Consider the following 52,786-nt stretch of genomic DNA (forward strand, 5'->3'; position numbering starts at 1 on the left):
GGCCGGGGTGACGATGCCATTGGTGCCCAGGAAATAGGCCATGCGCTGCGCGGTGGTCATTCGCGGCTCGTTTTCGAATTTCACGATCGACAGCGCATAGGACTGATCGACCACGAAATAGGCCGCCAGTGCTCGCTGCCACATGGGCGCATCGCCAAGGTAGGGCGTCAGCGAGGCGGAATACATCGCCATCCGCAGGTTCACCGCCAGCGCCGATACCAGAACGATCAGCAGCGGCGCATTCTCCTGCATCAGCTGCAACGCGGTAAACTGGGCGGCGCCGGCAAAGACTGCCAGCGAAAATGCAAAGGCTTCCGGTACGATCAACCCGGCCTCGGCGGCGAGCACCCCGAACAGGAAACCGAAGGGCGAGGCCATGAAGAGAAACGGCGCGCTGTCGCGAAAGCCTTGCCAAAAGGCAGATTTGGTGGTGGAGCTTGCCATCTGTGCGTCCTAGATTGCCTGCATCCGGCCTACGCCGGACGCAGGAGGAATGCAATTGGTGAGCATGGATATCACGTCAGAATATCTGATCGCCCCCGGGGTCTCGAACCCCCGGCTGACCCGCGCTGTCACCGGCACCGATCAGAACGGCGAGGCCCTCGAGATCGCCGTGGTCGAGGAGCGCCCGCTGACCATCTTCCTGAACTCGCAGGAAATTGTCACCGCCATGACCATCGGCGACTATCCGGAATATCTGGCGCTGGGGTTTCTGCGCAATCAGCGGATGCTGCGCGACGGCGATGAGGTCACCCGCGTCGATTACGACGAGGATCTGGAAACCGTGGTGGTGCGCACCGCCGTTGAAACCAGCCACGAGGAGAAGCTGAAGAAGAAAACCCGCACCTCCGGCTGCGCGGTCGGCACCGTCTTCGGCGACATGATGGAGGGGCTGGAGGATGTGCGCCTGCCCGAAGCGGAGATCCGCACCTCTTGGCTGTATGCGCTGGCGCATAAGATCAACCGCACCCCCTCGCTGTATCTCGAGGCAGGGGCGATCCACGGCACCGTGCTGTGCCATCAGGACCGCCCGCTGGTCTATATGGAGGACGTCGGCCGCCACAATGCGGTGGACAAGATCGCCGGCTGGATGCTGTCCGAAGGCGCCGATCCCGCGGACAAGATCCTCTATACAACCGGCAGGCTGACGTCGGAGATGGTGATCAAGACCGCGATGATGGGCATCCCGGTGCTGGCCTCGCGCTCCGGCTTCACGGCCTGGGGCGTGGAAATCGCTCGCGAGGTCGGCCTCACCCTGATCGGCCGGATGCGAGGCCAGCGGTTCATCTGCCTCTCGGGCGAGGAGCGGCTGGTCCGCGACATGGACCCCAAGGACGCGCCGGTGGAGGAAAAGAAGCACCGTCGGAAGAGTGCGGAATGACTGTTCGGCGATATAGAGACAAGGGCAGCGCTCGGCCCGACGGGGAGGGCGAGAAGCGCCCGCGCCGTGGGGAGCGGGACGGGCGCTGCCCGGCCTACCGGTCGGGCGGCTTTTCAAAAGCTGGAGACCCCGAAAGATGACCCAACCCCTCGGCGTAATCCTCGCAGGCGGCCTCGCCACCCGAATGGGCGGCGGCGACAAGGGGCGGCTGCAGGTCGGTGGCCAAAGCCTGCTCTCCCGCGTCATCGACCGGCTCTCGCCGCAGGTCGCGGGCATGGCGCTCAACGCCAATGGCGACCCGGAACGTTTCGCCGACCTCCGCCTGCCGGTCATTGCCGACTCGATCGAGGGCTTCGCCGGTCCGCTGGCGGGCGTACTCGCAGGTCTCGACTGGGCCGCAGACCAGGGCGCGGAGACCATCGTCACCGCCGCCGCCGACACGCCGTTCTTCCCGCAGGATCTGGTCGCGCGGCTGACTGCAGCAGCCGACGGAATGGATCACCCGCTGGTAATGGCTGTGACCCCGCGTACTGGCGACGAGGCCTTGAAATCCGGCGGCGGCAAGCGTGTGAACCGCCACCCGGCCTTCGGCCTCTGGCCCGTTGCCCTGCGCGACGACCTGCGCGCGGCGCTGCAGGTCGGTCTGCGCAAGGTGGTGCTCTGGACCGACCGGCACCAGGGCCGCGAGGCATTGTTCGAGGCGGAGCCTTTCGACCCGTTCTTCAACATCAACACGCCCGAGGATCTGGCCCGGGCCGAGGCGCTGCTGGCATGAAGATCTACGGCGTCACTGGCTGGAAGAACAACGGCAAGACCGGTCTGATGGAGCGGCTGGTGGCCGAGATCACCGCCCGCGGGCTGAGGGTCTCTACCATCAAACACGCCCATCACGGTGCCGATGTGGACCGGCCCGGCACCGACAGCCATCGCCACCGCATGGCCGGCGCGGCAGAGGTGGTGCTGGCCAGCCCCGCCCGCATCGCCCTCATGCAGGAGCTGCGCGGCCAGCCGGAGCCGCCGCTGGCGGACTTGCTGGCACGGCTCTCTCCGGTCGATCTGGTGCTGGTCGAGGGCTACAAGCGCGAAGCCCACCCCAAGATCGAAGCCCACCGCCAGGCGGCCGGGACCGAACTGATCGCGCCGGGGGATGACAGTATTCGCGCGGTTGCCAGCGATGTGCCGCTAGACCTCGACCGGCCGGTGTTCGATCTGGATGATACCGTGGCCATTGCCGATTTCCTGCTGGCCGATATCGGCCTGTGAAACTGGCCTGTGCAACTGGCCTGTGACGTCCAGGCTGTGATGGCTCCAACCCTTTGAGGCTGCCCGAGATGACCCTGACCCCGCCCCCCCTCAGCAACGATTGTTTTGCCCTGCCCGCGGGGGTCGACTGGACGCCGGTGGATGACGCGCTGGAGCTGCTGCGCACGCGGCTGACGCCGGTCATGGGGGCTGAGACCGTGCCGCTGGAGGCAGCATTGGGCCGGGTGCTGGCGCAGGATGTGGCAGCCCGGCGCGCCAACCCGCCGCAGCCGAACACGGCGGTGGACGGCTACGGCTTTGCGGGCGGACGACCCGCGGGCGCGCATGTGCTGCCGCTGGTTGAGGGGCGGGCGGCAGCGGGCGTGCCCTTTGATGGCGCGGTGCCTGCAGGGCAGGCGATCCGGGTGCTGACCGGCGCGGCGCTGCCCGATGGGGTCGATACCGTGATCCTCGAGGAGGACGTGAACACGGATGGTCGCCAGATCGCCTTCAACGGGCCGCTGAAGCAAGGCGCCAACACCCGCCGCGCGGGCGAGGACGTGCAGGCAGGCGCGGTGATCCTGACCGCGGGCCGGGTGATCACCCCCGCCGATCTGGCACTGGCCGCCGCCACGGGGCTGGCAGAGCTGCCGGTGCGCCAGCCCTTGCGTGTCGGTGTGCTTTCCACCGGGGACGAGCTGGTCGAGGCGGGGATGCCCGCGGGGCCAGGCCAGATCTATGACGCCAACCGGCCGATGCTGCTGGCGCTGCTGCGGCAGATGGGATTTCAGGCACTGGATCTGGGGCGGGCGGCGGACGATCGCGGCGATTTGCGCGCCCGGCTGGACGATGCAGCGGCGCGCGCCGATGTGATCCTGACCTCCGGCGGTGCCTCAGCCGGGGACGAGGACCATGTCTCCGCGCTGCTGCGCGAGGCCGGTGCAATGCAGGAATGGCGTATCGCGCTGAAACCGGGCCGCCCGCTGGCGCTGGGGATGTGGCAGGGCACGCCGGTCTTCGGCCTGCCGGGTAACCCTGTGGCGGCGCTGGTCTGCACGCTGATCTTTGCGCGCCCGGCGATGGGGCTGATGGCGGGGGCAGGCTGGCAGCGCCCGCAGGGATTTGAGGTGCCGGCCGGGTTCGAAAAACGCAAGAAACCGGGCCGCCGCGAATACCTGCGTGCCCGGATGCGCGATGGCCGCGCGGAGGTCTTCGCCTCCGAAGGCTCCGGCCGCATCAGCGGGCTCAGCTGGGCCGAGGGGCTGGTCGAACTGCCGGACGGTGCCGTGCATGTGAAACCGGGCGATCCGGTGCGCTTCATCCCCTATGGCAGTTTCGCGATGTAACGGTCGGTCTCCCGCCCGCGGGCCGGCGCATCGCAGATGCTTGCCCGCCGTTGGGCCGGGCGCCGCGCTTGGGCGCGGCGGGCAGGTCTCATGGTTCTGAAGCCATACATTCGTCGTCGAAAGCCGCGCCCGTACGGGCAACAGGGGCGAACTGATTGTGTCCGGGTGTGGCTCAGTCGAAGGTGCCGGCCACCCGGCCCAACAGCATGAAGGCGCGCGCGGTGCGAGTATTGGCAAGGGCCGAGATATCGCTGTCGGTGGCCTCGGCCTCGAAGTCGGCAAACATCTGGTCGAACCGCCGCAGGAAGTGATGCGCGGCGTCGCGGAAAATCGGATCCTGCTTCATCCGCGCGGCCGTCAGCGCCAACGAGCTGCGATCGCGCACGCCGCCAAGCGCCGCCACCGCCCGGCCACGGGCACCCTGGGCGAACTGGCGCCAGACCTCGGGGCGCGCCATGTCGGGGCGCAGATCATCCATGTAGATGCCGTCCTGGCTCAGCAGGGTCAGAACATCCTGCGCCGCCTGGATCACCTGCGCCGTCTTGCGGTCCTTCAGTGCTGCGCGCAGGGCGGCAAAGCCTTCGGTGTCCTCGGCGGTTTCGGGAAAGTTCAGCGCGCGGATGAACTGGTCCGCCGCCAGCGGCGGCGCCGCTTCCTCGGCGGGGGTGTCCAGCGCCAGGGAGCCCTGCTCGGCGGCCGTCATTTCGGCAGCCGCGGCGGGAATCGCGGGCCGGGTCGGCTGGTTGCGGCGGCTGGTGTGGAACGTGGCGAGGGCGGTTTCGGTCTTGCGGGTCGCTTCGGCGATTTCTTCCAGCCGCTTGGCCACCGAGGGTTCGGCCACCGCGGCCTGCTGCTGCGCCTGGGTCAGATAGGTCTGGCGCAGCCCGTCAATGGCGGCTTGCAGCTGCTCGCATTCCTCGCGCACGACGCGGGCCGAGCGCGCGGCCGAGGCCGCCACCCACAGCATCGCGAGCGGCAGTACCAGGGCCAGGATGGCGACGATCCGGTCGCCCCATTCGGCCAGTCCGCTGTCCTGCGGCGCAAACAGGTACAGCCCCGCCGCCACCGCCAGCCACAAGGCCCCCAGCCCGATCGCGACCAGCTCGGCACCGCCCAGACCGTTGCCGGGAGGGCCGTCAAGCCGCGGCAGCGGGCGACCGCTGCTGAAGGCGCTGCCGCTGCCGGAACTGCTGTTGGGTCCTGTGCTGCTGGGGCCTGTCATCTGGGCTGCCGTTTTGCGGATCAGGAATAGACGATCTTGAGGATTTCATAGGACCGCTCGCCACCGGGCGTGCGCACCTCGACGCTGTCCCCCTCTTCCTTGCCGATCAGGGCGCGGGCGATGGGGGATTTGATGTTCAGCAGGCCCGCCTCGATGTTGGCTTCGTGCTCGCCGACGATCTGCCAGCACTTTTCCTCGTCAGTGTCCTCGTCGACCACGGTCACCTTGGCGCCGAACTTGACCGAGCCGGACAGCTTGGCCGGGTCGATCACGTCAGCCAGCGACAGCAGGCCTTCCAGCTCCTTGATGCGGCCTTCGATGAAGGACTGCTTTTCGCGGGCCGAGTGGTACTCGGCGTTTTCCGACAGGTCACCCAGCTCGCGTGCTTCGGCGATGGCCTGGATGATGGCCGGACGTTCGACCGACTTGAGAGTCTTCAGTTCGCTTTCCAGCGCGGCGTGACCCGTGGGGGTCATCGGGATCTTTTCCATGAGATTGGTCCAGGTCGCTTAGTGTTCTTGTCAGGTGGAAAACCGGAGCCCCGCAGCATAAGCCGCGGGGCGTCCGATCCGGTTGACAGATACCTGACCCAATCCCGCGCCCGATTTCAAGTGGGCGCGGGCCGCTTGCGGGCGCTTATTGCCGCAAACGGGGGATTTTACGCGGGTTTTCCACAGCTTTGCGCGGAATAATGCCGCCTGCGCCGCCGCCGCGCAGCGCCGCTTGCCACATCAGATCAATCATATTGCACCGCCTCGAATTCAATGCCGTTTTCATCGTGGAAATAGAACCGGCGCCCGGGTTCGTAGTCGCCGTGGTTGATCGGGGTGAAGCCCGCAGCCTTGACCGCGTCCTCGGTGGCGTCGAGGTCCGGCACGATCACTGCCAGATGGTTCAGCCCGCCGATGATGCCATAGCTTTCGGGCGCCTTGCTCGCGGCTGAGGGGGGCGCGTAGAGCGCCAGGTAGCTGTTGGACTCACCGACGTGCACGCTGTAGCCGCCGTTCTTGGCCGCGCCCTCCCAGCGAATGTGCCAGCCAAAGACTTTCTGCATCCAGGCGGCGGTGCCATGGGGGTCGGCGACGGTGACATTGGCGTGTTCCAGAACTGCGCTCATCAGAAATCTCCTGTGTTTGGATTTGAAAAACGGTTGATGCGAGTCACCGTAATTTCTAAACTTAACTTTAGCTCAAGCATTTTCTTCAGGAGGTCCGATGCCCCCGTCCGCAGGCATATCCATCGGTTACCTGGCCGAACGCACCGGCCTCGCCGTCTCGGCCATTCGCTATTACGAGGCGCAGGGGCTGGTGGAGCCCTGGCGCAACGCGGGCGGCCAGCGCCGCTTTCACCGCGCCGACATCCGGCGGCTCAGCTTCATCATGATCGCGCAGCAGTTCGGGTTTTCACTGCCGCAAATCCGCGGTTTCCTGCGCGGCCTGCCGAACGGGCGCACCCCGACCAAGCAGGACTGGGCCGAGATCTCGGAAAACTTCCGCGACCTGCTGGACCAGCGAATCGAAACTCTCGTGAAACTGCGCGACAATCTGGACGGCTGCATCGGCTGCGGTTGCCTGTCGCTGTCTTCCTGCAAGCTCTACAACCCTGACGACCGCGCCGCGGCAAAGGGCAAGGGGCCAAGATATCTGATGGGAGACAGCCCCGAGACGGAAAATGATCCTTGAATGGCGAATTTGGACGCACTTTTTGTCTCAGTTGCCTGTTTTACAACCCGTGACGCGGTGTTTGGATTGACCCGGCAGCCTGCCACCAGCTAAGCAACCGCGAAAGAAAATTGCGCCCACCTACCTCTCGTGGTGGAGCCGGTAGCGAAGACAAAGCCAAGGAGCGCCGCAAATGGCCGAGATTGAACGCGAAGCGATGGAATACGACGTGGTGATCGTCGGGGCCGGTCCCGCCGGCTTGTCTGCTGCCATCCGCTTGAAACAGCTGGATTCCGACCTCGAAGTGGTGGTGCTGGAAAAAGGGTCCGAAGTGGGCGCGCATATCCTGTCGGGCGCGGTTCTGGACCCCTGCGGCCTGGATGCGCTGATCCCCGACTGGAAGGAAAAAGGCGCGCCGCTGAACGTGCCGGTTAAGGAAGACAACTTCCTGATGCTGGGCGAGGCAGGGCAGGTCCGCATCCCCAACTTCCCGATGCCGCCGCTGATGAACAACCACGGCAACTACATCGTGTCGATGGGCAACGTCTGCCGCTGGATGGCCGAACAGGCCGAGGCGCTTGGGGTCGAGATCTTCCCCGGCATGGCCTGCTCCGAACTGGTCTATGGCGATAACGGTGAGGTAAAGGGCGTGATCGCGGGCGAGTTCGGCAAGAACCCCGACGGCACCCCCGGTCCGGCCTATGAACCCGGCATGGAGCTGCACGGCAAATACGTCTTCCTCGGCGAGGGCGTGCGCGGTTCGCTGTCCAAGGAAGTGATCGCCAAATATGGCCTGTCGGACGGCAAGGAGCCGCAGAAATACGGCATCGGCATGAAGGAGATCTGGGAGATCGACCCGGCCAAGCACAAGGAAGGCACCGTGACCCACACCATGGGCTGGCCGCTTGGCAAGAACGCGGGCGGCGGCTCGTTCATCTACCACCTGGACAACAACCAGGTCTATGTCGGCTTCGTGGTGCACCTGAACTACAAGAACCCGCACCTGTTCCCCTACATGGAATTCCAGCGCTTCAAGCACCACCCGGTGGTGGCCGACCTGCTGAAGGGCGGCAAGCGGGTGGCCTACGGTGCCCGGGCGATCACCGAGGGTGGCTGGCAGTCGATGCCGAAACTGGTCGCGCCGGGCGTGGCGCTTCTGGGCTGTGCCGCGGGCATGGTCAACGTGCCGCGCATCAAGGGCAACCACAACGCGATGCTGTCGGGCAAGGCCGCGGCGGAAGCCGCTTATGAGGCGATCAAGGCCGAGCGCTCGGGCGACGAACTGGCCGCCTACGAGGCCGAGGTCCGCAACGGCGCCATCGGCGAAGACCTGAAGAAGGTCCGCAACGTGAAGCCGATGTGGTCCAAGTGGGGGCTCACAGCGTCCTTGATGCTGGGCGGTCTGGACATGTGGACCAACACCTTCGGCTTTTCCTTCTTTGGCACGCTGGGCCACGGCAAGAACGATGCCGAAGCGACCGAGGAAGCCTCCAAGCACCAGCCGATCGACTATCCCAAGCCCGATGGCGTGCTGTCCTTCGACCGCTTGACCAACGTCAGCTTCTCGATGACCAATCACGAGGAAAGCCAGCCCTGCCACCTGCGTCTCGGCAACCAGGACACCCCGATCAAGGTGAACCTGCCGAAATTCGCGGAGCCGGCGCAGCGCTACTGCCCGGCCGGTGTCTACGAAGTGGTCGAAAAGGACGGCCAGCCGGAGTTCGTCATCAACTTCCAGAACTGTGTCCACTGCAAGACCTGCGACATCAAGGATCCCAGCCAGAACATCACCTGGACCACGCCGCAGGGCGGGGACGGGCCGAATTACCCCAACATGTAACGCGTATTTTACGCATTCGGCGTGGTTTTGCCGGAAATTCGGGGCGGCCTTCGGGCCGCCCCATTGCGTGTTTGTGGGCAGCGGACTACGCTTTCGGGGTAACGCCAGAGTAGTAAATCTCAAAGGGGGTCCCGCGTGCCCGTATCCATCTACCGCAGCCTGACCGGGGCGGCTCTTCTCGCCGTCTGCGCCGTCTTTCCGCCTGCCGTGCAGGCCAGCGGGCTGGCCGGTTCCTACCTGGCCGGTCGCGCCGCCAAATACGAAAATGATTTTGCCGCGGCTGCGCTCTATTACACGCAGGCGCTGGCACGCGATCCCCAGAACCCGCTGTTGATGGAAAACGTGGTCTTTGCCCAGCTCGCCATGGGCCGGATTGACGCCGCGGTGCCGGTGGCCAAGCGGTTGCTGCAGGCCGGTGCGCGCAGCCAGGTCGGCAATGTGGTGATCGCTGGCAGCCATGCCCTCAACGAAAATTTCGAGGCCATCCTGGCCCGCGACCCTGAGTTGGAGGCGATCCACCCGCTGGTCGATGGCTTGCTCGAAGCCTGGGCGCATGTCGGCGTGGGGTCGGTATCCAACGCGTTGAAGACGTTCGATGAGCTGGCCGAGGACGACAGCCTCAGGCCCTTCGTGCTCTATCACCGGGCGCTGGCGCTGGCCTCTGCGGGTGACTACGGCGGCGCCAATGCGCTGTTTGCCGCGGACGAGGGACGCCTGAGTGGCCTCAGCCGCCGGGCGGCAATTGCGCGGGTGCAGATCCTGTCGCAGCTGGGCCGCAATGACGAGGCCCGCGAGGCCCTGCACGCGGCCTTCTCCGATCGGCTCGACCCGGGGCTGGCGGCGCTGGAGGCGCAGTTGCAGGCCGGTGAAACCTTGGCCTTCACCATTGCTCCGACGCCGCGCGATGGCATTGCCGAGGTGTTCTTTACGCTGGGGGCAGCGTTGAATGGCGATACCGCCAACGACTACGTGCTGATGTACGCCCGCATCGCGGCTGCGATGCGACCCGACCACGTGGACGCGCTTCTGCTCAGCGCCAGCTTGCTGGACCAGATGGGGCGCTATGAACTGTCCGTCGCCACGTACCGGCAGGTGCCCAGTGGCCACCCGGACTACCACGCGGCCGAAATGGGGCGCGCCGAGGCGCTGCGCCGCGCGGCGAAACCCGAAGCCGCCGCCGAGGTGCTGGCCCAGCTGAGCCGCGCCTTCCCCGACCAGGCCAGCGTCTACATCAGCCTTGGCGACCTGTTGCGTCAGCAGGAAGACTACGCGGGGGCCATCGACGCCTATGACACCGCGCTTGAACATCTCCCCGAAGAGTCCGACAGCCGCTGGTTCCTGCTCTATGCCCGTGGCATCTGCCATGAACGGCTGGATCAGTGGGAGCAGGCCGAGGCCGACTTCCGCGCCTCGCTCGAGCTGGAGCCGGACCGGCCACAGGTGCTGAACTATCTCGGCTATTCGCTGGTGGAAAAGCAGATCAAGCTGGACGAGGCGCTGGACATGATCGAACGCGCCGTCGCCGCGCGGCCGGACAGTGGCTACATCGTCGACTCGCTGGGCTGGGTGCTGTTCCGCCTCGGCCGCTTCGAAGAGGCGGTCGCGCACATGGAGCGCGCGGTCGAGCTGATGCCGGTGGACCCCGTGGTCAATGACCATCTGGGGGACGTTTACTGGGCGGTGGGTCGCGCCCGCGAGGCGGAGTTCCAGTGGAAGCGGGCGCTGTCCTTCATCGACCCCGCCGACACGGATGGCGAAGCCGATCCGGACCGCATCCGTCGCAAGCTGCAAATCGGTCTCGACGCGCTGCTGGCCGAGGAGGGCGCTCAACCCCTGAAGGTCGCCAATGGTGGTTGAGGTCTTTGCCCCGGCCAAGATCAACCTGACCCTGCATGTGACCGGCCGCCGCGATGACGGCTATCACCTGCTGGATTCGCTGGTGGTCTTTGCCGATGTCGGCGACCGGCTGCGGCTGGAGCCGGGACCGGAGCTGGCGCTGGAGGTCTCCGGTCTGTTTGCCAGGGGCGTGCCGACGGATGCGCGCAACCTCGTGTGGCGCGCGGCCGAGGGCGCGGGCTGGCGCGGACGCATTCACCTCGACAAGCACCTGCCGCATGGGGCGGGCATCGGCGGTGGGTCGTCTGATGCCGCGGCGCTGCTGAAGGCCGTAGCCGGGCAGGGCGCAGAGATCCCCGCAGAGCTGCCGCTGTCGCTCGGCGCCGATGTGCCGGTCTGCATGGCCGCCCGCGCTGCCCGCATGCAGGGCATCGGCGAAGGCGTCACCCCGACCGACCTGCCGCCGCTCCATGCGCTGCTGGTCAATCCGGGCGAGCATGTGCCCACCGGTGCCGTCTTCAACGGGCTGGAGACGCGGGAAAACCCGCCGATGCCCGAGGCGCTCCCCGCCTTCACCGGTACCGAGGATTGCGCAGCCTGGCTGCAGGAACAGCGCAATGACCTGGAGGCCCCGGCGCGCCGACTGGCGCCAGAGATCGACCGCACCCTCTCCGACCTGCGCGACTCCCGGCAGGCACTGCTCGCGCGCATGTCCGGCTCCGGCGCCACCTGCTTTGCACTGTATCCGACAAAAAAGGCCGCCCATATGGCGGCCTATGAGATCGGCGCGGAGCATCCCGATTGGTGGTGCAGCGTGGTCACCCTGACCTGACCGGCCCCTCCACGGACCGAAGGCTCCCGCCCGCGGCGCGGCGCATCACGGATGCTTGTCCGCCGTTGGGACGCGCGCCGCGCTGACGCACGGCGCGTCATCGTCCGTCCATTCACCTTTGCAAAAATACTCCGGGGTGAGCGCCAGCGGCGCGAGGGGCAGCGCCCCTCCAGACCCCGTCAGTGCAGCCGTGCCACCACGTAGTCGGCCAGATCGCTCAGCATGCCGCGGATCGCGTGATCGGGCAGTGTCTGCAGCGCCGCGCGCGCCTTGGCGGCCCAGGCCAGCGCATCCTGCCGCGTCGCCTCCAGCGTGCCGTATTTCGCCATCAGCGCCAGCGCCTGCTCCAGGTCGCCGTCCTGCTGCTTGCCCTTCTCGATGGTGCGCGTCCAGAAGGCTCGTTCCTCTTCGGTCGCCTGCGCCACCGCCTTGATCACCGGCAGCGTCAGCTTGCGCTCGCGGAAATCATCGCCGACGTTCTTGCCGGTCGCCTTGGTGTCGCCTTGGTAATCCAGCAGATCATCGGCGATCTGGAAGGCAATCCCGAGCGCGTCGCCATAATCAAACAGCGCCTGCACCTGATCCTCCGGCGCACCGGCAATGACGCCGCCCACCTCGGTCGCGGCCGAGAACAGCGCCGCGGTCTTGCCGCGCACCACCTGCAGATAGACATCTTCGTCCGTCTTCAGGTTCGAGGCGGCGGTCATCTGCAGCACCTCTCCCTCGGCTATGGTGGCCGAGGCATTGGCAAGGATGTCCAGCACCCGCAGGTTCTCGGTCTCGACCATCAGCTGGAAGCTTCGGGCAAACAGGTAGTCGCCGACCAGCACGGAGCTTTTGTTGTCCCACAGCAGGTTCGCGGTGGGCCGCCCGCGGCGCTGGCCGCTCTCGTCCACCACGTCGTCATGCAGCAGCGTGGCGGTGTGGATGAACTCCACCGTCGCCGCCAGCTTCAGGTGATGCTCGCCCTCGTAGCCGCACAGACGCGCCGCCGCCAGCGTCAGCATTGGCCGCAGCCGCTTGCCGCCGGCCTCGACCAGATGCGCGGTGACCTCGGGGATGCGCGGGGCATGACGTGAAGCCATCCGGTCGCGGATCAGCGCGTTCACCGCCTCCAGTTCCTGGCTCAGCGTGGCGGCCAGCATCTCATGCGGCTTCTTGGTCATCACTTGGTCAATCACATTCCCGCCTGCGAGGCTCGACAAGGCAGGCGCCTTGCCCTTAGATCCTGTTCCATGAAAGAGCTTTTGCGCAGCACCGATCCGACGATCATGGCCTTTGCCTCCGCCCTTCTTGAGGGTGAGGATATAGACTGCTTTCAAATGGACGTAAATATGAGCATCCTGGAAGGTGGCATCGGCATTTTCCCCCGCCGCCTGATGGTGCGTGCGGATGATTACGACGCGGCGCTGGTGGTGATGCGCGACAACGACATTCCCCTGGGCAGATGACGGGTTTTGCCGACAACGAGCTGAGCCGCAACGGGTTTCTGGGCGGCCGGGTGCAACTGTGGCAGCCCCTGGCGGGTTACCGCGCCGGGGTGGACCCGGTGCTGCTGGCGGCCAGCGTTCCGGCGCGGCCCAAGGACGCGGTGCTGGAGCTGGGCTGTGGCGCGGGCCAGGCCCTGCTGTGTCTGGGCGCACGGGTGCCGCAGCTGTCGCTGACCGGCGTGGAACTGCAACCGTCCTATGCCGATCTCGCCCGGCGCAACGCCGCCGCCAACGCCCAGCCGATGGAAGTCTTCGAGGCGGATCTTTCGGCGCTGCCCGAGGCGCTGAAGCAGCGTCAGTTCACCCATGTCATCGCCAACCCGCCCTATTACAAGCCGGGCGCCCACAGCCCGGCCCGCGATGCCGGGCGGCAGGTGGCGCTGGGCGAGCGCACCCCGTTGGCCGCGTGGATCCGCACCGCCGCCCGGCGGCTGGCGCACCGGGGCTACCTGCACATGATCCAGCGGGCCGATCGGCTGCCGGACATGCTCACGGCCTGCGCAGACTGTCTGGGCTCGGTCGAGGTGCTGCCGCTGGCGCCGCGGCAAAACCGCGCGGCGGAGCTGGTGATCCTGCGGGCCCGCAAGGGCGGGCGCGCAGATTTCCGTCTGCATGCGCCGCTGATTCTGCACGAAGGCGCGCGACATGAGCGCGACGGAGACAGCTACAGCCCCCAAATTCGCGCGGTGCTGCGGGACGGGGCGGCCTTGCCCTGGCCCTGAACCGGGGGCTGCCTCGCCTTTTGGCAGCCGTGCCCAGATAGGGATCCGGCGATGCGATTTCAACCTCTGCGGTGGGGGTGAATGCGGTGTGCAGCCGGAATTTGCGGGCAATTGGCGCCGGATGGGCGGCACTCGGCCGATATGAATATTTCATGACAAAAATGCTGCGGCTGCGGCGTGACAGACGCGCAAACTTGTGTTCCACTCTTCTTGTCCGAACACATCTAGCTCAACGAAGGAGGAGTGCCATGAGCCTCAGCTCGCACCTGACCGAACTTAAGAAGAAGCACGAGCATCTGAGCATGGAAGTGGAACAGGCCCAACGATCGCCGAGTACCGACGGTCTGCAAATCGCGACAATGAAGAAACAAAAGCTCAAGCTGAAGGAAGAGATTGAGCGCCTGACGGCAGAGGCCGTCTGAGGTTCCGGCCGGGCCTCGCGCCCGGCATGTAGACGAGAAGGGTCGCCCGGATACGGCGACCCTTCCTTGTTTTCCGGCCTTGCTCTGGGGCTGGAGGTTTTGCAGCTGGCGTTGCCGGGAAGCGTTAGCGCGCGGCGCTGGCACGGGCGGCAATCAGCGCCCCCGCGGTGATCAGCGCCGCGGCGACCGCCAGGCCCCAGCTCGCGGTGGCGACGCCTGCCAGCACCAGCACCAGCGTCGACAACAGCGGCGCGGCGTAGGAACTGGTGCCCAGCATCTGGATGTCCCCCTGTTTCACGCCGATGTCCCAGACATAGAAGGCCAGCCCCACCGGTCCCAGTCCCAGCAGCAGGGTCGAGACCCAGCCGAGCGTGCCCGCAGGCCAGACCGTCTCTTCCAGTGCGAAATGCAGCCCCCACGACGCCACGGCGGTCGCGAGGCAGAACACCGCCACCGAACTGGTCGGCGCGCCGCCCAGACGCCGCGACAGCACCGAGTAGCCCGACCAGGTCAGCGCGCACAACAGCGCCAGCCCGTAACCCGGCAGATACTGCGCCTGAAACCCGGCCCCGCCGCCCGAGATGATCGTTGCCGCACCGGCAAAGCCGAGCACCGCACCGATGAGATGCCCGGCCTTCAGGCGCTCCCCCGGCAGCAGGCCGGAAAGCAGCACGATCAGCAGCGGCCAGAGATAGGCAATCAGCCCGGCCTCGGCCGCGGGAGCCAGCCGCAGAGCGGAGAAATACAGGGCGTGATAGCCGAACAACCCCAACGTTCCAAAGACATAGACCCGCACCGGCACATGCCGCAGCTGGCCCAGCTTGCCGCTGGCAGCGGTCCAGACCAGCCCAAGGGTGCCCCCGATGGTAAAGCACAGCGCGTTCAGCAGCAGCGGCGGGGTCGGGGCCGAGCCCACGGTCAGCAACGCCAGCAGCGACCACAGGAGAACAGCGATGAAGCCAATGGCGGTCGCGCGGGTACGGGTCATGGTGGGGGCAGGTCCTTTGCGGGGATGATCTCGAAAGCGTCTGATATGTAAGAGGTTTTTTCGATCTCCGCAACGAACCAGTCGCGAAAGGCAGCGATCTGCGGCCGGTTCTCCGTGCCGCTGGCGCAGAGGAAGCGGAAATGCGCGTCGGTCTCGATCGCGGTCTTGAAGGGCGCCACCAGTCGGCCTGCGTGCAGGTCGGTCACGATGATCGGCCGCCGCCCCAGCGCCACGCCGACCCCGGCAAGGGCAGCGTCGATGGCATGGTCGGCCTGGGAAAACCAGGCGCCGTGGGTGGGGGTGAAATCGATCCCCTGCGAGCGGAACCACACCGGCCAGTCGCAGGGCGGATCAAGGAAGTTCAGCGACTCGTCAAACAGCAGCGGTGCTTTTGTCAGGCTTTCGGGGGTGGGGTATCGCTCGGCCATTTCCGGCGTCATCACCGGCGTCAGCCAATCCTTGCGCAGCGGCATCGCCCAGACGCCCTCGTCCGGGCCGTAGCCAAAGCGGATCGCCACATCGACCTCGTCGCGGGCAAAATCCATTTGCCGCAGCGTGGCCGAGAACCGAAGGTCGATTTCCGGGTGGCTTCGGGCGAACTCGTAGAGGCGCGGCGCCAGCCATTTCGAGGTGAGCGCAGGCCCGGCTGTCACCGTCAGCGTGGTGTTGTCCTGCAGCCTGCGGGTGGCGCGCCAGGCGGCACTCAGCCGTTCGAAGCCGTCGCGGGTGCCGGGGGCCAGCGTCTTGCCCGCTTCGGTCAGCTCCACGGCGCGGTTCAGTCGGTGAAACAACGGCTCCCCCAGGTGTTCTTCGAGCGATTTCACCTGGAAGGACAACGCCGCAGGGGTGACGTGCAGCTCCTCTGCCGCCTTGGCAAAGGACATGTGGCGGGCGGCGGCCTCAAAGGCGCGCAGGGCGGTCAGCGGGGGCAGGCGATCAGACATGTTCACATAAGTAATACTTAACCGAAGCGCGGAGAAGTCTCGTTTGTCAGTTTCTCTCGGCGCGCGCATATTCAACACATCCAAGGATACTGATCCGAACCAAGGAGGCCCGAGATGCTTGAATACTCCGCCAATGCCGCCGTCAAAACCGCCATGACCCGTGCCCATGCGGCCCGCGGAGCGGTGCTGAAACAGGCTCTGCGCTGGCTGGTGTCGAAATGCACCCAGCCGGGTCTTCGCCCCAGAGTTTCGCGCTGGGCCTGAGCGCCCGCCGCAACAGGATTTCCCGCTGAGCCTGAGCGCGCAGGGTTCTTACGGGATAGGAAAAGGGCCGGTCCTTCGGGACCGGCCCTTGCCGTTTCGAGCCTTGGCGCGGTTCAGACGAAGAACTGGGCGCCGTTGGCGGAGATCGTCGAGCCGTTGATAAAGCCCGAGTCGTCGGAGGCCAGGAAGGCCACGCAGCGGGCGATCTCTTCCGGTTCGCCCAGGCGACCGGCCGGGATCTGGCTGATGATCGATTCGCGCACCTTCTCGGGTACGGCCATGACCATCTCGGTCGCGATGTAGCCGGGGCAGACCGCGTTGGCGGTGATGCCCGCGCGGGCGCCTTCCTGCGCCAGCGATTTGACGATGCCGAGGTCACCGGCCTTGGTCGCGGCATAGTTCACCTGGGCAAACTGTCCCTTCTGACCGTTGATCGAGGAGATCACGATGACGCGACCGAACTTGCGTTCGCGCATGCCGGGCCAGACCGGGTGCACGGTGTTGAACACGCCGGTCAGGTTGGTGTCGATCACCTCCTGCCACTGCTGCGGGGTCATCTTGTGGAATGGCGCGTCGCGGGTGATGCCGGCATTGGCCACCACGATGTCGATCGGGCCAAGCTCTTCCTCGACCTTGGCGATGCCTGCCGCGCTTTCCTCGTAGCTGCCGACATTCCACTTGTAGGTCTTGATGCCGGTTTCCTCGGTGAATTTCGCCGCGGCTTCGTCATTGCCGGCATAGGTGGCTGCAACGGTGCAGCCTTGCGCCTTCAGCGCCTCGGAAATAGCTGCGCCGATGCCGCGGGAGCCGCCGGTGACGAGTGCAGTTCGTGCCATTCAAAAGTCCTCCAGTTAGTCTTCGAGTGGTAATCTTATTGTAAACTCAGGTCCAATCTAGCAACAATATTTCGCGGAGAAAATTCTGCACTGCCGCATAAAATTGTCGCACCCTCGGGCCTTCCGACTCAGATAACGTGCGAATGTAAAAGAAAAAGGGCGCCCCAAAGGGGCGCCCCGCGTATCAGCAAAAACGCGCCACTTACGGGCGCTCCACGCACATGGCGACGCCCATGCCGCCGCCGATGCACAGGGTGGCCAGACCCTTCTTGGCGCCGCGGCGCTTCATCTCGAACAAGAGCGTGTTCAGCACGCGGCAGCCGGACGCGCCGATCGGGTGGCCGATGGCGATGGCGCCGCCGTTCACGTTCACGATCGCCGGATCCCAGCCCATGTCCTTGTTCACCGCGCAGGCCTGGGCGGCAAAGGCTTCGTTGGCTTCGACCAGGTCGAGGTCGTCCACCGACCAGCCTGCCTTCTCCAGCGCCTTGCGCGAGGCAAAGACCGGACCGACACCCATGATCGACGGGTCGAGACCCGCGGTGGCGTAGGAGGCGATGCGGGCCAGCGGCTCGATGCCGCGGCGTTCGGCTTCGTCGGCGCTCATCAGCAGGGTGGCAGCGGCGCCGTCGTTCAGGCCCGAGGCATTGGCCGCGGTGACGCTGCCGTCCTTGGTGAAGGCGGGGCGCAGCTTCTGCATCGCTTCGAGGGTGGCGCCGTGACGGATGTATTCGTCCTGGTCGACCACGATGTCGCCCTTGCGGTGCTTCACGGTGAAGGGGGTGATCTCATCGGCGAACTTGCCGGCCTTCTGCGCCGCTTCCGCCTTGTTCTGCGAGGCCACGGCGAATTCATCCTGCATGTCGCGGGAGATCTGCCACTGCTCGGCCACGTTTTCGGCGGTCTGGCCCATGTGATAGCCGTTAAAGGCGTCCCACAGACCATCGCGGATCATCGTGTCGATGTATTTCATATCGCCCATCTTGTGACCGGCACGCAGATGCGCGGCATGGGGCGACAGGGTCATGTTTTCCTGGCCGCCGGCGGCGACGATGGAGGCATCACCCAGTTGGATGTGCTGGGCCCCCAGCGCCACGGCACGCAGGCCCGAGCCGCAGACCTGGTTGATGCCCCAGGCGGCACTTTCCTTGGGGAGACCGGCGTTGATATGCGCCTGGCGCGCCGGGTTCTGGCCCTGTGCGGCGGTCAGCACCTGGCCCAGGATGGTTTCCGACACCTCGGATTTGTCGACGCCGGCGCGCTCTACCACGGCTTCCAGTACCGCGGCCCCCAGGTCGTGGGCGGGGGTGTTGGCGAATGCGCCGCCGAAGGAGCCGACAGCGGTGCGCGCGGCAGATGCGATTACAACATTGGTCATTGGTTTTGATCCTCAGCCATCAATTCAGGTCTCAGGGAGGGGGGAGCTGCGCCGGGCGTTCACGGTCATGTGCGCAACAGTCTTTTCGTCTCCTCCAGGAACCGGCTTAATCTATTGCTGCACGTGCAGCAATTGACAGGGTGTCCCAGGGGCAGGCGCCGAGTCAACCGTCAGCGCAGGTCGATGCAGCAGGATTCTGCGGAGTTTTCGAAAAAGCCTGTCTTGACGCTGCGGTGCAGCAAGCGCCGCCGCGCGGGCTGTCGGGACCGGGATCGCCCCGGCCGACGTCGCGCGCGGCGGGCGCGAAGAAATCAGCCGACCTGTTGGCGGTGCTTCATGTCGTCGATCCAGGAGGGCGACACGGAGGGGGCGCCGAACAGGTAGCCTTGCAGGCAGTCGACGCCGTTGGAGACCAGGAACTCCGCATCGGCCTGGGTCTCCACCGATTCCGCGACGCAGAACATGTCGAACTGCTTGGCGATGCCGACCAGCGCGCGGACCACGGCCTGATTGTCGTGATTGGCGTGCACGCCGCGCACGAACTGGCCGTCGATCTTGACCGCGTCAAAGAAGAACTGGCGGAAATGGCCGATGGCGGTGGTGCTGGCGCCAAAATTATCCAGGGCGAAGGCAATGCCATGCGGCTGCATCCGGCCCATGAAATCGGTGACCAGTTCCGGCGCGGCCATGGCCGAGGCCTCGCTGATTTCCAGCAGCAGCCGTTCACCGAGGGTCTCGTCGCGTTTCAGGAAACGTTCCAGTACCCGCGTCCAGCGCTGGTAGCCGATGGAGCGCGCCGACATGTTGACCGACAGACGGATCTGGGGAAATTGTTCCAGCGCGCGCAGGCCGTGTTGCAGCGCAAGGCAATCCAGCTCGCGGCCCAGTTCCTTGTCCTCGACCACATGCATGAATTCGCGGGCCGGGATGACCCGGCCGGTGGCGTCCAGCACCCGGATGTAGCCCTCGTAGAAGGCCACCCCATGCGGCTCCAGCGCCTGCATGATCGGCTGATAGGCCAGCACCGTCTGGTCGTGCTTGATCGCCTCGGCCACCATGTCGAGCGTGGACTGATCGCGCCCCGCGACAGCGGCGCTGAGCGGGTTTTCCGCCCCTTCGGGCAATACGGCCTTGCCGTGTTTCTTTCTCATTCTGCTGCGGCCCCATTCCGGCAAAGGTGTAACACAGTATGATGCTTGCCGCAGCATCGGGCAAAAGGGTTGATGCGGGATTAAAGATCGCATTTGAATGAACCGGATGCCGCGCCCCCCCCAGGACCCGTTTCGGGCCGCTGCGGGGGCCGAGGCGACGTCCGGTTCGGGCGCTGGCTCAGACCGCCACTGCCATGTGCTGCGGTGGCGACAGCAGCTGCATCCGCACCACCCGTTCGACAAAGGGTACCAACCCTTCCGAGCCCGAGGCGCGGTCCTTGAGGTGTATGCAGACATCGGGCCGGAGCGCGGCGATGATGCCAATCAGGTCGCCGCGGATGCGGTCATCCAGCCCCGCGCCCATGATGACGCAGGCGATGCGCGGCTCGCTCTCGAGCTGGCGCACCACCTCGGGCTGGTCATGCGCGCCCAGCCAGTGAATCGGCAGATGGTCCAGCTGCCTGGCCACATCGCCGATCACATGTGGCAACTTGCCGATCAGTAACACGACAGGTTTCATATCTCGTTCTCCCATTCGCGCCGCACAGCGGCGGCCTCCATGGAATAGAGATAGTGCAGTTGCCCGCCGGGTCAGGGCACAGCCCGGCTATCGTCCATCAGGCAGGGAAGGCGGGCCAGGGAGAGAACCCTAGCTGTCGATCATCGCCCGAATGATCGCCTTGGCGCTCTCCGAGTTCCACTCGGCATCGCCCAGCAGCCGGGCAACCTCCTGCCCGTCACGGTCCAGCAGCACGGTGATCGGCAGGCCGATCACCGCCATCTCGCGGGCCAGCGCCTGTTTCGGATCCTGATGGCGGGGCAGGTTGTCGATGCCGGTTTCATCAAAGAATTTCTGGATTCCCACCGGCGAGTTGCGGCCCGTGGCGATGGTCAGAACCTCGAAATCCTCGCCGCCGAACTCCGCCTGCAGTTCCGCCAGCTGCGGCATTTCCTTGCGGCAGGGCGCGCACCATGTGGCCCAGAAGTTCACCAGCACCACCTTGCCGCGGTAGTCCTCGAGGCTGGTCATCCCGGCCTCATCTGCGAGGTGGAAGGCGGTGGCCGAGACCGGCTTTGGCTCGGCATGCACCACAAGTTTCTTCATGGAACCGTCGCGCAGCGCCTCCAGCTGCGCCGGCTCGGCGGCAAAGGCCGCATTTGCACCCAAGGCAAGGGCCATATAAAGGGAAAGCTGACGAAACAGACGCATATTATCTCCGGGGTTCCACACCATGACAGATCAATCCTCGAACCAGATGTGGGGCGGCCGCTTTGCCGCTGGCCCGGACGCGATCATGGAGGCGATCAACGCCTCGATCGGGTTCGACAAGCGGATGGCGGCGCAGGACATTGCCGGCTCCAGGGCCCATGCGGCGATGCTCGCCGCCACAGGTGTCATTACGGATAATGATGCCGAGGCCATTCGGGAAGGGCTGCTCACCGTTTTGTCAGAGATCGAGGGCGGAACTTTCCAGTTTTCCACCGCGCTGGAAGACATCCACATGAACGTGGAGGCCCGCCTGAAAGAGATCATCGGCGAGCCTGCGGGCCGTCTGCACACTGGCCGCAGCCGCAATGACCAGGTGGCGACCGATTTCAAACTCTGGGTGCGTGACCAGCTGGACGCGGCGGAATCGGGCCTGCTGGCGCTGATCCGCGCGCTTCTGTCGCAGGCCGAGGCGGGGGCCGATTGGGTGATGCCGGGCTTTACCCACCTGCAGACCGCGCAGCCGGTGACCTGGGGCCACCACATGATGGCCTATGTCGAGATGTTCGGCCGCGATCTGTCCCGGGTGCGCGATGCCCGCGTCCGGATGAACGAATCACCCCTGGGCTCGGCGGCATTGGCAGGCACCTCCTTCCCGATCGACCGGGAGATGACCGCAAGCGCGCTGGGCTTTGACCGGCCGACCGCCAACTCGCTCGATGCGGTGTCTGACCGCGACTTCGCGCTGGAGTTCCTGTCGGTGGCGTCGATCTGCGCCATGCACCTCAGCCGCTTTGCCGAAGAGCTGGTGATCTGGTCCTCGGCGCAGTTCCGGTTTGTCACCCTGTCGGACCGTTTCTCCACCGGCTCGTCGATCATGCCGCAGAAGAAGAACCCGGATGCCGCCGAGCTGATCCGCGCCAAGGTGGGCCGGATCTTCGGCGCCAACACCGCGCTGATGATGGTGATGAAGGGGCTGCCGCTCGCCTATTCCAAGGACATGCAGGAAGACAAGGAACAGGTGTTTGACGCGGCCGACAACTGGATGCTGGCGCTGGCGGCGATGGAAGGCATGGTCAAGGACATGAGCGCCAACCGCGAGGCGCTGGCGGCGGCGGCGGGCTCCGGCTTCTCCACCGCCACCGATCTCGCCGACTGGCTGGTGCGGGTGCTCAAGGTGCCGTTCCGCGACGCCCACCATGTCACCGGAACGCTGGTCGCCATGGCGGAAAGCCGCGGGTGCGATTTGCCGGATCTGAGCCTGGAGGATATGCAGGGCGTACACGACGGCATCACCGAGGATGTCTTCTCGGTGCTCGGGGTCGAAAATTCGGTCAACTCGCGCATGTCTTACGGTGGCACCGCCCCGGCGCAGGTGCGCGCGCAGGTGGCCCGGTGGAAAAAGATGCTGGAGGGCTGAGGCCCGGCCACCCGCGCAGCTGCAAGGAGGCAGAACATGCGGTACAGGATTATTGCGGTGCTGGGGCTGGCGATGCTGTGCGCCTGCGGTGTCGATGGCGAACCGGTGCAGCCGTCGCTGAATGCCGGGGTCGGTATCGGCAGTGGCGGTGTTCATGTCGGCGGCGCGGTTGGTCTCAGCAAAGGTCCGCTGCACGTGGCCCTTGGGTTCTGAGCGCACGCCCCCTTGACCGGCGGCGTATCACGCCCCACCTCCAAAACCGTCCGGGCCGATGTCCGGACGGTTTTTTCTTGGAGACGTCGCGATGAAATCTGCACTTCTGGCGCTGGCACTGGCCGCAACCACGATGATGGCCGCCTGTGATACCGGCGCCTCCGGAGACCGCGCCGCGGCGTCGCAGAAGCCCGCACCCTCCAGCGGGGTGTCGGTTTCGGGGTATGCGCGGATAGGGGTCTCGCACAGCTTCTGAACCGGTCCGCCGAGGGGCGCCGGGTCAGCGAAAACGCCGTCGATGTGGTCGGCTCGATCCGTTGCGGAAATCCTGGGAAAGCGCGCAACGGTTGGGAGTGGCGGCGCCGCCACGAGGGCGGAGGCGGGACGGGCGTATCCGCCCGCACGCTGAACGTTGTCTCTGCGTGCCCCTGCCACGGGGCCCTGTTCCAAGCGGCCGGGGGTGTCAGCCCCGGCACGTGATCGCGATCCGGGACACAATGACACAACCGCTTTTAACATCGGGTGAGAGGGGCGTGCGCTACCACCGCAACAGTGCGCCTGGCGCTGGCCTCGTGCAGTGAGTAATTGGAGAAAGATGAAGCGCGCGGCGGCGTTTTCATCTTTCCTCAAATACTCAAAAAACCAACGCCTGCTGTAGGCGTCGGCGCGGCGGGTGGCGCGGGAATTCAATTGATCCGCCAGCCCGTTTTGCCCTAAACGCGGGGCATGGACCATTTTCTCTACCGCGACGGCGCGCTTTACGCCGAAGACGTTCCCATCTCCGAGATCGCCGCGGCGGTGGGCACTCCGTTCTATGTCTATTCCACAGCAACCCTGTTGCGCCATTTCCGCCTGTTCGACGAGGCGCTGGAAGGCACCGACCACATGGTCTGCTATGCGATGAAGGCGGCCTCCAACCAGGCCATCCTGAAGACGCTGGCGCAGGCGGGCGCGGGCATGGACGTGGTGAGCCAGGGCGAATACCTGCGGGCCAAGGCCGCGGGCGTGCCGGGCGACAGGATCGTGTTTTCCGGCGTCGGCAAGACGGCAGAGGAAATCCGCGTCGCGCTGAGTGGCGGCATCCGCCAGTTCAACGTCGAGTCCGAGCCGGAAATGGAAGTGATCAACGCGGTGGCGCAGGAGCTGGGCGTGGTGGCACCGATCACCATCCGGGTGAACCCGGATGTCGACGCCAAGACCCATGCCAAGATCGCCACCGGCAAATCCGAGAACAAGTTCGGCATCCCGATTGCCCGCGCCCGCGAGGTCTATGCCCGCGCCGCCGCCCTGCCGGGGCTGGACGTGGTGGGGATCGATGTCCACATCGGCTCGCAGCTGACCGAGCTGGAGCCGTTCCGGCTGGCCTATCAGAAGGTCGCCGAGCTGACCGAAACCCTGCGCGCCGATGGCCACGACATCCGCCGTCTGGACCTGGGCGGCGGACTTGGCATTCCTTACGAGCGCTCCAACACTGCGCCGCCGCTGCCGGTGGAATACGGGCAGATGGTCAAGGAGACGCTGGGCCACCTTGGCTGCGAGCTGGAGATCGAGCCGGGGCGGCTGATTGCCGGCAACGCGGGGCTGCTGGTCTCCAAGGTGATCTACGTGAAATCCGGCGAGGGCCGCGATTTCCTGATCATTGACGGCGCCATGAACGACCTGATCCGCCCGGCGATGTATGAAGCCCATCACGACATCGTGCCGGTGCAGGAAGCGGCGGCGGGCGTCGAGCAGCAGCCCTATGACATCGTCGGCCCGGTCTGTGAGACAGGCGACACCTTCGCCAAGCAGCGCAACATGCCGCCGCTGGCGGCGGGCGATCTGGTCGCCTTTCGCAGCGCTGGCGCCTATGGCGCGGTGATGGCCAGCGAGTACAACTCGCGTCCGCTGATCCTAGAAGTGCTGGTGCATGAAGATCAATTCGCGGTTATTCGCGCGCGTCCCACCTTTGACGAAATGATAAACCGCGATACCATCCCCCAGTGGCTCTGAGCCCGGTCCGCTGTGGCCGGGCCTGAACTGGCGCGACCCTGCGCGGGCCACCTGCAGATGAGGCCCGCATGCCAAGTGACCGTTACGGCAACCAGACCCGCAACAGCCCGCCGCAACCGGAGCTGAGCCACCTGCGCTGGCCGCTGCGGCTGACGCAGGCGGGGATGGTGGCGGAGCGGGGCTTGCGTGCCTTCTGGCCGCTGGCATCGGTGCTGATGGTGGTGCTGGCAACGCTGATGCTGGGAGTGCACCAGTGGTTCGCGGCGGAGCTGATCTGGGGCGCGGCAGCGGTGGCGCTGCTGGCTGGCGCTGTCGCCTTGGGTTGGGGATTGTGGCGGTTTCGTTGGCCCGGTCGCATGGCTGCGCTGGCGCGACTGGATGAAACCCTGCCGGGGCGGCCGGTTTCGGCGCTGCTGGACCGGCAGGCAAGTGGCGCCGATGACGCGGCCTCGGCGGCGCTGTGGCAGGCGCACCAGCGGCGCATGGCCCAAGTGACGCGCGCCGCGCGTCCCGCCAAGCCGGATCTGAACATTGCTGCCGCTGACCCCTATGCCTTGCGCTACATGGCGGCATTGATGCTGGCGGTGGCGCTTCTGTTCGGCTCAGTCTGGCAGGTGGCGACGGTGCGGGACCTGGGCCTCGGTCGCAGCGCCGGTTTGACCGGCCCTGCCTGGGAAGGCTGGGCCGAGCCACCGGCCTACACCCGCTTGCCGGTTCTTTACCTGAACGATCAGGCCGCAGGGGTGCTGGCGCTGCCGCAGGGCAGTCGCCTGACGCTGCGCTTCTATGGGGAAACCGGGGCGTTGACGCTGGTCGAGGACGTCTCGGGCGGCGCGGATGGCGGACAGGGGACGGCGGTGGATGGCGCCGCGCCGACCTTCACCGTGTCCCGCAGCGGGTCCGTGGAAATCGACGGTCCGGGCGGGCGCAGTTGGCAGGTCGAGATGATCCCCGATCAGCCGCCGCGTATCGCGGCGGCAGGGCAGCCGCAGCTGGCGGAGGACGGGGTGACCACCTTGGCGTTCTCGGCGCGGGACGATTACGGCGTGGCAGCGGGCCAAGCGCGGATTACCCTGGACCTGGCCGCGGTGGAGCGGAGCCACGGGCTGGCCATCGACCCCGACCCGCGTGCGCCGCTGGTGCTGGATCTGCCCTTGCCGATCACCGGCTCGCGGCAGGCATTCACCGAGCAGCTGGTCGAGGATTTTGCCCGACACCCCTGGGCCAACCTGCCGGTGGTGTTCACGTTTTCCGTCGTCGATGAAGCTGGCCAATCCGCGGCGGCGGCAGGTTTCGGTGCGCCGCTGGTGACGCGGCGCTTCTTTGATCCGCTGGCGGCGGCGGTGGCCGAGCAGCGCCGCGACCTGTTGTGGGCACGCGCCAATGCGCCGCGGGTGGCGCAGGTGCTGCGCACGCTGTCGCATCGGCCCGAAGGGGTCTTTCGCGACTATGGGGACTATCTGCGGCTGCGCACGATCCTGCGGCGGCTGGAGGCCCATACGGTGCAGGGCAGCATAGCCGAGGAGCGGCAGGAGGAAATCGCGGCGGCGCTGTGGGATCTGGCGATCCAGCTGGAGGAGGGCGACGTGGGCGATGCGCTGGAACGGATGCGCCGCGCCCAAGAGCAGCTGAGCCAGGCGATGCGCGATGGCGCCAGCGAGCAGGAAATCGCCCGTCTGATGCAGGAGTTGCGCGAGGCCACCCAGGACTATCTGCGCCAGCTCAGCCGTCAGGCCGAGGCCGAGGGTGAGATGGGCGTGCCGGGTGGCAACCCCCAGGACATGATGACGCTCAGCCAGGATGACCTGCAGGCGATGATGGACCGCATCCAGAAGCTGATGGAGCAGGGCCGCATGGCGGAGGCCGAGCAGGCGCTGCGTGAATTCCAGCAGATGATGGAAAACATGCGCATGACGCGCTCGCAGCAGGGGCAGGGCGGCGGCAACGAAGGCCGCGAAGCGATGGAGGGGCTGGGCGAAACCCTGCGGGAGCAGCAGGGGTTGTCGGACCAGGCCTTCCGCGATCTGCAGGAACAGTTCAACCCCGGTGCGCGCAGCGGCGAAAGCCAGGGCAACGAGGGCCGTGACGGCGGCCTGGGACGTGGCCAGCAGCATCAGGGTGGCCAGGGGGGGCAGGGCGCCGACAGTGGTCGTGACGGGCAGGGCAGCGATGGCCGCAGCGGTCGCAGCGGCGAGGGCGGCTCACTTGCGGACCGCCAACAGGCGCTGCGCCAGCAGCTGCAGCGTCAGCGCGACGGGCTGCCCTACCTGGGCGGAGAGGCTGGCGAGGCCGCGCGCGAGGCGCTGGATCGGGCCGGACGGGCCATGGAGGGCGCCGAACAGGCGCTGCGGGACGGCGACCGGGCCGAGGCGATCGACCGCCAGTCCGAGGCGATGGAGGCCTTGCGGGAAGGGATGCGCAGCATGGGCGAAGCGCTCGCCGAGCAGCAGCAGAACGGCCAGCCCAACGGTCAGGGGCAGCCCTCGGCAACAGCCGAAGGCGGGCGCCTCGACCCGCTGGGGCGCAGTAACGGCGGCATTGATGATGGCGGCAAGGTCGGCGAGGGGCAGGCCTATCGCCGCGCCTGGGACCTGTTGGAGGACATCCGCCGCCGGGCCGGAGAACGCGAACGCAGCGAGAGGGAGCGCAGCTACCTGCAAAGGTTGCTGGACCGCTTCTGATAGCGAGGCCCGTTCCGATGGCGGAGCCGCCCGGGTCGATAGGGGCGCAGAAACCGACTTGGAGAGCGCATCGCGCCGGGCAACCCGCGGACTTGCGAGCGCGACCACGGGCAATGGCCAGCAAAGGTGACGGAGGGGCGGCGCGCTTGGGCAGAAAACGCGGGCGGCTTTTTTCTGTGCCGCGTTACTGCGTGGTCATGCCCCGCACCTGGGTATCCAGCCACAGCCGCGCCTGATCGACCCAGGCGACATAGCTGTCGAGCGCCGGTTCCACCTGCGGCAGCGTGTCGGCGATCACCGTGGCCTTGTCATAGACCAGCACCAGCAGCAGTCCGGCCACCACCGACAGGGTGAAACCGCGGGCAAAGTCGCTCCGCCGTCGCGGCGCGGGTGGGTGCGGATCGGATTGCGATGCCGACGGCGCGGTTCCGGCGCCGCTGGCGCGCAGGGTGGAGTTGATTTCCTCGATATCGGGCAGCAGTTCGCGGCGCTTGCCGGTTTCGGCAGCGGCGGCCAGCCGCGGATCCTCGCCGCGCAACCGGGCCATGCGGTCGCGGGCCTCGCGCCCGCGTTGCGCGTCCTCGGTTTCCGCGGCGCGTGCCGGGCGGCGGGGTTCCTGCAGGCCGAGGTCGGGTTGGCTTTCGAGGCTTTCGGCCTCCTTGGCACGCAGGGCAGCTTCGCGCTCGGCCTCTTCGCGCAGGATTTCAGACAGGGCCGGGTCCAGGCTGCGGCTGCGCACCGGCGGGGTCTCGTCCGGCTGCATGGGCGCAGTGTCCTCGTCGTGCTCTTCCAACTCTCGCGGCGCGGCGGGCTCAGCCGGGTCCGGCCGGGACGTCGGCTCGTCACTGGCCTCGGGCTCTTCGGTGGGCGCCGAGGTGGCGGTGGGGGACTCCGGTGCGGCGGCCGGTTTCGGCGCTGGCTCTCGCTCAGGCGTGGAGGGCGCTGCCTGCGACGGTGGCTTTGCAGCGGCCGGGGCAGAGTGTTCCGCGTCGGTCTCCTGCGGTGCAGCGGCGCTGTCGGCGTCTGTGGTCGTCGGCTCCGCGGCCCACGCGGCCGCGGCCTGGAACCAGGTTTCACCACAGTTCGAACATTGCACATCGCGCCCTTCGGCCGGGATCACCTCCTCCGGGACTTCGTACTGGGCTGCGCAATTCGGGCAGGTCAGGCGCATCATGCTCTCCTCGGCACCATCCCGCCAGCCGCGGTTGCAACTGCGGGCGGCGGGTTGTTTTTCAAGGGATTATATGTGCACCCGTGCGCCGGTGAAAGGGTCAATCACGGGGGCTGGCCCGGCCTGCGCCGCGCGGCGGTATCCGCGCAACAGAGCCCCCATTGAAACTGCGTGCCCCTTGGGGCAAAACAGCCGGGTCCCGAACGCGGGACGTAACCAGGGGGCAGCCGTGATCGAGCTGGAGAACGTAGGCTACAACTACGGCGGCGGAGAGCTGCTGAATGCCGTGTCGGTGCAGCTGGCGCCGGGGTCGTTCCATTTCCTGACCGGCCCGTCCGGCGCGGGCAAGACCACGCTTTTGAAACTGTGCTACGGCGCGCTGACCCCGACCGCGGGGCGGGTGCGGGCCTTCAACATGGATGTGCAGGGACTGGACCGCGACCAGATGGCCTATCTGCGCCGCCGGGTTGGCGTGGTGCATCAGGATTGCCGCTTTCTGGACCATTTGCCGGTGATCGAGAACATCGCCCTGCCGCTGCTGGTTTCGGGCCGCGAGTTGAGCCATGAGGAGGCGAACCTGCGGGAGCTTTTGAACTGGGTCGGGCTCAGCGAGCGCGCCCATGCGCTGCCGCCGGAACTGTCGGGCGGTGAACGCCAGCGGGCGGCGCTGGCGCGTTCGGTGATCCTGTCGCCGGATGTGATCATTGCCGATGAACCCACGGGCAACGTCGACTGGGAAATGTCGCAGCGGCTGCTGCAGCTGTTGGTGGAGCTGAACCGGATGGGCAAGACGATCCTGGTGGCCACCCATGACCTGTCGCTGATCCGTGCCGCCAAGAACCAGGTGCAGGCACGGGTGCTGCGGATTTCCAACCGGCAGTTGCAGCTGGCGGGGGCGGACCTATGACCGAGGGCAAGCTGCGCAAGCTGGTGCTGGGCGATACCCAGGCCAACCGGGTGGTGCCGCCCAGCGGATTCACCGCCCATCTGACCCTGTTCGTATCCGGCGCCATGGCGTTTCTGGCGGTGTTTGCGCTGGCGCTGTCGATGGCCTCGGGGCGGCTGGCGGACCAATGGGCCGAGGAGCTGGCCCGCGCCGCCACCCTGCGTATCAACGCACCGGCAGAGCAGCGCGTGGCCCAGACCGAGGCGGCGCTGGAGATCCTGCGCCAGACGCCGGGGGTGGCCACCGCCCGTGCCCTGTCCGGCGAGGAGCAGGCGGCCCTGCTGGCGCCCTGGTTCGGCGCGACCCTGCCCGCGGGCAGCCTGCCGCTGCCGCAGCTGATCGAGGTGACGGCGGATGGCAACGGCTATGACGCCACCGGGCTGCGGCTGCGCCTGCAGGCCGAGGTGCCCGGCGCGGTGCTGGACGACCACACCCGCTGGCGCGAGCCGCTGGTGGACGCGGCGCGCTCGCTGCGCCGTCTCGCCTGGGTGTCGATCCTGCTGATCGGCGGCGCTACCGCCGCGATGATCACGCTGGCCGCAAATGCGGCGCTGGCGGCCAACGCCCAGGTGATCGAGGTCCTGCGGCTGGTCGGCGCGCTCGACAGCTATATCGCCCAGGCCTTCATCCGGCGGTTTACCCTGCGCGCGCTGAGCGGCGCGGCCGTGGGCGTGCTGCTGGGGATGATCGGGGTCTGGCTGATGCCGGAAGCCTCGGATGAGGGCGGCTTCCTCACCGGTCTGGGGTTCCAGGGCTGGGGCTGGCTGGTACCGCTGGCGATCCCGCCACTCGGCGCGCTGGTCGCCTTTGCCGCAACCACCCGCGCGGCCACCAAACGTCTGGGGGAACTTACGTGAAATTTGCGATCCAATGGCTGCGTTCGGCGGTCTTTACCATGCAGATGTACCTGATGATGCTGCTGATGGGCATCCTGTTTGCGCCCTGGGCGGCGGTGTCGCGCAAGGGCGCGCGGATGGCCTGCAAAAGCTATGCGCGCTGGGTGCTGTGGACTGCCACCTGGATGGTCGGCATCCGCTCCGAGGTGCGCGGAGAAGTGCCGCAGGGCGAGGTGATCGTTGCCGCCAAGCACCAGAGTTTTCTGGATATTCTGATCATTTTCAACGCGCTGCCCTCGGCCCGCTTCATCATGAAGCGCGAGCTGATGTGGACGCCGGTGATCGGCGTCTATGCCAAGCGGCTGGGCTGCGTGCCGGTGAACCGCGGCAAGCGCGGTGCCGCCATCACCAAGATGGTGCGCGATGTCGCGGCCGAGAACCGCGAGCCGGGGCAGCTGGTGATCTACCCGCAGGGCACCCGCGTCGCGCCGGGGGCGCAGAAACCCTACAAAATCGGCACCGCGGTGCTGTACGAGGGGTTGAACCAGCCCTGCGTGCCGGTGGCGACGAATGTCGGCGTGTTCTGGCCGCGCACCGGGATCTACCGCAAGCCGGGACTGGCGGTGGTGGAGTTCCTTGAGCCGATCCAGCCCGGCGTCGAGCGGGCGGATTTCATGACGCGGCTGGAGCATGAGGTGGAACGGCGCTCGGATGCGTTGATGGCCGCAGCGGGGTTCGAGGGACCACATGAATTATCTCAGCAGCATTGACGAGCTGGAGGCGCTTTACGGGACACCGGGAGCGCCTTCTTTACGTAAGGTGGCCCGGCAGATGACGCCGCTCTACCGAAAGTGGATCAGGGCGTCGAAACTTTGTGTGCTGTCCACGGTTGGCCCCGAGGGCACCGACGGCAGCCCGCGCGGCGATGACGGGCCGGTGGTGGCTGAGCTTGGCCCCGCCACCCTGGCACTGCCGGACTGGCGCGGCAACAACCGGCTGGACAGCTTGCGCAACATCGTGCGGGACGGACGGGTGTCGCTGATGTTTTTGGTGCCGGGATCGAACAACGTGGTACGGGTCAACGGCATGGCGCGGCTGACCGCAGATGCGGACCTGCGGGCGCGGTTCGAAAAGAACGGCAAGCTGCCCGCCACGGTGATCGTCATCAAGATCGGTGAGATTTACAGCCAATGCGCCCGCGCCCTGATGCGGGCGGGCACCTGGAGCGGTCAGGACGAGAGCGCAGGCCTGCCCACGATGGGCGATATCCTGGCCGAGCAGACCGCGGGCGAAGAGGGCGGTGCGGTGTATGACGCCGGTTGGGATGCCCGCGCAGCCAAGACCATGTGGTAGCGCGCCTGCGGCGGCTGAGTTTGGGAAGTTCACAAACTTCTTGCCAGACGTGTTCAGAAGACTTTTCGGCAAGCGCGGCGGGCTCGTGATGCTTGCAAAGGAAAAGGGCAGCTGTCTCCAGCTGCCCTTTGGTGTCTTTCGTGGATCGACCCGGATCAGCTGTGGATCGGGCCGTCGCCGCAGGCCAGCGCCGCTTCGCGCACGGCTTCGGAATAGGTCGGATGCGCGTGGCAGGTCAGCGCCACATCCTCGGCCGAAGCACCAAATTCCATCGCAACGCACAGTTCGTGGATCATGTCGCCAGCCGCCGGGCCGATGATCGCAGCCCCCAGGATGCGGTCGGTTTCGGCATCGGTGATGATCTTGACGAACCCGCCCTCGGCCTGGCCCACGGCCTTGGCGCGGGCGTTGCCCATGAACATGAACTTGCCGACCTTGACCTTCTTGCCCTCGGCCTTCAGCGCGTCCTCGGTCTGGCCGACGGTGGCAACCTCGGGCGTGGTGTAGACGACGCCGGGGATGACGCTGTAGTTCACGTGACCGTGCTTGCCCGCGATCACCTCGGCCACCGCCATGCCCTCATCCTCGGCCTTGTGGGCGAGCATCGGGCCTTCGATCACGTCGCCGATGGCGTAGATGCCCTTGACGTTGGTGGACCAGCGGTCGTCGGTGGCGATCTGGCCGCGTTCGGTCATCTTGACGCCAAGCGCGTCCAGTCCGAGACCCTCGGAATAGGGCTTGCGGCCGGTGGCGACCAGCACCACGTCGGCGTCCAGCACCACCTCGTCGCCGCCCTTCTTGGGCTGGTACTTGACCTTGGCCTTGGTTTTGGAGGTTTCCACCGACTGCACGGCGGCGCCCATCACGAAGTTCAGGCCCTGCTTTTCCAGGATCCGCTTGAAGCTGCGCTGCACGTCCTTGTCCATGCCGGGGCAGACCGCGTCCATGTATTCGATCACGGTCACCTCGGAGCCGAGGCGGGCATAGACCGAGCCCAGCTCGAGTCCGATCACGCCGGCGCCGATCACGGCCAGTTTCTTCGGGATCTTCGGCAGCTCCAGCGCGCCGGTGGAGGAGACCACGATCTTCTCGTCGATCTCGACGCCGGGAATGGAGGCAGGCACCGAGCCAGAGGCGATCACGATGTTCTTGGCCTCATGCACATCGTCGCCGACCTTGACCTTGCCGGCCTCGGGGATGGAGGCCCAGCCCTTGATCCAGTCGATCTTGTTCTTCTTCATCAGGAACTCGACACCGCCGGTGTTCTGGCCGATGACCTCGTCCTTGTAGGCCTTCATCTGGTCCCAGTCGACCGAAGGGCTTTTGCCCTTGAGGCCCATATGGGCGAAGTTGTGCTCTGCCTCGTGCAGCAGGTGGGTCGAGTGCAACAGCGCCTTGGAGGGGATGCAGCCCACGTTCAGGCAGGTGCCGCCGAGGGTTTCGCGGCCTTCCACGATGGCGGTTTTCAGGCCCAGCTGGGCGCAGCGGATGGCGCAGACATAGCCGCCGGGGCCAGCGCCGATTACGATCACGTCATAGGATGCCATGTGTCATGTGCTCCTTTAGGGTTGAGCGGGGAGGGGGCGCTGCCCCCGGCCCTTGCGGGCCTCCCCCGGAGTGTATGGGCAAAGGTGAAGGGTCAAGTGAGACAGGCGGCCAGCATGGCCGCGGTTGCGAAGTAGCCGGCCAGCCAGATCAGGCTGCGCCAGGGCGTCCAGCCAAAGGCATAGGCGGGAATGTAGAGCACGCGCGCGCCGAGGTAGAGCCAGGCGCAGGCGGCGGTGAGGGGCGAGGATTTCTGCGCCAGCGTGACCACTACGCAGGCGATGGTGAACAGGATCAGCCCCTCGAAATGGTTGTTCATTGCCCGCCACAGTCGCGCGGTGCGGCGCGAGACCTGGTCCTGCAGATCGCCGCCCAGCCGATCACGATCACGCGGGCCGAGGGTCTGGCCCGGCTTCAGCTCGAGATTGGCCGGAACCGCCATGAGGGCGATCTGGAAGACCTGCAGGAGCGCGGCGAGGGTGAGGGCGGTGAGTTCGGGGGTCATGTGCGGTGTGTCCGGGCTTTTACCCATAGGTAGAACGGGTAAATCCATCCGAGGGCGGCATAGAGTGCAAACAGCTTGGTCGAAGGACGCTGCATTTGATGTTCGGATCCGCCGACGAATCCCAACAGCGTTGCGCCGGTGCAGACGATCCAGACCCAGAACCAAAAGGCTATCGGGCGCTGAGCCTTCCATGCGATCACGCGGTGTTTAAGCGCGAACAGCCTTGGGTATTCCTTTTCAGGATCCGGTTCGGGTTGATAGCTCATCCAGCCCACGCAGTGCTTTGACGGTGCATCGGGCCGCTTATGGGCCCGATGCGGATTGGCGGTGTGTGCCTTACAGATCCATCAGCAGGCGGCGCGGGTCTTCCAGCGCTTCCTTGACGCGGACCAGGAAGGTCACGGCGCCCTTGCCGTCGACGATGCGGTGGTCGTAGCTCAGCGCCAGGTACATCATCGGGCGGATTTCCACCTTGCCGTTGATCGCCACCGGGCGGTCCTGGATCTTGTGCATGCCGAGGATACCCGACTGCGGCGGGTTCAGGATCGGCGAGGACATCAGCGAGCCGTAGACACCGCCGTTGGAGATGGTGAAGGTGCCGCCCTGCATTTCCGCCATCGACAGCTTGCCTTCCCGGGCGCGCTTGCCCTTCTCGGCGATCGCCTTTTCGATCTCGGCAAAGGACATCGAATCCGCGTCGCGGATGACCGGCACGACCAGGCCGGTCGGGGTGCCGGCGGCGACGCCCATGTGCACGAAGTTCTTGTAGACGATGTCGGTGCCGTCGATCTCGGCGTTGACCTCGGGCACTTCCTTCAGCGCGTGGCAGCAGGCCTTGGTGAAGAAGGACATGAAGCCGAGGCGCACGCCGTGCTTCTTCTCGAACTGGTCCTTGTACTGTTTGCGCAGCTCCATCACCTCGGTCATGTCCACCTCGTTGTAGGTGGTCAGCATGGCCGCGGTGTTCTGGCTGTCCTTCAGGCGCTTGGCGATGGTCTGGCGCAGGCGGGTCATCTTCACCCGCTCTTCGCGCGCGGCGTCATCGGCAGGAACCGGCGCGCGGACCTGGGCCGGGGCCGAGGCGGGCGCGGCGGCGGGCGCCGACTTGGCGGCGGCGATGGCAGCGGCGACGTCTTCCTTCATGATGCGGCCGTCGCGACCGGTGCCGGTGACCTGGGCGGCGCTGAGGCCGGCTTCGGCCATGGCCTTCTCGGCGGAGGGCGCGTTGGCCACGTCCTTGCCCGCGGCGGCGTCAGCTGCGGCCGGGGTCTGGCCTTCGGCGGGGGCGGCCGGAGCGGCACCCGCGGCACCGCCTGCGATCACGCCCAGCTGCGAGGCGGCCTGCACGGTGGAGCCTTCCTCGGCCATGATCTCGGTCAGCACGCCGGCGGTCGGCGCGGGAACTTCGACGGAGACCTTGTCGGTTTCCAGCTCGCAGAGCATCTCGTCCTGGGCGACGGTGTCGCCGACCTTCTTGAACCACGACGAAACGGTGGCTTCGGTGACCGACTCGCCGAGCGCGGGCACCATCACCGGCACCGGTGCGCCGCCGTCGCCAGCGGGTGCGGCGGCCGGGGCCGCGCTCTTGGTGCTGGCGTCGGAGCTGCCGCCGGCGGGGGCGGGCGCCGCGGCGCCGTTGGCTTCGGTCAGGGTCGCCAGCAGCGCATCGACGCCGACGGTTTCCCCTTCGGCAGCAACGATTTCGCCGAGGGTGCCGGAGGCGGGCGAGGGCACTTCGACCGTCACCTTGTCGGTTTCCAGCTCGCAGAGCATTTCATCGGCGCTGACGCTGTCGCCGGGTTTCTTGAACCAGGTGGCCACGGTGGCCTCGGTCACGGATTCACCCAGGGTGGGTACGCGGACTTCGGTGGTCATGTCTCTGTCTTCCTCAGATGCTCAGCGCTTCGTTCACGAGGGCTGCTTGTTGGGCTTTGTGTTCGCTGGCCAGGCCGGTTGCGGGCGAGGCCGAGGTGGCGCGGCCGACATAGACGGGCCGCGTGTGCTTGGCGCCGATGCGGGTCAGCACCCATTCGATGTTGGGCTCGATGAAGGTCCAGGCGCCCTGGTTCTTGGGCTCTTCCTGGCACCAGATCATTTCCGCCTGCTTGAAGCGTTCCAGCTCCTTCACCATGGAGATCGCGGGGAAGGGGTAGAACTGCTCGATCCGCATCAGGTAGATGTCGTCGATGCCGCGGGCATCGCGCTCTTCCAGCAGGTCGTAGTAGACCTTGCCCGAGCACATCACCACGCGCTTGATCTTGTCGTCCGCCACCAGCTGGGTGTCGGAGTTGCCCTTTTGCGCGTCGTCCCACAGCACCCGGTGGAAGCTGGAGCCGGTGGTGAAATCCTCGGCGTTGGAGACCGCCAGCTTGTGGCGCAGCAGGGATTTCGGGGTCACCAGGATCAGCGGCTTGCGGAAGGTGCGGTGCAGCTGACGGCGCAGGATGTGGAAGTAGTTCGCGGGCGTGGTGCAGTTCGCGACGATCCAGTTGTCCTGGCCGCACATCTGCAGGAAGCGCTCGAGGCGGGCCGAGGAGTGCTCGGGGCCCTGGCCCTCGAAACCATGCGGCAGCAGGCAGACGAGGCCCGACATCCGCAGCCACTTCGATTCACCCGACGAGATGAACTGGTCGAACATGATCTGCGCGCCGTTGGCAAAGTCACCGAACTGGGCTTCCCACAGGGTCAGCGCGTTCGGCTCGGCCAGCGAGTAGCCGTACTCGAAGCCCAAAACCGCGTATTCGGACAGCGCCGAGTCGATCACCTCGAACTGCGACTGGCCCGCGCGGATGTTGTTGAGCGGGTAGAAGCGTTCCTCGGTTTCCTGGTTCACGATGCCGGAATGGCGCTGCGAGAAGGTGCCGCGGGTGGCGTCCTGACCGGAGAGGCGTACCGGGTAGCCTTCGAGCAGCAGCGAGCCAAAGGCCAGGGCTTCGCCGGTGGCCCAGTCAAAGCCCTCGCCGGTTTCGAACATCTTGGCGCGGGCGTTCAGGAAACGACCGACGGTCTTGTGCATCGGGAAGCCTTCCGGCACGCCGCTGAGCGCCTTGCCGATCTCGGCCATCGTGTCCGGCTCGATCGCGGTGCGGCCGCGCTGATAGTCGGCGTCCTGCTTGTCGAGGTGCGACCAGCGGCCGTCCAGCCAGTCGGCCTTGTTGGGCTTGTAATCCTTGCCGGCCTCGAATTCCTCGTTCAGGTGCGCCTGGAAGGCGGCCTTCATGTCCTCGATCTCGCCCTCGGGGATCAGCCCGTCGCGCACCAGCCGGTCGGTATAGAGGCTGAGCGTCGTCTTGTGGCCCTTGATCTTCTTGTACATCAAGGGGTTGGTGAACATCGGCTCGTCGCCTTCGTTGTGACCGAAGCGGCGGTAGCAGAAGATGTCCAGCACCACGTCCTTGTGGAACTTCTGGCGGAACTCGGTGGCCACCTTGGCGGCATGCACCACCGCTTCCGGGTCGTCGCCGTTGACGTGGAAGATCGGGGCCTCGACCACCAGCGCGTTGTCGGTCGGGTAGGGCGAGGAGCGCGAGAAATGCGGTGCGGTGGTGAAGCCGATCTGGTTGTTCACCACGATGTGGATGGTGCCGCCGGTCTTGTGGCCACGCAGACCCGAGAGCGCAAAGCATTCCGCCACCACGCCCTGGCCTGCAAAGGCGGCGTCACCGTGCAGCAGGATCGGCAGCACCTGGGTGCGGTCGACGTCGTTCAGCTGGTCCTGCTTGGCGCGGACCTTGCCCAGCACCACCGGGTTCACCGCCTCGAGGTGCGAGGGGTTGGCGGTGAGGCTGAGGTGCACCTTGTTGCCGTCGAATTCGCGGTCCGAGGAGGCGCCGAGGTGGTATTTCACGTCGCCGGAGCCGTCCACGTCATCGGGCTTGAAGCTGCCGCCCTGGAATTCGTTGAAGATCGCCCGGTAGGGCTTCTGCATCACGTTGGCGAGGATGTTGAGGCGGCCGCGGTGCGGCATGCCGATCACGATGTCCTTCACACCCAGCGCGCCGCCGCGCTTGATGATCTGCTCCATCGCCGGGATCAGGCTTTCGCCGCCATCCAGGCCAAAACGCTTGGTGCCGGTGTATTTGACGTGCAGGAACTTCTCGAAGCCCTCGGCCTCGACCATCTTGTTCAGGATCGCCTTGCGGCCCTCGCGGGTAAAGCGGATCTCCTTGTCATAGCCCTCGATCCGCTCCTTCAGCCAGGCGGATTGCTCGGGGTCGGAGATGTGCATGTACTGCAGCGCGAAAGTGCCGCAGTAGGTGCGCTTCACGATGTCGACGATCTGGCGCATGGTGGCAACCTGAAGCCCCAGCACGTTGTCGATGAAGATCGGCCGGTCCATGTCGGCATCGGTGAAGCCGTAGGTCTTGGGGTCCAGCTCCGGGTGGCTGGCGGCGGCACGCATGCCCAGCGGGTCGAGGTCTGCGGCCAGGTGGCCGCGGATGCGATAGGCGCGGATCAGCATCAGGGCGCGGATCGAATCCAGCACCGCGCGCTGCACCTGGTCATCGGTCAGCTCGACGCCTTTCTTGGCGGCCTGTTCCTTGATCTTCTTGCCTGCGCCCTGCGCCTCTTCCGGGGCCGGCCATTCGCCGGTCAGCGCGCCGGTCAGATCGTCCTGCGGGGCGGGCGGCCAGTCGCCACGCGCCCAGGACGGGCCGTTGGCTTCTGCCTTAACGTCGAGTTCGGCATCGCCCATCTGGCGGAAGAACTCGGCCCAGGCGGCGTCTACCGCGCCCGGATCATTGGCGTATTGAGCGTAAAGCTGCTCCAGATACTCCGCATTGTGCCCCTGCATGAAGGAGGAGGCGTGGAAGAGGTCGTTGGGGCTTTGGTCGGTCATTTGGGTGCCTCTTGCGCGTTGGGACCGTAAATCAGTAAGGCCGGGACCAGGGCAGGGTGGCCTGCACAGGTTTCTAATTGGTGACGTGCGGTGTGGATCGCACAGCAGATGCGGCCGCAAAGGCCGCATCGACAGCGGTACCCCATGTCCGGCAGGCGCGCCGCCGGATCGCGGCCAGCGACAGCAGGGCCTGATGCATCAGCAGCGCCCGCCACGAGGACGGGCGCCGGATGCAGCCGTGATGTGCTGCCGAAGGCATTTTACTTGCCGATCGCCTTCAGAACGGCCTCGCCCAGACCGGCCGGGCTGTCAGCGACAACGATGCCTGCGGATTTCATCGCTTCGATCTTGTCCTCGGCGCCGCCTTTGCCGCCGGCAACGATCGCGCCTGCGTGGCCCATGCGGCGGCCCGGAGGGGCGGTGCGCCCGGCGATGAAGCCGGCGGTCGGCTTCCAGCGGCCTTTCTTCTTCTGCTCGGCGAGGAATTCCGCGGCTTCCTCTTCGGCGGAACCGCCGATTTCACCGATCATGATGATGGATTCGGTTTCCGGATCGTCCAGGAACATGTCCAGCACGTCGATGTGCTCGGTGCCCTTGATCGGGTCGCCGCCGATACCCACGGCGGTGGACTGGCCCAGGCCGATGTCGGCGGTCTGTTTCACCGCTTCATAGGTCAGGGTGCCGGAGCGGGACACAACGCCGACCGAGCCACGCTTGTGGATGTGGCCGGGCATGATGCCGATCTTGCAGGCGTCGGGGGTGATGACGCCGGGGCAGTTCGGGCCGATCAGGCGGGACTTGGAGCCTTCCAGCGCGCGCTTCACCTTCATCATGTCCAGAACCGGGATGCCTTCGGTGATGCAGACGATCAGCTCCATCTCGGCGTCGATCGCCTCGAGGATGGAATCGGCGGCAAACGGCGGCGGCACGTAGATGACGGAGGCATTGGCCTCGGTCACGTGCTTGGCTTCATGCACCGAGTTGAAGACCGGCAGGTTCAGGTGGGTCTGGCCACCTTTGCCGGGGGTGACGCCGCCGACCATCTTGGTGCCATAGGCGATGGCCTGTTCGGAGTGGAAGGTGCCCTGCGAGCCGGTGAAGCCCTGACAGATGACCTTGGTGTTTTCGTCGATGAGGACTGCCATTTGGCGTTCTCCTGTTTTAGGCAGGCGCAGCCTGCCAGAATTCTACGGAAAGACGGGCCGCAGCCCGTCCCACGGAAAATCGGGATTAGCCTTTGACCGCTTTGACGATCTTCTCGGCACCGTCGGACAGGTTGTCGGCGGCGATCACGTCCAGACCGGAGTTGTTGATGATCTCCTTGCCCTGCTCGACGTTGGTGCCCTCGAGACGGACAACCAGCGGCACCTTCAGGCCGACTTCCTTGACCGCGGCGACCACGCCCTCGGCGATCACGTCGCAGCGCATGATGCCGCCGAAGATGTTGACCAGGATGCCTTTGACGTTCGGGTCAGAGGTGATGATCTTGAACGCCTCGGTCACTTTCTCCTTGGTGGCGCCGCCACCAACGTCGAGGAAGTTCGCGGGCTCGGCACCGTAGAGCTTGATGATGTCCATGGTGGCCATCGCCAGGCCCGCGCCGTTCACCATGCAGCCGATCTCACCGTCCAGCGCGATGTAGTTCAGGTCGTACTTGGAGGCTTCCAGCTCTTTCGGGTCTTCCTCGGTAGTGTCGCGCAGCTCGGCGATGTCGGCGTGGCGGTAGACCGCGTTGCCGTCGAAGCCGATCTTGGCGTCCAGAACCTTGAGGTTGTCGTCATCGCCGACGATCAGCGGGTTGATCTCCAGCATCTCCATGTCCTTCTCGACGAAGGCCTTGTAGAGCTGACCCATCAGCTTGACGCACTGCTTGATCTGCGCGCCCTGCAGGCCCAGCGAAAACGCGATGCGGCGGCCGTGGTAGGGCTGGTAGCCGGTGGCCGGGTCAACGGAGAAGGACAGGATCTTCTCGGGGGTGGCTTCGGCCACTTCCTCGATGTCCATGCCGCCCTCGGTCGAGCACACGAAGGAGATGCGCGAGGTCTGGCGGTCAACCAGCAGCGCCAGGTACAGTTCGGTTTTGATACCGGAACCGGCCTCGATGTAGATGCGGTTCACCTGCTTGCCTGCGGGGCCGGTCTGATGGGTGACCAGGGTGCGGCCCAGCATCTTCTTGGCTTCCTCGGCGGCTTCTTCCACCGACTTGGTCAGGCGCACGCCGCCTTTTTCGCCGGCATCTGCCTCCTTGAAGGAGCCCTTGCCGCGGCCGCCCGCATGGATCTGGGCTTTGACGACCCAGAGCGGGCCGTCCAGTTCACCGGCTGCGGTCTTGGCCTCTTCGGCTTTCAGCACCACGCGCCCGTCGGACACTGGCGCGCCATAGCTGCGAAGAAGGGCTTTGGCCTGATATTCGTGGATGTTCATGTGAAACGGTCCCGTCTGGCTGCAATTATCTGTCGATTTATAGGCTGTCTTAGGGCCAACTGTTAAAGGCTTTTTTGACGGGGCGCGGGGAAATGCCGAAGATTTTTCACTTTTGTGATCACAGTTTTTGCGCGTGTGATCACAAACAGACCTGTCGCAGGCTGCGCGGCTTGCGGAACGAATCTTGAAGATCCGTTAGCGACGGGCGATCTGCGGTGCTTGGTGTGAAATGCCGTGCGACGGGCATCAGTGGGGACGTGGGCGCCGTGCCTTAGGGGCAAAGTCCGCCGGTCGGGCGAAGCGGAGTAGCATCGGCAGCTGGGGCCACAGGCCCTGAATTACGAAAGGCCCGGAGAACCGGGCCTTTGCGATGGTCTCAGAAAAAAGGTGGGCGCGATTACGCCAGCGAGTTGTCGATGCCCTTGCAGGCGTCGACCAGACCCTTCACCGCGTTGACCGAGTTGTCGAACATGGACTGCTCTTCTTCGGTCAGCTGGATGTTCACGATCTTCTCGATGCCGCCGGCGCCGATCACGGTGGGCACTCCCACATACATGTCCTTCACGCCCAGCTCGCCGTTGCAATAGGCGGCGCAGGGCAGCACGCGCTTCTGATCCTTGAGGAACGCTTCGGCCATCTCGATCGCTGCGGTGGCGGGCGCGTAGAAGGCGGAGCCGGTTTTCAGCAGGCCGACGATTTCGGCGCCGCCATCACGGGTGCGCTGAACGATGGCGTCCAGTTTCTCCTGGCTGGTCCAGCCCATCTTGACCAGGTCGGGCAGCGGGATGCCGGCCACGGTGGAGTAGCGCACGGACGGCACCATGGTGTCGCCGTGGCCGCCCAGAACGAAGGCGGTGACGTCTTTCATGGAGACGTTGAACTCTTCGGCCAGGAAGTGGCGGAAGCGGGCGCTGTCCAGCACCCCGGCCATGCCGCAGACCTTGTTCGTGGGCAGGCCCGAGAACTGCTGCAGAGCCCAGACCATCGCGTCCAGCGGGTTGGTGATGCAGATCACGAAGGCGTTGGGCGCGTGGTCGCGGATGCCTTCGCCAACGGATTTCATCACCTTCAGGTTGATGCCCAGCAGGTCATCGCGGCTCATGCCCGGCTTGCGCGGCACGCCTGCGGTGACGATGCAGACATCGGCGCCTGCGATGTCCTCGTAGGACTGGGTGCCCTTGAGGGAGGCGTCGAAGCCTTCCGAGGGACCGGATTCTGCGATGTCCAGCGCCTTGCCTTCGGGGATACCTTCGGCGATGTCGAAGAGAACGACGTCACCAAGTTCCTTGAGAGCTGCGAGATGCGCGAGGGTGCCGCCGATCTGACCTGCGCCGATAAGGGCGATTTTGGGTCGTGCCATTGGGAAAAGTCTCCGGTCCGGTTGAAATTTCCTGATGCCTACGTCCAATCGCCCCTTGGTGCAAGTCTTCTGCGCTGCGGCATTGTGTTTGGCATACTTGTGTATGCCGAAATTTTGCGGCTAAGGCTGTTGGGGCAAAAGGATTTCAAAGAGGGCAGCCCGGTTATGGATGTCACGATATTCGCCTTTGCGGTTCCGGCGGTTCTGTTTGCGGGCGTGTCCAAAAGTGGCTTCGGGTCGGGTGCGGCCTTTGCATCCTCGGCGATTCTGGCGCTGGTGCTGGAGCCAGGCATGGCGCTGGCGCTGATGCTGCCCCTGCTGATGCTGATCGACCTGGTGTCGCTGAAACCCTATTGGGGGCGCTGGAACCTGCGCGCATCGCTGCTGTTGATCGCGGGCGGTCTGCCCGGTGTGGCGCTGGGGGCGTGGCTGTACAGCGCGGTGGACGCGGATGTGATGCGGGTGCTGATTGGTGCGGTGTCGGTCGGCTTCGTGCTGTGGCAGCTGCGCGCCAAGCTGGGCTGGCCAGTGGTCGCCGCGCGCCCGCTGGGCCGGGCCGCAGGGGCGCTGGCGGGGCTGATTGTTGGCTTCACCAGCTTTGTCAGCCATGCCGGAGGGCCGCCGGCGGCGGTCTACCTGCTCAGCCTTGGATTGCGGAAAACAGAGTTTCAGGCCAGCACGGTGCTGATCTTCTGGGCGATCAACCTGGCCAAGGCCGTGCCCTATGCGGGGCTGGGGCTGTTCACACGTGAAACATTGCTGCTGGATCTGATGCTGGTGCCCTTTGCCCTGGGGGGCGCTGCGCTGGGGGTATGGCTGCATCACCGGATCCCCGATCGCTGGTTCTTCGGGCTGACCTATGTGTTGCTGACCATCACCGGGATCAAGCTGATCTGGGACGGGTTGGTCTGACACCGGCGACAGCCTCGGTCCGCTGCAGCATCCCCGACCTCAGCACAGTGACGCGGGGAGGACCACCGCCGCGGGGCGGTGACGCGGGCACTCGGATCAGGCGTCGTCGCCGGATTGCGGCAGCGCCTCGGCGAGGGTTTCGTAGGCTTGGCCCGAGGCCACCAGGCAGGTCATCCCGTTCGGCGTGGTCACGGTGATGGTCCAGCTGCCGGTCTCGCCCGAGGCGAAAGTCTCCATGACCGCGCCCTGCTGGCCCATGCCGATGCTCTGGCGACTTTCGCCGTATTTCTCGGCCAGGCGTTTCACGACCATGTCGCGGGGGGCGCAGTTGCGCCCCTGAGCCATCGCGGGGGCGGCCGCCAGGGTCAGCACCGCGCAGGCGGCCGTCAGTGCAGGAAATGTCGGTTTCATACTGTTTTACCCTTTCCGGAACGGCCGGACAGGGCGGGGCGGCGAAACGCTGCCCCCGGCGTCCCTGGGTGGGCCGGTGAGTGACGAAGTTGCAGGTGCAGGCCCCATGCCTGCTGGCGTCGGGCGCGGCCGGAGATGGCGGCCTGGGTCCGGTGCCGTGGTACCCTTCACTGTGCCGGGCAGGTGCTGACAAGTGGTTAATGGCGCGTGCCCGGTAATTTCACATTTGTTTTCAGAATATTGGGCGTCATCCTCTTGGCGCGTTTCTGCGCTGCGGCAAAATTCCCCTTGAAAGGTCGCAACCGAATCTGTAGCCGTTTGCGCAATAAAATAACTTCTGGAGGCTCGTGATGGACCCGCGCACCCGCCCGTATCGTTCGGTTTTGTATATCCCCGGTTCCAAGCCGCGGGCCTTGGATAAGGCGCGGCAGCTGCCGGTGGATGCGGTGATCTTTGATCTCGAGGACGCGGTCTCGCCCGAGGAAAAAGAGAATGCGCGCGCGACCCTGGCCGAGGCGCTGGCGGCGGGCGGCTACGGTGCGCGCATGAAGATCGTGCGGATCAACGGGTTGGACACAGATTGGGGTCGCGCCGATGCCGCGGCGGCGGCGCAGATGGACTGCGACGCGGTGTTGCTGCCCAAGGTGGACAGCCCGGCAGATCTGGACGCGCTGGCGGAGATCACCGGGGATATGCCGCTGTGGGCGATGATGGAAACGCCGCGCGGCATGCTGAACGCACCGGCGATCGCAGCGCACCCCAGGCTTCAGGGCATGGTGATGGGCACCAATGACCTCGCCAAGGAGCTGCAATGCCGCTACCGCGCCGACCGGCTGCCGATGATGGCGGGACTGGGCCTGTGCCTGCTGGCGGCCAAGGCCGAGGGCGTGGTGATCGTCGACGGTGTCTACAACGCCTTCAAGGACGCCGAGGGGCTGGCCGCGGAATGCGAGCAGGGCCGTGACATGGGCTTTGACGGCAAGACGCTGATCCACCCGGCGCAGGTGGAGATCGCGAATGCCGCTTTCGCGCCGTCGGAGGCAGAGATTGATCTCGCGCAGCGCCAGATCGCGGCGTTCGAGGCGGCGGAAGCCGAGGGGGAGGGCGTCGCCGTGGTGGACGGCAAGATCGTCGAGAACCTGCATGTGGCGACGGCACGCGAAATTCTTGCAAAAGCGGATGCAATCGCCGCGCTTTCCGAATAGGTGTTAATCGAATTAACATCTGAGGGAGGCCGGCATGGCGTTACTGATTCTGGGACTTTTGCTGTGGTGGGGCGCGCATCTGTTCAAGCGGCTGGCCCCGGACATGCGCGCCGCGCTGGGCAGCAAGGGGCGGCCGCTTGTGGCGCTGGTGTTGCTGCTGTCGGTGGTGCTGATGGTGATCGGCTACCGCAGTGCCGAGTATTACGACATCGCGGCGGTGCCGCCGGTGCTGCGCCATATCAACAACCTGCTGGTGCTGATCGCCATCTTCCTGATGAGCCCGGCGCCGAAAAAGGGCGCGCTGCTGCATGGCATGCGCCATCCGATGCTGGCAGGGATCAAGCTGTGGGCACTGGCGCATCTTCTGGTGAACTGGGACCTGGCGTCCTTCGTGCTGTTCGGCGGTCTGCTGGCCTGGGCGGTGGCAGAGGTGATCGTCATCAACCGCTCGGAGCCCGAGTGGCAGCCCGGCCCCAAGGGCAGCCTGGCCAAGGATGCCATGTTCCTTGGCGGCTCGATTGTGCTGCTGGGGGTGATCGGCTACGTCCACGGGATGGTCGGGCCATCGCCCTTTGGAGGATAACACCATGAAACTGTACCGATTTCTGTCTGAAGACGACACTTCCGCCTTTTGCCACAAGGTGACTGATGCGCTGAACAAGGGCTGGGAGCTGCACGGCAGCCCGACCCAGGCCTTTGATCCCGTGAAGGGCGTCATGCGCTGCGGTCAGGCGGTGGTGAAGGTCGTCGACGGCACCTACACCCCTGAGACCAAACTGGGAGAACACTGATGGCCAAGACCAACCCGGGCCGCTTTTTCGAGGATTATACCGTTGGCGAGGTGATCGCCCACGCGGTGCCGCGCACGGTATCGGGCGGCGAGCGGGCGCTGTATCACGCGCTCTACCCGGCGCGCCATGCGCTCTATTCCTCGGATGAGTTCGCGCGCGCGGCTGGTCTGCCTTCGGCGCCGCTGGATGATCTGGCGGCCTTCCACCTGGTGTTCGGCAAGACAGTGCCGGACATCAGCCTGAACGCGCTGGCGAACCTCGGCTATGCCGAGGGGCGCTGGCTGCTGCCGGTCTATCCCGGCGACACGCTGCGCGCCGAATCCGAGGTGATCGGGCTGAAGCAGAATTCTAGCGGCAAGTCGGGCGTGGTCTATGTGCGCACCCGCGGGCTGAACCAGCGCGACGAGTGTGTGCTGGAATACGTGCGCTGGGTGATGGTGCGCAAACGCGACCCCGAAGCGTCGGCGCCCGAGACGGTGATCCCCGAGCTGACCAAGGCGATCCCGGCGGACCAGCTGGCGGTCCCGGAGGGGCTGGATTTCAGCAATTATGATGTCACCCTGGCGGGCGAGCCGCACCGCTGGGGCGACTATGAGGTGGGCGAGACCATTGACCATGTCGATGGTGTCACCATCGAGGAGGCCGAGCATATGCTGGCCACCCGCCTGTGGCAGAACACTGCCAAGGTGCATTTCGACACTACCGCGCGCCCCGATGGGACCCGGCTGATTTATGGCGGGCATGTGATCTCGATGGCGCGGGCGCTGAGCTTCAACGGGCTGGCCAATGCGCAGATGATCGTCGGTCTGAACGGCGGCGCCCATGCCAACCCGTGCCTTGCGGGGATGACGGTGCGCGCCTGGTCCGAGGTTCTGGACAAGGCCGAGACCGCCGCGCCGGGTGTCGGCGCGATCCGGCTGCGGCTGGTGGCGACCGCTTGCGGCGCACCGTTCGAGCTGAAGGGTGACGACGGCAAATACCTGCCCGGCGTGCTGCTGGACCTGGACTACTGGGCCTTGATGCCGAAGTGACACGCGGGCCGTTGCCCCTTCCTTGCCGCGCTTGGGTTGCCTGAGCGGCGAGGGGACAGGTGAAAAGGCGTGACCCGGCGGCGTGGTGACGGTTAGGCTGGGGCATGCGCATCGTGCTGCTAGTCGTATTGCTGCTGGGGCTTCAGGGGCCGTCACGGGCCCTTGCCTGTGACCTTGCGCTGGTGCTGGCGGTGGATGTCTCCGGCTCGGTCGACGCGGAGGAATACCGGATCCAGATGGACGGATTGGCGGCGGGCCTGCGCGATGGCGTGGTCTCGGAAGCCTTGGTGCGGGCGCGTGCGCAGGTTTCGCTGGTGCAATGGTCCGGGCGATCGCGGCAGGAAGTGTCCCTGGGCTGGGCGCAGCTGCGCAGCTTTGCGGATGTCGAAGCCCTGGCGCAGCGGATCGAGACCGCGCCGCGGCCCTGGCGCAATTATTCCACAGCGGTGGGGGAGGCGCTGTTCCTGGCGCTGGAGCAGTTCGCGGCGGTGCCGGACTGTCGCCGCCGAGTGATCGACATCTCCGGTGACGGCTTCTCCAACGAGGGCGTGGAGCCGCGCGCGGCGCATGGGCCGCTGGCGGCGGCGGGCGTCACCGTGAATGCCATTGCCATCGAGCAGAGCGAGCCGGGGCTGACCGCCTACTTCTTCGAGAACGTGATCCGGGGCGAGGGGGCATTTGTGGTCACAGCCGCCAGCTTTGCCGATTACCCGGCCCGGATCCGAAAGAAGCTGGTGCGAGAGGTGGCCCAGCAGACCGCGGTGCTGACGCCGACTGATCCGACCGCTGCCTGCCTTTGCAGTGATTTGCAATTCGGCCGCTGATTCTGCAAAAAATATCCAAACGGGCGATTTGTGATCACTAAATATTTTGTGTGATCACAACGCGTGGTCTTTTCGCGTCACCGGCGCGATTTCCGGCGTGTTTTAATCCTTCCTTCGGGTGACATGCCGTGAAAATCGGCTAAAACGTCGTCAGCCAACCGGAAAGGAGCCAACATGGCCGATGTCAATCGGGGCAACCGCCCGCTTTCGCCATTCATGATCGGGCCATATTACCGGCCGCAGATGACCTCCATCTCTTCGATCATGGTTCGTATTACAGCCATCGCGGCACTGATCCTGGCCGTGCTGGTGGTTTGGTGGCTGCTGGCCGCCGCAACATCCGACTCCGCCTTTGCCTTCATCGACGGGCTCTTGCGCAGCTGGCTGGGTGACCTGCTGATGCTCGGAGGGGCCTGGACGCTGTGGTACCACATGCTGGGCCGCCTGCGTCACGTGATCTGGGACTTCGGCTACTGCCTGGAAGTTGCGATTTCCGAAAAGATGGGCATGGGCATGTTCATCGGCGCCACCGTGCTGGCGGTTCTGACCATTCTGGTCGTGTAAGGGGGGGCTTCACATGCAATTTCTGACGGACCGCAAACGCGCTCAGGGCCTGGGCGCCGGGGGCACCGGCACCCATCACCACTGGCAGATGATTGTCAGCTCCATTCTGCTGGTGCCGCTGGTACCGCTGTTCATCTTCATTTTCGGCAGCGCGTTGGGCGGCAGCCATGAAGAGGTGCTGGCCTATTTCAGCCGTCCGATTCCGGCGATCATCCTGGGCCTGAGCCTGGTGGTGATCCTGTTGCACCTGCTGCGCGAGGCGCAGGAAGCGATTGAAGATTACGTGCATGGCGTGGCGCAGAAACTGGCCCTGGTTGCCGTTGCGGCGTTTACCTACACGCTGATCGCGGCGGGCCTATTCGCCCTCGTCAAACTCGCCCTCTGATATATGCGCGGCAAGGAACAGAAACGATGACAGCAGCATATGAATATGAAACCCACGAATATGATGTCGTGGTGGTTGGCGCCGGTGGCGCGGGTCTGCGGGCGACGCTGGGCATGGCCGAGCAGGGTCTGCGCACTGCCTGTGTAACCAAGGTTTTCCCGACCCGCTCGCACACTGTGGCCGCGCAGGGCGGCATCGCCGCGTCGCTGGCCAACATGGGCCCGGACCACTGGCAGTGGCACATGTATGACACCGTCAAGGGCTCTGACTGGCTGGGCGACACCGACGCGATGGAGTACCTCGCCCGCGAGGCGCCCAAGGCGGTCTACGAGCTGGAGCACTATGGCGTGCCGTTCTCGCGCACCGAGGAAGGCAAGATCTACCAGCGCCCCTTCGGCGGACACACCACCGAGTTCGGTGAAGGTCCTGCGGTGCAGCGTACCTGTGCCGCCGCCGACCGCACCGGCCACGCGATCCTGCACACGCTCTATGGCCAGTCGCTGAAGAACAACGCCGAGTTCTACATCGAGTATTTCGCCATCGACCTGATCATGTCCGAGGATGGACAGTGTCAGGGCGTGGTGTGCTGGAAGCTCGATGACGGCACCATGCATGTCTTCAACGCCAAGATGGTGGTGCTGGCGACCGGCGGTTACGGCCGCGCCTATTTCTCCGCCACCTCGGCGCACACCTGCACCGGCGACGGCGGCGGCATGGTGGCGCGCGCTGGCCTCGCGCTGCAGGACATGGAGTTCGTGCAGTTCCACCCCACCGGCATCTACGGCTCTGGCTGTCTGATCACCGAGGGCGCGCGCGGCGAGGGCGGTTACCTCACCAACTCCGAGGGTGAGCGCTTCATGGAGCGCTACGCGCCCCAGTACAAGGACCTCGCACCGCGCGATTACGTCTCCCGCTCGATGACCATGGAAATCCGCGAAGGCCGCGGCGTGGGCGAGCATGGCGACCACATCCACCTGAACCTCAACCACCTGCCGGCCGAGGCGCTGGCGGAGCGGCTGCCGGGGATTTCGGAGTCGGCGAAGATCTTCGCGGGCGTTGACGTCACCAAGGAGCCGATCCCGGTTCTGCCGACCGTGCACTACAACATGGGCGGTATCCCGACCAACTACTGGGGCGAGGTGTTGAACCCGACCGAGGAGGATCCGACCGCGGTCGTGCCCGGCCTGATGGCCGTGGGCGAGGCGGGCTGTGCTTCGGTGCATGGTGCAAACCGTCTGGGCTCCAACTCGCTCATCGACCTGGTGGTCTTTGGCCGCGCCTCCGCCATTCGCGCGGGCAAGGTTGTCGACCCGGAGGCGCCGAACCCGGTGCTGAACAAGGCGTCCGTCGACAAGGCGTTCGACCGGTTCGATGCGCTGCGTCACGCCAAGGGCGGCATTCCGACCGCCGATCTGCGGCTGGAAATGCAGCGCACCATGCAGGCCGACGCGGCGGTGTTCCGCACCGACAAGACCCTGAAGGAAGGCGTCGAGAAGATGACCGCAATCGCGGCCAAGCTGGACGACCTGCACGTAACCGACCGCTCGCTGGTCTGGAACTCCGACCTGATGGAGACGCTGGAACTCACCAACCTGATGCCCAACGCGCTGGCCACCATCGTGGGTGCGGAAGCCCGCAAGGAGAGCCGCGGCGCCCATGCGCATGAGGACTACGCCGAGCGTGATGACGAGAACTGGCGCGTCCACACCGTGTCCCGTGTCGAGGGCAACAAGGTCGAGCTGAGCTACCGTCCGGTGATCACCGATCCGCTGACCTCCGAAGACGAAGGCGGCATCAGCCTCAAGAAAATCGCGCCCAAGGCGCGGACGTTCTAAGGAGACAGACTATGGTTCAATTCAGCCTCCCCAAGAACTCCAAGGTGGTGACCGGCAAGACCTGGCCCAAGCCGGAAGGCGCCACCAACGTGCGCAAGTTCAAGATCTACCGCTGGAACCCGGATGACGGGAAAAATCCGCAGGTGGATACCTACTTCCTCGACATGGACAAATGCGGTCCGATGGTCCTGGACGCGCTGATCAAGATCAAGAACGAGATCGATCCGACGCTGACCTTCCGCCGTTCCTGCCGCGAGGGGATCTGCGGGTCCTGCGCGATGAACATCGACGGCATCAACACGCTGGCCTGTATCTACGGGTTGGACGAGGTGAAGGGCGATGTGCGTATCTACCCGCTGCCGCATATGCCGGTGGTCAAGGACCTGATCCCGGATCTGACGCATTTCTACGCCCAGCATGCCTCGATCATGCCGTGGCTGGAAACCAAGACCAACCGTCCCGCCAAGGAATGGAAGCAGTCGATCGAGGACCGCAAGAAGCTGGACGGCCTGTATGAATGCGTGATGTGCGCGTCCTGCTCGACGTCCTGCCCGTCCTACTGGTGGAACGGCGATCGCTACCTCGGCCCGGCCGCGCTGCTGCATGCCTACCGCTGGATCATCGACAGCCGGGACGAGGCCACCGGCGAACGTCTGGATCAGCTGGAAGATCCCTTCAAGCTGTATCGCTGCCATACCATCATGAACTGCGCAAAGACCTGCCCCAAGGGCCTGAACCCGGCCAAGGCGATCTCGCACATCAAGAAGATGATGGTCGAGCGCACGGTCTGATCCGTCGGGCAGGGGATCCGCGGCGTTCCGCCTGCCTGCCAATCTGAAAATTGCACTGCCCCCGGTTTCCTGCGAAACCGGGGGCATGTTCTTTGCAACAGAGTGTGGAGCGCGGCGATGAAACCGATGATCCCGGCGGTGGCTGTGACGATGGTTCTGGGTGGTTGCATGATGGCGACGGACGGCGACCGGTTGGGGGCGCAGCTAGCGGCCTCGGATGCGCGGCTTGCCGGGTGCGCGAGTGCAGCCGGGGTAACCGGCCCCTATCGGGTCTGGACCGAGGTGCTGGGCCATGGGCCGGGAGCAACCGTGGTGCGCGAGGTTCGCCCGAGCGACACGGTGACGGCGGCGCAGGCGGCGCATATGACCCGCTGCCTGAATGCGTGACCGTCGCGCGGTGATTGCCGCTGTGGTTGCCAGGTTGAACCGCGCCACGACAGACACAATAGATGGTTGAGACGCGCGCGGGCGGCCGCTAGGCTGACCCCATGGAACCTGTTGTTTCTGCCATGCTTCTGGCCGGATTTGCCGGTCTTGCGATGCCGCTCGGCGGGTTTCTCGCCGCGCGGGAGCATATCCACAATCCGATGCTGCGGGACGAGGTGCTGCACCTGATTGCCGCTTTCGGCGGCGGCGCGCTGGCCTCGGCGGTGGCTTTGGTGCTGGTCCCCGAGGCGGCGGAGACGCTGCCGCCCTTGCTGGCGGTGGCCCTGTTCGTGGCGGGGGGCGTGGTCTTTTACGGCGTCGACAGTCTGCTGGAACGCAAAGGCGGCAGTGGCGCGCTGCTGCTGGCGATGCTGTTGGACTACGTCCCGGAGGCGATGGCACTGGGGGCGATGCTGGTGGCGGATGCGGCAACCGCGCGGCTGCTGGCATTGATGATCTTTCTGCAGAATCTGCCCGAAGGCTTTGCCGCTTTCCGCGAGATCCGCCAGGGGGACAGCTCTGCCGGGCATGTCCTGCTGGTGTTCCTGGGGCTGGCGGCGCTGGGACCGGTTTGCGCCTTGGTGGGTCTTGTCTGGTTGGCCCAGGCGCATGCGCTGCTGGCCGCTATCATGATCTTTGCCGCTGGGGGCATTCTGTACCTGTTGTTTCAGGACATCGCGCCAAAGGCCCATTCGAACGAAAAGAGCCTGCCGGCCCTTGGTGCGGTTGCGGGCTTTGCGCTGGGGCTGGCCGGGGAAATGCTGATCAGTTGACCTCGGCGGGGAATGCGCTGGCTGCATGGCGGACTTGCGCATTCACCGGCTGCGGGCCCCGGCGCCGGGGGCTATCTTGCGGGCCATGGGAGGATCTTGCCAAGCCGAAGGAGGCAATTCCATGACCCAGATCACCGCACTTCACGCGCCGCAGACCAAGTCCGAGCAGGTCGAAACCGCGGCACAGCAGGCTCTGGCCGTGCTGGAGCAGAGCTTTGAGTATTATACGCCCGCGCCGTTGTCGGCTGCCGTGGTAGACGCGCCGGACGCGGACATGGATCGCCTGTTCGACTACTACGCCGCCGCCTGAGAGACCTGCTGCCCGCTCGGAGCCGGTTGAGCCGCCGCCTGCGGAGGCATAGACAGCTATCATGCCGATTCTTCTGATTTTTCTGCTGGCTGCGGTTCTGGGCTACTTGCTGTGGCGGAGACGGACTACGAGCCTTACCCGCAATTGTCGCTGGCGGCAGGCGCGTGCCGAGGGCCAATGGCGGTGCCAGTATTGCGGCGCTGTTGCGCCGTCTGACGCAGAGCCGACCGTCTGCCTCAACCCGACCTTGCGGCGATAGCGGACCAGTGTGCTCCCGCGCCCGCAGGTGCACCGGCTGCGCCGGAGCCCCTTCCGTGCGGCCTTGGGGGGGGGGGGGGGGGGAAGGGGGGGGGGGGGGGGGGGGGGGGGGGGGGGGGGGGGGGGGGGGGGGGGGGGGGGGGGGGGGGGGGGGGGGGGGGGGGGGGGGGGGGGGGGGGGGGGGGGGGGGGGGGGGGGGGGGGGGGGGGGGGGGGGGGGGGG

At 65.9% G+C, this 52,786-nt stretch carries 57 protein-coding genes (1 of these 57 cut by a window edge); 35 read left to right on the forward strand and 22 right to left on the reverse strand.

Features of this window, described 5'->3' with window-relative positions:
- Window positions 1-444, reverse strand: the 5' portion of a protein-coding gene (locus AB9K35_RS18800; RefSeq protein ID WP_369928466.1) for an AzlC family ABC transporter permease. Its footprint begins 285 nt before the window's first position; 444 of the gene's 729 nt are visible here — the first part of the coding sequence; it begins with the start codon at window positions 442-444; its stop codon lies off the left edge, out of view.
- A gap of 64 nt (window positions 445-508) precedes the next feature.
- Here AB9K35_RS18800 and AB9K35_RS18805 point away from each other — a divergent pair, with 64 nt between their 5' ends.
- The 4 genes from AB9K35_RS18805 to glp all read left to right on the forward strand — a co-directional run bounded on the left by AB9K35_RS18805 (window position 509) and on the right by glp (window position 3,969).
- Window positions 509-1,381, forward strand: a complete 873-nt coding sequence (locus AB9K35_RS18805; RefSeq protein ID WP_369928551.1) for a formate dehydrogenase accessory sulfurtransferase FdhD — start codon at window positions 509-511, stop codon at window positions 1,379-1,381.
- Window positions 1,382-1,517: 136 nt separating this feature from the next.
- Window positions 1,518-2,156, forward strand: a complete 639-nt coding sequence (gene mobA / locus AB9K35_RS18810; protein WP_369928468.1) for a molybdenum cofactor guanylyltransferase MobA — start codon at window positions 1,518-1,520, stop codon at window positions 2,154-2,156.
- Window positions 2,153-2,644, forward strand: a complete 492-nt coding sequence (gene mobB, locus AB9K35_RS18815; RefSeq protein WP_369928470.1) for a molybdopterin-guanine dinucleotide biosynthesis protein B — start codon at window positions 2,153-2,155, stop codon at window positions 2,642-2,644. Before mobA ends, mobB begins: the two co-directional genes overlap by 4 nt.
- Before the next feature lie 68 nt (window positions 2,645-2,712).
- Entirely contained in the window at window positions 2,713-3,969 is a 1,257-nt protein-coding gene (glp, locus tag AB9K35_RS18820) for a gephyrin-like molybdotransferase Glp (RefSeq protein ID WP_369928472.1), read from the forward strand.
- Between the two features lie 172 nt (window positions 3,970-4,141).
- Here the strand turns inward: glp and AB9K35_RS18825 are convergent, their stop codons facing one another.
- The 3 genes from AB9K35_RS18825 to AB9K35_RS18835 form a co-directional block, all read right to left on the reverse strand.
- A complete protein-coding gene (locus tag AB9K35_RS18825) occupies window positions 4,142-5,191 on the reverse strand; it encodes a hypothetical protein (protein WP_369928474.1) in 1,050 nt (349 codons plus the stop codon).
- 20 nt (window positions 5,192-5,211) lie between these two features.
- Window positions 5,212-5,682, reverse strand: coding sequence for a transcription elongation factor GreA (greA, locus tag AB9K35_RS18830; RefSeq protein WP_222456327.1), 471 nt, complete (start codon window positions 5,680-5,682; stop codon window positions 5,212-5,214).
- 245 nt (window positions 5,683-5,927) lie between these two features.
- Entirely contained in the window at window positions 5,928-6,308 is a 381-nt protein-coding gene (locus AB9K35_RS18835; RefSeq protein ID WP_369928476.1) for a VOC family protein, read from the reverse strand.
- A gap of 97 nt (window positions 6,309-6,405) precedes the next feature.
- Between AB9K35_RS18835 and soxR the strand changes: the two genes are divergently transcribed.
- From soxR to AB9K35_RS18855, 4 genes are all read left to right on the forward strand, one after another.
- A complete protein-coding gene (gene soxR, locus AB9K35_RS18840) occupies window positions 6,406-6,873 on the forward strand; it encodes a redox-sensitive transcriptional activator SoxR (RefSeq protein WP_369928478.1) in 468 nt (155 codons plus the stop codon).
- A 172-nt stretch (window positions 6,874-7,045) separates the two neighbouring features.
- Entirely contained in the window at window positions 7,046-8,692 is a 1,647-nt protein-coding gene (locus AB9K35_RS18845; protein ID WP_369928480.1) for a 4Fe-4S dicluster domain-containing protein, read from the forward strand.
- A gap of 135 nt (window positions 8,693-8,827) precedes the next feature.
- On the forward strand, window positions 8,828-10,549 hold the full coding sequence (locus AB9K35_RS18850; RefSeq protein ID WP_369928482.1) for a tetratricopeptide repeat protein: 1,722 nt from the start codon (window positions 8,828-8,830) through the stop codon (window positions 10,547-10,549).
- Window positions 10,539-11,360, forward strand: a complete 822-nt coding sequence (locus AB9K35_RS18855; protein WP_369928484.1) for a 4-(cytidine 5'-diphospho)-2-C-methyl-D-erythritol kinase — start codon at window positions 10,539-10,541, stop codon at window positions 11,358-11,360. The genes AB9K35_RS18850 and AB9K35_RS18855 overlap by 11 nt, the downstream gene beginning before the upstream one ends.
- A 179-nt stretch (window positions 11,361-11,539) precedes the next feature.
- Here AB9K35_RS18855 and AB9K35_RS18860 read toward each other — a convergent pair whose 3' ends face one another.
- Window positions 11,540-12,526, reverse strand: coding sequence for a polyprenyl synthetase family protein (locus AB9K35_RS18860; protein WP_369928486.1), 987 nt, complete (start codon window positions 12,524-12,526; stop codon window positions 11,540-11,542).
- Between the two features lie 69 nt (window positions 12,527-12,595).
- Here AB9K35_RS18860 and AB9K35_RS18865 point away from each other — a divergent pair, with 69 nt between their 5' ends.
- The 3 genes from AB9K35_RS18865 to AB9K35_RS18875 all read left to right on the forward strand — a co-directional run bounded on the left by AB9K35_RS18865 (window position 12,596) and on the right by AB9K35_RS18875 (window position 13,994).
- Window positions 12,596-12,811, forward strand: coding sequence for a DUF2007 domain-containing protein (locus AB9K35_RS18865; RefSeq protein WP_222456321.1), 216 nt, complete (start codon window positions 12,596-12,598; stop codon window positions 12,809-12,811).
- The gene (locus AB9K35_RS18870) at window positions 12,808-13,572 is read left to right on the forward strand and encodes a tRNA1(Val) (adenine(37)-N6)-methyltransferase (protein WP_369928489.1); all 765 of its coding nucleotides are present in this window, start codon (window positions 12,808-12,810) and stop codon (window positions 13,570-13,572) included. Before AB9K35_RS18865 ends, AB9K35_RS18870 begins: the two co-directional genes overlap by 4 nt.
- A gap of 248 nt (window positions 13,573-13,820) precedes the next feature.
- The gene (locus AB9K35_RS18875; protein WP_222456319.1) at window positions 13,821-13,994 is read left to right on the forward strand and encodes a DUF465 domain-containing protein; all 174 of its coding nucleotides are present in this window, start codon (window positions 13,821-13,823) and stop codon (window positions 13,992-13,994) included.
- 124 nt (window positions 13,995-14,118) lie between these two features.
- Here the strand turns inward: AB9K35_RS18875 and AB9K35_RS18880 are convergent, their stop codons facing one another.
- Window positions 14,119-14,982, reverse strand: coding sequence for a DMT family transporter (locus AB9K35_RS18880; protein WP_369928491.1), 864 nt, complete (start codon window positions 14,980-14,982; stop codon window positions 14,119-14,121).
- Complete coding sequence (locus AB9K35_RS18885; RefSeq protein WP_222456317.1) at window positions 14,979-15,926, reverse strand: transcriptional regulator GcvA; 948 nt, start codon at window positions 15,924-15,926, stop codon at window positions 14,979-14,981. The genes AB9K35_RS18880 and AB9K35_RS18885 overlap by 4 nt, the downstream gene beginning before the upstream one ends.
- Before the next feature lie 114 nt (window positions 15,927-16,040).
- Between AB9K35_RS18885 and AB9K35_RS18890 the strand changes: the two genes are divergently transcribed.
- Window positions 16,041-16,190, forward strand: a complete 150-nt coding sequence (locus AB9K35_RS18890) for a hypothetical protein (RefSeq protein ID WP_369928493.1) — start codon at window positions 16,041-16,043, stop codon at window positions 16,188-16,190.
- Between the two features lie 113 nt (window positions 16,191-16,303).
- Here AB9K35_RS18890 and phbB read toward each other — a convergent pair whose 3' ends face one another.
- The 5 genes from phbB to AB9K35_RS18915 form a co-directional block, all read right to left on the reverse strand.
- Window positions 16,304-17,026, reverse strand: a complete 723-nt coding sequence (gene phbB / locus AB9K35_RS18895) for an acetoacetyl-CoA reductase (protein WP_222456315.1) — start codon at window positions 17,024-17,026, stop codon at window positions 16,304-16,306.
- 202 nt (window positions 17,027-17,228) lie between these two features.
- Entirely contained in the window at window positions 17,229-18,404 is a 1,176-nt protein-coding gene (locus AB9K35_RS18900) for an acetyl-CoA C-acetyltransferase (protein ID WP_369928495.1), read from the reverse strand.
- 311 nt (window positions 18,405-18,715) lie between these two features.
- Complete coding sequence (locus tag AB9K35_RS18905) at window positions 18,716-19,555, reverse strand: EAL domain-containing protein (protein ID WP_369928497.1); 840 nt, start codon at window positions 19,553-19,555, stop codon at window positions 18,716-18,718.
- A 178-nt stretch (window positions 19,556-19,733) separates the two neighbouring features.
- Window positions 19,734-20,075, reverse strand: coding sequence for a hypothetical protein (locus tag AB9K35_RS18910; RefSeq protein WP_222456312.1), 342 nt, complete (start codon window positions 20,073-20,075; stop codon window positions 19,734-19,736).
- Window positions 20,076-20,204: 129 nt separating this feature from the next.
- Complete coding sequence (locus AB9K35_RS18915; RefSeq protein WP_369928500.1) at window positions 20,205-20,765, reverse strand: TlpA disulfide reductase family protein; 561 nt, start codon at window positions 20,763-20,765, stop codon at window positions 20,205-20,207.
- 22 nt (window positions 20,766-20,787) lie between these two features.
- Between AB9K35_RS18915 and argH the strand changes: the two genes are divergently transcribed.
- The 6 genes from argH (at window position 20,788) to AB9K35_RS18945 (ending at window position 27,068) form a co-directional block, all read left to right on the forward strand.
- Window positions 20,788-22,182 (forward strand): argininosuccinate lyase, encoded by a 1,395-nt coding sequence (argH, locus tag AB9K35_RS18920; protein ID WP_369928502.1) that lies wholly within the window; start codon window positions 20,788-20,790, stop codon window positions 22,180-22,182.
- A gap of 36 nt (window positions 22,183-22,218) precedes the next feature.
- Window positions 22,219-22,395 (forward strand): hypothetical protein, encoded by a 177-nt coding sequence (locus tag AB9K35_RS18925; RefSeq protein ID WP_369928504.1) that lies wholly within the window; start codon window positions 22,219-22,221, stop codon window positions 22,393-22,395.
- Window positions 22,396-22,486: 91 nt separating this feature from the next.
- Window positions 22,487-22,651 carry a hypothetical protein gene (locus AB9K35_RS18930; RefSeq protein ID WP_369928506.1) on the forward strand — a complete coding sequence of 55 codons (165 nt, stop codon included), beginning with the start codon at window positions 22,487-22,489 and terminating at the stop codon, window positions 22,649-22,651.
- Between the two features lie 329 nt (window positions 22,652-22,980).
- Entirely contained in the window at window positions 22,981-23,112 is a 132-nt protein-coding gene (locus AB9K35_RS18935) for a hypothetical protein (protein ID WP_369928508.1), read from the forward strand.
- Window positions 23,113-23,121: 9 nt separating this feature from the next.
- Window positions 23,122-24,387 carry a diaminopimelate decarboxylase gene (lysA, locus tag AB9K35_RS18940; RefSeq protein WP_369928510.1) on the forward strand — a complete coding sequence of 422 codons (1,266 nt, stop codon included), beginning with the start codon at window positions 23,122-23,124 and terminating at the stop codon, window positions 24,385-24,387.
- 68 nt (window positions 24,388-24,455) lie between these two features.
- The gene (locus tag AB9K35_RS18945) at window positions 24,456-27,068 is read left to right on the forward strand and encodes a TIGR02302 family protein (RefSeq protein ID WP_369928512.1); all 2,613 of its coding nucleotides are present in this window, start codon (window positions 24,456-24,458) and stop codon (window positions 27,066-27,068) included.
- A gap of 184 nt (window positions 27,069-27,252) precedes the next feature.
- On the opposite strand, the gene AB9K35_RS18950 is transcribed toward AB9K35_RS18945, so the two are convergent.
- Entirely contained in the window at window positions 27,253-28,239 is a 987-nt protein-coding gene (locus AB9K35_RS18950) for a zinc-ribbon domain-containing protein (protein WP_369928514.1), read from the reverse strand.
- Between the two features lie 229 nt (window positions 28,240-28,468).
- Here AB9K35_RS18950 and AB9K35_RS18955 point away from each other — a divergent pair, with 229 nt between their 5' ends.
- Genes AB9K35_RS18955 through AB9K35_RS18970 form a run of 4 tightly spaced genes read left to right on the forward strand, consistent with a single transcriptional unit; the run spans window position 28,469 to window position 31,374 of the window.
- The gene (locus AB9K35_RS18955; RefSeq protein WP_222456303.1) at window positions 28,469-29,146 is read left to right on the forward strand and encodes an ATP-binding cassette domain-containing protein; all 678 of its coding nucleotides are present in this window, start codon (window positions 28,469-28,471) and stop codon (window positions 29,144-29,146) included.
- Window positions 29,143-30,042, forward strand: coding sequence for an ABC transporter permease (locus tag AB9K35_RS18960; protein ID WP_222456302.1), 900 nt, complete (start codon window positions 29,143-29,145; stop codon window positions 30,040-30,042). Before AB9K35_RS18955 ends, AB9K35_RS18960 begins: the two co-directional genes overlap by 4 nt.
- Window positions 30,039-30,791 (forward strand): lysophospholipid acyltransferase family protein, encoded by a 753-nt coding sequence (locus AB9K35_RS18965; RefSeq protein ID WP_369928517.1) that lies wholly within the window; start codon window positions 30,039-30,041, stop codon window positions 30,789-30,791. Before AB9K35_RS18960 ends, AB9K35_RS18965 begins: the two co-directional genes overlap by 4 nt.
- Window positions 30,769-31,374, forward strand: a complete 606-nt coding sequence (locus AB9K35_RS18970; protein ID WP_369928519.1) for a pyridoxamine 5'-phosphate oxidase family protein — start codon at window positions 30,769-30,771, stop codon at window positions 31,372-31,374. Before AB9K35_RS18965 ends, AB9K35_RS18970 begins: the two co-directional genes overlap by 23 nt.
- Window positions 31,375-31,529: 155 nt before the next feature.
- Here AB9K35_RS18970 and lpdA read toward each other — a convergent pair whose 3' ends face one another.
- From lpdA to mdh, 8 genes are all read right to left on the reverse strand, one after another.
- Window positions 31,530-32,921 (reverse strand): dihydrolipoyl dehydrogenase, encoded by a 1,392-nt coding sequence (gene lpdA, locus AB9K35_RS18975; RefSeq protein WP_369928521.1) that lies wholly within the window; start codon window positions 32,919-32,921, stop codon window positions 31,530-31,532.
- A 92-nt stretch (window positions 32,922-33,013) separates the two neighbouring features.
- Window positions 33,014-33,424 carry an MAPEG family protein gene (locus AB9K35_RS18980; RefSeq protein ID WP_369928523.1) on the reverse strand — a complete coding sequence of 137 codons (411 nt, stop codon included), beginning with the start codon at window positions 33,422-33,424 and terminating at the stop codon, window positions 33,014-33,016.
- Window positions 33,421-33,690: a hypothetical protein gene (locus tag AB9K35_RS18985; RefSeq protein WP_369928525.1), complete on the reverse strand. Its 270-nt coding sequence runs from the start codon at window positions 33,688-33,690 to the stop codon at window positions 33,421-33,423. The genes AB9K35_RS18980 and AB9K35_RS18985 overlap by 4 nt, the downstream gene beginning before the upstream one ends.
- A 70-nt stretch (window positions 33,691-33,760) precedes the next feature.
- Entirely contained in the window at window positions 33,761-35,299 is a 1,539-nt protein-coding gene (gene odhB / locus AB9K35_RS18990; protein ID WP_369928527.1) for a 2-oxoglutarate dehydrogenase complex dihydrolipoyllysine-residue succinyltransferase, read from the reverse strand.
- 13 nt (window positions 35,300-35,312) lie between these two features.
- Complete coding sequence (locus AB9K35_RS18995) at window positions 35,313-38,264, reverse strand: 2-oxoglutarate dehydrogenase E1 component (RefSeq protein WP_369928529.1); 2,952 nt, start codon at window positions 38,262-38,264, stop codon at window positions 35,313-35,315.
- 260 nt (window positions 38,265-38,524) lie between these two features.
- On the reverse strand, window positions 38,525-39,409 hold the full coding sequence (gene sucD, locus AB9K35_RS19000) for a succinate--CoA ligase subunit alpha (protein WP_222456293.1): 885 nt from the start codon (window positions 39,407-39,409) through the stop codon (window positions 38,525-38,527).
- An 85-nt stretch (window positions 39,410-39,494) separates the two neighbouring features.
- Window positions 39,495-40,688, reverse strand: coding sequence for an ADP-forming succinate--CoA ligase subunit beta (sucC, locus tag AB9K35_RS19005; RefSeq protein WP_222456292.1), 1,194 nt, complete (start codon window positions 40,686-40,688; stop codon window positions 39,495-39,497).
- A gap of 397 nt (window positions 40,689-41,085) precedes the next feature.
- Entirely contained in the window at window positions 41,086-42,048 is a 963-nt protein-coding gene (mdh, locus tag AB9K35_RS19010; protein ID WP_222456291.1) for a malate dehydrogenase, read from the reverse strand.
- Window positions 42,049-42,213: 165 nt separating this feature from the next.
- Between mdh and AB9K35_RS19015 the strand changes: the two genes are divergently transcribed.
- Window positions 42,214-42,960: a sulfite exporter TauE/SafE family protein gene (locus AB9K35_RS19015; protein WP_369928532.1), complete on the forward strand. Its 747-nt coding sequence runs from the start codon at window positions 42,214-42,216 to the stop codon at window positions 42,958-42,960.
- A 96-nt stretch (window positions 42,961-43,056) separates the two neighbouring features.
- Here AB9K35_RS19015 and AB9K35_RS19020 read toward each other — a convergent pair whose 3' ends face one another.
- Window positions 43,057-43,371 (reverse strand): hypothetical protein, encoded by a 315-nt coding sequence (locus AB9K35_RS19020; RefSeq protein WP_369928534.1) that lies wholly within the window; start codon window positions 43,369-43,371, stop codon window positions 43,057-43,059.
- Between the two features lie 350 nt (window positions 43,372-43,721).
- Here AB9K35_RS19020 and AB9K35_RS19025 point away from each other — a divergent pair, with 350 nt between their 5' ends.
- From AB9K35_RS19025 to AB9K35_RS19080, 12 genes are all read left to right on the forward strand, one after another.
- A complete protein-coding gene (locus AB9K35_RS19025) occupies window positions 43,722-44,576 on the forward strand; it encodes a CoA ester lyase (RefSeq protein ID WP_369928536.1) in 855 nt (284 codons plus the stop codon).
- A 34-nt stretch (window positions 44,577-44,610) separates the two neighbouring features.
- The gene (locus tag AB9K35_RS19030) at window positions 44,611-45,159 is read left to right on the forward strand and encodes an NnrU family protein (protein ID WP_222456287.1); all 549 of its coding nucleotides are present in this window, start codon (window positions 44,611-44,613) and stop codon (window positions 45,157-45,159) included.
- Between the two features lie 4 nt (window positions 45,160-45,163).
- Window positions 45,164-45,367: a DUF1737 domain-containing protein gene (locus tag AB9K35_RS19035; RefSeq protein ID WP_222456286.1), complete on the forward strand. Its 204-nt coding sequence runs from the start codon at window positions 45,164-45,166 to the stop codon at window positions 45,365-45,367.
- Window positions 45,367-46,398 (forward strand): MaoC family dehydratase, encoded by a 1,032-nt coding sequence (locus AB9K35_RS19040; protein ID WP_369928539.1) that lies wholly within the window; start codon window positions 45,367-45,369, stop codon window positions 46,396-46,398. Before AB9K35_RS19035 ends, AB9K35_RS19040 begins: the two co-directional genes overlap by 1 nt.
- Before the next feature lie 104 nt (window positions 46,399-46,502).
- Window positions 46,503-47,222, forward strand: coding sequence for a DUF1194 domain-containing protein (locus tag AB9K35_RS19045; RefSeq protein WP_369928540.1), 720 nt, complete (start codon window positions 46,503-46,505; stop codon window positions 47,220-47,222).
- A 174-nt stretch (window positions 47,223-47,396) separates the two neighbouring features.
- Window positions 47,397-47,786: a succinate dehydrogenase, cytochrome b556 subunit gene (sdhC, locus tag AB9K35_RS19050; RefSeq protein ID WP_369928542.1), complete on the forward strand. Its 390-nt coding sequence runs from the start codon at window positions 47,397-47,399 to the stop codon at window positions 47,784-47,786.
- Window positions 47,787-47,799: 13 nt separating this feature from the next.
- Window positions 47,800-48,171 (forward strand): succinate dehydrogenase, hydrophobic membrane anchor protein, encoded by a 372-nt coding sequence (gene sdhD, locus AB9K35_RS19055; RefSeq protein WP_222456282.1) that lies wholly within the window; start codon window positions 47,800-47,802, stop codon window positions 48,169-48,171.
- A gap of 26 nt (window positions 48,172-48,197) precedes the next feature.
- Entirely contained in the window at window positions 48,198-50,006 is a 1,809-nt protein-coding gene (gene sdhA / locus AB9K35_RS19060; protein WP_222456281.1) for a succinate dehydrogenase flavoprotein subunit, read from the forward strand.
- Window positions 50,007-50,017: 11 nt separating this feature from the next.
- The gene (locus AB9K35_RS19065) at window positions 50,018-50,797 is read left to right on the forward strand and encodes a succinate dehydrogenase iron-sulfur subunit (RefSeq protein WP_369928545.1); all 780 of its coding nucleotides are present in this window, start codon (window positions 50,018-50,020) and stop codon (window positions 50,795-50,797) included.
- Between the two features lie 117 nt (window positions 50,798-50,914).
- Entirely contained in the window at window positions 50,915-51,184 is a 270-nt protein-coding gene (locus AB9K35_RS19070; RefSeq protein ID WP_369928547.1) for a hypothetical protein, read from the forward strand.
- 101 nt (window positions 51,185-51,285) lie between these two features.
- On the forward strand, window positions 51,286-51,996 hold the full coding sequence (locus tag AB9K35_RS19075) for a ZIP family metal transporter (protein ID WP_222456279.1): 711 nt from the start codon (window positions 51,286-51,288) through the stop codon (window positions 51,994-51,996).
- A gap of 121 nt (window positions 51,997-52,117) precedes the next feature.
- Window positions 52,118-52,306, forward strand: coding sequence for a hypothetical protein (locus AB9K35_RS19080; RefSeq protein WP_369928549.1), 189 nt, complete (start codon window positions 52,118-52,120; stop codon window positions 52,304-52,306).
- The last annotated feature ends 480 nt before the right edge of the window (window positions 52,307-52,786 follow it).

The sequence above is a fragment of the Leisingera sp. XS_AS12 genome (assembly GCF_041224635.1).
GTDB lineage: Bacteria > Pseudomonadota > Alphaproteobacteria > Rhodobacterales > Rhodobacteraceae > Leisingera.

Coding starts and splice junctions, on each gene's coding strand:
- greA (WP_222456327.1), bottom strand. CDS start 5,682: ATGGAAAAGATCCCGATGACCCCCACGGGTCACGCCGCGCTGGAAAGC.
- AB9K35_RS19020 (WP_369928534.1), bottom strand. CDS start 43,371: ATGAAACCGACATTTCCTGCACTGACGGCCGCCTGCGCGGTGCTGACC.
- AB9K35_RS18860 (WP_369928486.1), bottom strand. CDS start 12,526: ATGACCAAGAAGCCGCATGAGATGCTGGCCGCCACGCTGAGCCAGGAA.
- AB9K35_RS18885 (WP_222456317.1), bottom strand. CDS start 15,926: ATGTCTGATCGCCTGCCCCCGCTGACCGCCCTGCGCGCCTTTGAGGCC.
- AB9K35_RS18915 (WP_369928500.1), bottom strand. CDS start 20,765: ATGCGTCTGTTTCGTCAGCTTTCCCTTTATATGGCCCTTGCCTTGGGT.
- AB9K35_RS18835 (WP_369928476.1), bottom strand. CDS start 6,308: ATGAGCGCAGTTCTGGAACACGCCAATGTCACCGTCGCCGACCCCCAT.
- AB9K35_RS18890 (WP_369928493.1), top strand. CDS start 16,041: ATGCTTGAATACTCCGCCAATGCCGCCGTCAAAACCGCCATGACCCGT.
- AB9K35_RS19030 (WP_222456287.1), top strand. CDS start 44,611: ATGGCGTTACTGATTCTGGGACTTTTGCTGTGGTGGGGCGCGCATCTG.
- AB9K35_RS18980 (WP_369928523.1), bottom strand. CDS start 33,424: ATGACCCCCGAACTCACCGCCCTCACCCTCGCCGCGCTCCTGCAGGTC.
- AB9K35_RS18945 (WP_369928512.1), top strand. CDS start 24,456: ATGCCAAGTGACCGTTACGGCAACCAGACCCGCAACAGCCCGCCGCAA.
- AB9K35_RS19080 (WP_369928549.1), top strand. CDS start 52,118: ATGACCCAGATCACCGCACTTCACGCGCCGCAGACCAAGTCCGAGCAG.
- sdhC (WP_369928542.1), top strand. CDS start 47,397: ATGGCCGATGTCAATCGGGGCAACCGCCCGCTTTCGCCATTCATGATC.
- glp (WP_369928472.1), top strand. CDS start 2,713: ATGACCCTGACCCCGCCCCCCCTCAGCAACGATTGTTTTGCCCTGCCC.
- sucC (WP_222456292.1), bottom strand. CDS start 40,688: ATGAACATCCACGAATATCAGGCCAAAGCCCTTCTTCGCAGCTATGGC.
- AB9K35_RS19065 (WP_369928545.1), top strand. CDS start 50,018: ATGGTTCAATTCAGCCTCCCCAAGAACTCCAAGGTGGTGACCGGCAAG.
- phbB (WP_222456315.1), bottom strand. CDS start 17,026: ATGGCACGAACTGCACTCGTCACCGGCGGCTCCCGCGGCATCGGCGCA.
- AB9K35_RS18995 (WP_369928529.1), bottom strand. CDS start 38,264: ATGACCGACCAAAGCCCCAACGACCTCTTCCACGCCTCCTCCTTCATG.
- soxR (WP_369928478.1), top strand. CDS start 6,406: ATGCCCCCGTCCGCAGGCATATCCATCGGTTACCTGGCCGAACGCACC.
- lysA (WP_369928510.1), top strand. CDS start 23,122: ATGGACCATTTTCTCTACCGCGACGGCGCGCTTTACGCCGAAGACGTT.
- AB9K35_RS18900 (WP_369928495.1), bottom strand. CDS start 18,404: ATGACCAATGTTGTAATCGCATCTGCCGCGCGCACCGCTGTCGGCTCC.
- AB9K35_RS19045 (WP_369928540.1), top strand. CDS start 46,503: ATGCGCATCGTGCTGCTAGTCGTATTGCTGCTGGGGCTTCAGGGGCCG.
- sdhA (WP_222456281.1), top strand. CDS start 48,198: ATGACAGCAGCATATGAATATGAAACCCACGAATATGATGTCGTGGTG.
- AB9K35_RS19075 (WP_222456279.1), top strand. CDS start 51,286: ATGGAACCTGTTGTTTCTGCCATGCTTCTGGCCGGATTTGCCGGTCTT.
- AB9K35_RS18930 (WP_369928506.1), top strand. CDS start 22,487: ATGAAATCTGCACTTCTGGCGCTGGCACTGGCCGCAACCACGATGATG.
- mobB (WP_369928470.1), top strand. CDS start 2,153: ATGAAGATCTACGGCGTCACTGGCTGGAAGAACAACGGCAAGACCGGT.
- AB9K35_RS19035 (WP_222456286.1), top strand. CDS start 45,164: ATGAAACTGTACCGATTTCTGTCTGAAGACGACACTTCCGCCTTTTGC.
- AB9K35_RS18845 (WP_369928480.1), top strand. CDS start 7,046: ATGGCCGAGATTGAACGCGAAGCGATGGAATACGACGTGGTGATCGTC.
- sdhD (WP_222456282.1), top strand. CDS start 47,800: ATGCAATTTCTGACGGACCGCAAACGCGCTCAGGGCCTGGGCGCCGGG.
- AB9K35_RS18805 (WP_369928551.1), top strand. CDS start 509: ATGGATATCACGTCAGAATATCTGATCGCCCCCGGGGTCTCGAACCCC.
- AB9K35_RS19025 (WP_369928536.1), top strand. CDS start 43,722: ATGGACCCGCGCACCCGCCCGTATCGTTCGGTTTTGTATATCCCCGGT.
- AB9K35_RS19015 (WP_369928532.1), top strand. CDS start 42,214: ATGGATGTCACGATATTCGCCTTTGCGGTTCCGGCGGTTCTGTTTGCG.
- AB9K35_RS18905 (WP_369928497.1), bottom strand. CDS start 19,555: ATGAGAAAGAAACACGGCAAGGCCGTATTGCCCGAAGGGGCGGAAAAC.
- AB9K35_RS18985 (WP_369928525.1), bottom strand. CDS start 33,690: ATGAGCTATCAACCCGAACCGGATCCTGAAAAGGAATACCCAAGGCTG.
- AB9K35_RS18880 (WP_369928491.1), bottom strand. CDS start 14,982: ATGACCCGTACCCGCGCGACCGCCATTGGCTTCATCGCTGTTCTCCTG.
- AB9K35_RS18865 (WP_222456321.1), top strand. CDS start 12,596: ATGAAAGAGCTTTTGCGCAGCACCGATCCGACGATCATGGCCTTTGCC.
- AB9K35_RS18925 (WP_369928504.1), top strand. CDS start 22,219: ATGCGGTACAGGATTATTGCGGTGCTGGGGCTGGCGATGCTGTGCGCC.
- sucD (WP_222456293.1), bottom strand. CDS start 39,409: ATGGCAGTCCTCATCGACGAAAACACCAAGGTCATCTGTCAGGGCTTC.
- mdh (WP_222456291.1), bottom strand. CDS start 42,048: ATGGCACGACCCAAAATCGCCCTTATCGGCGCAGGTCAGATCGGCGGC.
- lpdA (WP_369928521.1), bottom strand. CDS start 32,921: ATGGCATCCTATGACGTGATCGTAATCGGCGCTGGCCCCGGCGGCTAT.
- AB9K35_RS18960 (WP_222456302.1), top strand. CDS start 29,143: ATGACCGAGGGCAAGCTGCGCAAGCTGGTGCTGGGCGATACCCAGGCC.
- AB9K35_RS18825 (WP_369928474.1), bottom strand. CDS start 5,191: ATGACAGGCCCCAGCAGCACAGGACCCAACAGCAGTTCCGGCAGCGGC.
- AB9K35_RS18855 (WP_369928484.1), top strand. CDS start 10,539: ATGGTGGTTGAGGTCTTTGCCCCGGCCAAGATCAACCTGACCCTGCAT.
- AB9K35_RS18875 (WP_222456319.1), top strand. CDS start 13,821: ATGAGCCTCAGCTCGCACCTGACCGAACTTAAGAAGAAGCACGAGCAT.
- odhB (WP_369928527.1), bottom strand. CDS start 35,299: ATGACCACCGAAGTCCGCGTACCCACCCTGGGTGAATCCGTGACCGAG.
- argH (WP_369928502.1), top strand. CDS start 20,788: ATGACAGATCAATCCTCGAACCAGATGTGGGGCGGCCGCTTTGCCGCT.
- AB9K35_RS18910 (WP_222456312.1), bottom strand. CDS start 20,075: ATGAAACCTGTCGTGTTACTGATCGGCAAGTTGCCACATGTGATCGGC.
- AB9K35_RS18950 (WP_369928514.1), bottom strand. CDS start 28,239: ATGCGCCTGACCTGCCCGAATTGCGCAGCCCAGTACGAAGTCCCGGAG.
- AB9K35_RS18970 (WP_369928519.1), top strand. CDS start 30,769: ATGAATTATCTCAGCAGCATTGACGAGCTGGAGGCGCTTTACGGGACA.
- AB9K35_RS18870 (WP_369928489.1), top strand. CDS start 12,808: ATGACGGGTTTTGCCGACAACGAGCTGAGCCGCAACGGGTTTCTGGGC.
- AB9K35_RS19040 (WP_369928539.1), top strand. CDS start 45,367: ATGGCCAAGACCAACCCGGGCCGCTTTTTCGAGGATTATACCGTTGGC.
- AB9K35_RS19070 (WP_369928547.1), top strand. CDS start 50,915: ATGAAACCGATGATCCCGGCGGTGGCTGTGACGATGGTTCTGGGTGGT.
- mobA (WP_369928468.1), top strand. CDS start 1,518: ATGACCCAACCCCTCGGCGTAATCCTCGCAGGCGGCCTCGCCACCCGA.